Source organism: Rahnella bonaserana, assembly GCF_019049675.1.
GTDB classification, from domain to species: Bacteria; Pseudomonadota; Gammaproteobacteria; order Enterobacterales; family Enterobacteriaceae; genus Rahnella; species Rahnella bonaserana.
In genome coordinates, this window is the sequence record NZ_JAFMOW010000061.1 from 1 (window position 1) to 57,671 (window position 57,671).

At 50.6% G+C, this 57,671-nt stretch carries 54 protein-coding genes, 1 tRNA gene and 2 pseudogenes (1 of these 57 running past the window's edge); 23 read left to right on the forward strand and 34 right to left on the reverse strand.

The features are described from left to right. Positions 1-486, forward strand: a 486-nt coding sequence (locus J1778_RS10560; RefSeq protein WP_217173153.1) for an integrase core domain-containing protein, incomplete at its 5' end; no start/stop codon positions are given. A 375-nt stretch (positions 487-861) separates the two neighbouring features. Here J1778_RS10560 and J1778_RS10565 read toward each other — a convergent pair. After that, positions 862-2,016: a cytoplasmic protein gene (locus tag J1778_RS10565; RefSeq protein WP_217173257.1), complete on the reverse strand. Its 1,155-nt coding sequence runs from the start codon at positions 2,014-2,016 to the stop codon at positions 862-864. Positions 2,017-2,148: 132 nt separating this feature from the next. On the opposite strand from J1778_RS10565, the gene J1778_RS10570 reads away from it, so the two are divergent. Further along, positions 2,149-3,702 (forward strand): bifunctional metallophosphatase/5'-nucleotidase, encoded by a 1,554-nt coding sequence (locus J1778_RS10570; protein ID WP_217173154.1) that lies wholly within the window; start codon positions 2,149-2,151, stop codon positions 3,700-3,702. A gap of 73 nt (positions 3,703-3,775) precedes the next feature. On the opposite strand, the gene J1778_RS10575 is transcribed toward J1778_RS10570, so the two are convergent. The 5 genes from J1778_RS10575 to J1778_RS10595 all read right to left on the reverse strand — a co-directional run bounded on the left by J1778_RS10575 (position 3,776) and on the right by J1778_RS10595 (position 9,129). Further along, a complete protein-coding gene (locus J1778_RS10575; protein ID WP_217173155.1) occupies positions 3,776-4,315 on the reverse strand; it encodes a DUF2058 domain-containing protein in 540 nt (179 codons plus the stop codon). Between the two features lie 168 nt (positions 4,316-4,483). Beyond that, positions 4,484-5,488: an isopenicillin N synthase family dioxygenase gene (locus J1778_RS10580; protein WP_217173156.1), complete on the reverse strand. Its 1,005-nt coding sequence runs from the start codon at positions 5,486-5,488 to the stop codon at positions 4,484-4,486. Positions 5,489-5,515: 27 nt separating this feature from the next. Then, positions 5,516-6,943: an amidohydrolase family protein gene (locus J1778_RS10585; protein ID WP_217173157.1), complete on the reverse strand. Its 1,428-nt coding sequence runs from the start codon at positions 6,941-6,943 to the stop codon at positions 5,516-5,518. A gap of 11 nt (positions 6,944-6,954) precedes the next feature. Next, entirely contained in the window at positions 6,955-7,875 is a 921-nt protein-coding gene (locus tag J1778_RS10590; protein WP_420804077.1) for an ABC transporter substrate-binding protein, read from the reverse strand. A gap of 330 nt (positions 7,876-8,205) precedes the next feature. Further along, positions 8,206-9,129: a LysR family transcriptional regulator gene (locus J1778_RS10595; protein ID WP_217173159.1), complete on the reverse strand. Its 924-nt coding sequence runs from the start codon at positions 9,127-9,129 to the stop codon at positions 8,206-8,208. 214 nt (positions 9,130-9,343) lie between these two features. Here J1778_RS10595 and J1778_RS10600 point away from each other — a divergent pair, with 214 nt between their 5' ends. The 8 genes from J1778_RS10600 to J1778_RS10635 are packed head-to-tail and all read left to right on the forward strand — an operon-like array spanning position 9,344 to position 17,069. Next, complete coding sequence (locus J1778_RS10600; protein ID WP_217173258.1) at positions 9,344-10,318, forward strand: PDR/VanB family oxidoreductase; 975 nt, start codon at positions 9,344-9,346, stop codon at positions 10,316-10,318. A 20-nt stretch (positions 10,319-10,338) separates the two neighbouring features. After that, positions 10,339-11,634 (forward strand): amidohydrolase family protein, encoded by a 1,296-nt coding sequence (locus J1778_RS10605; protein WP_217173160.1) that lies wholly within the window; start codon positions 10,339-10,341, stop codon positions 11,632-11,634. Beyond that, entirely contained in the window at positions 11,624-12,085 is a 462-nt protein-coding gene (locus J1778_RS10610) for a RidA family protein (protein WP_217173161.1), read from the forward strand. Before J1778_RS10605 ends, J1778_RS10610 begins: the two co-directional genes overlap by 11 nt. 28 nt (positions 12,086-12,113) lie before the next feature. Then, positions 12,114-13,001, forward strand: coding sequence for a creatininase family protein (locus tag J1778_RS10615; RefSeq protein WP_217173162.1), 888 nt, complete (start codon positions 12,114-12,116; stop codon positions 12,999-13,001). 13 nt (positions 13,002-13,014) lie between these two features. Then, positions 13,015-13,998, forward strand: coding sequence for an ABC transporter substrate-binding protein (locus J1778_RS10620; RefSeq protein ID WP_217173163.1), 984 nt, complete (start codon positions 13,015-13,017; stop codon positions 13,996-13,998). After that, entirely contained in the window at positions 13,995-14,822 is an 828-nt protein-coding gene (locus tag J1778_RS10625; RefSeq protein ID WP_217173164.1) for an ABC transporter ATP-binding protein, read from the forward strand. Before J1778_RS10620 ends, J1778_RS10625 begins: the two co-directional genes overlap by 4 nt. Positions 14,823-14,826: 4 nt before the next feature. Next, the gene (locus tag J1778_RS10630; protein WP_217173165.1) at positions 14,827-15,642 is read left to right on the forward strand and encodes an ABC transporter permease; all 816 of its coding nucleotides are present in this window, start codon (positions 14,827-14,829) and stop codon (positions 15,640-15,642) included. A 26-nt stretch (positions 15,643-15,668) separates the two neighbouring features. Then, positions 15,669-17,069 (forward strand): FAD-binding oxidoreductase, encoded by a 1,401-nt coding sequence (locus J1778_RS10635; RefSeq protein WP_217173166.1) that lies wholly within the window; start codon positions 15,669-15,671, stop codon positions 17,067-17,069. 62 nt (positions 17,070-17,131) lie between these two features. Here J1778_RS10635 and katG read toward each other — a convergent pair whose 3' ends face one another. Beyond that, complete coding sequence (gene katG, locus J1778_RS10640) at positions 17,132-19,342, reverse strand: catalase/peroxidase HPI (RefSeq protein WP_238484662.1); 2,211 nt, start codon at positions 19,340-19,342, stop codon at positions 17,132-17,134. A 279-nt stretch (positions 19,343-19,621) separates the two neighbouring features. Further along, positions 19,622-20,647 (reverse strand): LLM class flavin-dependent oxidoreductase, encoded by a 1,026-nt coding sequence (locus tag J1778_RS10645; RefSeq protein WP_217173167.1) that lies wholly within the window; start codon positions 20,645-20,647, stop codon positions 19,622-19,624. Positions 20,648-20,909: 262 nt separating this feature from the next. Between J1778_RS10645 and J1778_RS10650 the strand changes: the two genes are divergently transcribed. Together J1778_RS10650 and J1778_RS10655 are read left to right on the forward strand one after the other, a co-directional pair. Then, positions 20,910-20,985 (forward strand) — tRNA-Asn (locus tag J1778_RS10650). Positions 20,986-21,146: 161 nt separating this feature from the next. Beyond that, positions 21,147-22,415, forward strand: a complete 1,269-nt coding sequence (locus J1778_RS10655) for a tyrosine-type recombinase/integrase (protein WP_049267539.1) — start codon at positions 21,147-21,149, stop codon at positions 22,413-22,415. Positions 22,416-22,738: 323 nt separating this feature from the next. Here J1778_RS10655 and attM read toward each other — a convergent pair whose 3' ends face one another. After that, complete coding sequence (attM, locus tag J1778_RS10660; RefSeq protein ID WP_179275577.1) at positions 22,739-23,533, reverse strand: AttM family quorum-quenching N-acyl homoserine lactonase; 795 nt, start codon at positions 23,531-23,533, stop codon at positions 22,739-22,741. 159 nt (positions 23,534-23,692) lie between these two features. On the opposite strand from attM, the gene J1778_RS10665 reads away from it, so the two are divergent. Next, positions 23,693-24,577: a LysR family transcriptional regulator gene (locus J1778_RS10665; RefSeq protein ID WP_049268274.1), complete on the forward strand. Its 885-nt coding sequence runs from the start codon at positions 23,693-23,695 to the stop codon at positions 24,575-24,577. A gap of 244 nt (positions 24,578-24,821) precedes the next feature. Here the strand turns inward: J1778_RS10665 and J1778_RS10670 are convergent, their stop codons facing one another. Further along, positions 24,822-25,364, reverse strand: a complete 543-nt coding sequence (locus J1778_RS10670; protein ID WP_075206699.1) for an RES family NAD+ phosphorylase — start codon at positions 25,362-25,364, stop codon at positions 24,822-24,824. Between the two features lie 369 nt (positions 25,365-25,733). Here J1778_RS10670 and J1778_RS10675 point away from each other — a divergent pair. Then, a pseudogene (locus J1778_RS10675) lies at positions 25,734-26,972 on the forward strand (IS110 family RNA-guided transposase). A 146-nt stretch (positions 26,973-27,118) separates the two neighbouring features. On the opposite strand, the gene J1778_RS10680 reads toward J1778_RS10675, so the two are convergent. From J1778_RS10680 to J1778_RS10690, 3 genes and pseudogenes are all read right to left on the reverse strand, one after another. Continuing rightward, positions 27,119-27,838, reverse strand: coding sequence for a hypothetical protein (locus J1778_RS10680; RefSeq protein ID WP_049264894.1), 720 nt, complete (start codon positions 27,836-27,838; stop codon positions 27,119-27,121). A gap of 18 nt (positions 27,839-27,856) precedes the next feature. After that, the gene (locus J1778_RS10685) at positions 27,857-28,534 is read right to left on the reverse strand and encodes a hypothetical protein (RefSeq protein ID WP_126501350.1); all 678 of its coding nucleotides are present in this window, start codon (positions 28,532-28,534) and stop codon (positions 27,857-27,859) included. A 697-nt stretch (positions 28,535-29,231) separates the two neighbouring features. Further along, positions 29,232-29,459, reverse strand: a pseudogene (locus J1778_RS10690) (integrase catalytic domain-containing protein); the annotation flags it as partial. A 272-nt stretch (positions 29,460-29,731) separates the two neighbouring features. Between J1778_RS10690 and xylB the strand changes: the two are divergent. The 4 genes from xylB to J1778_RS10710 are packed head-to-tail and all read left to right on the forward strand — an operon-like array spanning position 29,732 to position 34,755. Next, the gene (gene xylB, locus J1778_RS10695) at positions 29,732-31,180 is read left to right on the forward strand and encodes a xylulokinase (RefSeq protein WP_217173168.1); all 1,449 of its coding nucleotides are present in this window, start codon (positions 29,732-29,734) and stop codon (positions 31,178-31,180) included. After that, complete coding sequence (locus J1778_RS10700; RefSeq protein WP_032693575.1) at positions 31,177-32,202, forward strand: ABC transporter permease; 1,026 nt, start codon at positions 31,177-31,179, stop codon at positions 32,200-32,202. Before xylB ends, J1778_RS10700 begins: the two co-directional genes overlap by 4 nt. Before the next feature lie 41 nt (positions 32,203-32,243). After that, a complete protein-coding gene (locus J1778_RS10705; RefSeq protein WP_024359909.1) occupies positions 32,244-33,224 on the forward strand; it encodes a substrate-binding domain-containing protein in 981 nt (326 codons plus the stop codon). Positions 33,225-33,246: 22 nt separating this feature from the next. Next, on the forward strand, positions 33,247-34,755 hold the full coding sequence (locus J1778_RS10710) for a sugar ABC transporter ATP-binding protein (protein ID WP_038423126.1): 1,509 nt from the start codon (positions 33,247-33,249) through the stop codon (positions 34,753-34,755). A 225-nt stretch (positions 34,756-34,980) separates the two neighbouring features. Here J1778_RS10710 and hxlB read toward each other — a convergent pair whose 3' ends face one another. The 12 genes from hxlB to J1778_RS10770 all read right to left on the reverse strand — a co-directional run bounded on the left by hxlB (position 34,981) and on the right by J1778_RS10770 (position 45,690). After that, positions 34,981-35,541 carry a 6-phospho-3-hexuloisomerase gene (gene hxlB / locus J1778_RS10715; RefSeq protein ID WP_049112345.1) on the reverse strand — a complete coding sequence of 187 codons (561 nt, stop codon included), beginning with the start codon at positions 35,539-35,541 and terminating at the stop codon, positions 34,981-34,983. Between the two features lie 15 nt (positions 35,542-35,556). Next, complete coding sequence (locus tag J1778_RS10720; RefSeq protein ID WP_024359911.1) at positions 35,557-36,309, reverse strand: SDR family NAD(P)-dependent oxidoreductase; 753 nt, start codon at positions 36,307-36,309, stop codon at positions 35,557-35,559. 109 nt (positions 36,310-36,418) lie between these two features. Next, positions 36,419-37,063: a ribulose-phosphate 3-epimerase gene (gene rpe / locus J1778_RS10725; RefSeq protein ID WP_047607862.1), complete on the reverse strand. Its 645-nt coding sequence runs from the start codon at positions 37,061-37,063 to the stop codon at positions 36,419-36,421. A gap of 24 nt (positions 37,064-37,087) precedes the next feature. Further along, complete coding sequence (locus tag J1778_RS10730) at positions 37,088-38,341, reverse strand: PTS transporter subunit IIC (protein ID WP_020439340.1); 1,254 nt, start codon at positions 38,339-38,341, stop codon at positions 37,088-37,090. A gap of 24 nt (positions 38,342-38,365) precedes the next feature. After that, complete coding sequence (locus tag J1778_RS10735) at positions 38,366-38,659, reverse strand: PTS sugar transporter subunit IIB (protein WP_015697027.1); 294 nt, start codon at positions 38,657-38,659, stop codon at positions 38,366-38,368. 18 nt (positions 38,660-38,677) lie between these two features. Further along, positions 38,678-39,127, reverse strand: coding sequence for a PTS galactitol transporter subunit IIA (gatA, locus tag J1778_RS10740; RefSeq protein WP_217173169.1), 450 nt, complete (start codon positions 39,125-39,127; stop codon positions 38,678-38,680). Positions 39,128-39,546: 419 nt separating this feature from the next. Continuing rightward, positions 39,547-40,515, reverse strand: a complete 969-nt coding sequence (locus J1778_RS10745; protein ID WP_015697025.1) for a sugar-binding transcriptional regulator — start codon at positions 40,513-40,515, stop codon at positions 39,547-39,549. A gap of 198 nt (positions 40,516-40,713) precedes the next feature. Next, complete coding sequence (locus J1778_RS10750) at positions 40,714-41,025, reverse strand: hypothetical protein (protein ID WP_217173170.1); 312 nt, start codon at positions 41,023-41,025, stop codon at positions 40,714-40,716. Positions 41,026-41,248: 223 nt separating this feature from the next. Beyond that, a complete protein-coding gene (dsbG, locus tag J1778_RS10755) occupies positions 41,249-42,010 on the reverse strand; it encodes a thiol:disulfide interchange protein DsbG (protein ID WP_103072817.1) in 762 nt (253 codons plus the stop codon). 90 nt (positions 42,011-42,100) lie between these two features. Next, entirely contained in the window at positions 42,101-43,453 is a 1,353-nt protein-coding gene (gene gorA / locus J1778_RS10760; RefSeq protein ID WP_217173171.1) for a glutathione-disulfide reductase, read from the reverse strand. Between the two features lie 34 nt (positions 43,454-43,487). Beyond that, a complete protein-coding gene (locus tag J1778_RS10765) occupies positions 43,488-44,711 on the reverse strand; it encodes a MalY/PatB family protein (protein WP_217173172.1) in 1,224 nt (407 codons plus the stop codon). Positions 44,712-44,841: 130 nt separating this feature from the next. Next, positions 44,842-45,690 (reverse strand): DMT family transporter, encoded by an 849-nt coding sequence (locus J1778_RS10770; protein ID WP_103072764.1) that lies wholly within the window; start codon positions 45,688-45,690, stop codon positions 44,842-44,844. A 187-nt stretch (positions 45,691-45,877) separates the two neighbouring features. Between J1778_RS10770 and J1778_RS10775 the strand changes: the two genes are divergently transcribed. Then, a complete protein-coding gene (locus tag J1778_RS10775; RefSeq protein ID WP_217173173.1) occupies positions 45,878-46,372 on the forward strand; it encodes a thioredoxin family protein in 495 nt (164 codons plus the stop codon). A 244-nt stretch (positions 46,373-46,616) separates the two neighbouring features. Here the strand turns inward: J1778_RS10775 and J1778_RS10780 are convergent, their stop codons facing one another. The 4 genes from J1778_RS10780 to J1778_RS10795 all read right to left on the reverse strand — a co-directional run bounded on the left by J1778_RS10780 (position 46,617) and on the right by J1778_RS10795 (position 50,182). Beyond that, on the reverse strand, positions 46,617-47,369 hold the full coding sequence (locus tag J1778_RS10780; RefSeq protein WP_007374395.1) for an alpha/beta hydrolase family protein: 753 nt from the start codon (positions 47,367-47,369) through the stop codon (positions 46,617-46,619). Between the two features lie 87 nt (positions 47,370-47,456). Further along, a complete protein-coding gene (locus J1778_RS10785; RefSeq protein WP_044265962.1) occupies positions 47,457-48,230 on the reverse strand; it encodes an SDR family NAD(P)-dependent oxidoreductase in 774 nt (257 codons plus the stop codon). Between the two features lie 62 nt (positions 48,231-48,292). After that, a complete protein-coding gene (locus J1778_RS10790) occupies positions 48,293-48,994 on the reverse strand; it encodes a DsbA family oxidoreductase (protein ID WP_126795942.1) in 702 nt (233 codons plus the stop codon). Positions 48,995-49,075: 81 nt separating this feature from the next. Next, a complete protein-coding gene (locus J1778_RS10795; RefSeq protein ID WP_217173174.1) occupies positions 49,076-50,182 on the reverse strand; it encodes an alkene reductase in 1,107 nt (368 codons plus the stop codon). Positions 50,183-50,550: 368 nt separating this feature from the next. On the opposite strand from J1778_RS10795, the gene J1778_RS10800 reads away from it, so the two are divergent. Next, on the forward strand, positions 50,551-51,114 hold the full coding sequence (locus J1778_RS10800) for a YbhB/YbcL family Raf kinase inhibitor-like protein (protein ID WP_032693561.1): 564 nt from the start codon (positions 50,551-50,553) through the stop codon (positions 51,112-51,114). On the opposite strand, the gene J1778_RS10805 is transcribed toward J1778_RS10800, so the two are convergent. Next, positions 51,098-51,940 (reverse strand): helix-turn-helix transcriptional regulator, encoded by an 843-nt coding sequence (locus J1778_RS10805; RefSeq protein ID WP_038423118.1) that lies wholly within the window; start codon positions 51,938-51,940, stop codon positions 51,098-51,100. The genes J1778_RS10800 and J1778_RS10805 overlap by 17 nt on opposite strands. 291 nt (positions 51,941-52,231) lie before the next feature. On the opposite strand from J1778_RS10805, the gene J1778_RS10810 reads away from it, so the two are divergent. After that, positions 52,232-52,561 (forward strand): thioredoxin family protein, encoded by a 330-nt coding sequence (locus J1778_RS10810; protein WP_015697014.1) that lies wholly within the window; start codon positions 52,232-52,234, stop codon positions 52,559-52,561. A gap of 121 nt (positions 52,562-52,682) precedes the next feature. Here the strand turns inward: J1778_RS10810 and J1778_RS10815 are convergent, their stop codons facing one another. Next, positions 52,683-54,002 carry a 6-phospho-beta-glucosidase gene (locus J1778_RS10815; protein ID WP_048284451.1) on the reverse strand — a complete coding sequence of 440 codons (1,320 nt, stop codon included), beginning with the start codon at positions 54,000-54,002 and terminating at the stop codon, positions 52,683-52,685. Between the two features lie 142 nt (positions 54,003-54,144). Here J1778_RS10815 and J1778_RS10820 point away from each other — a divergent pair, with 142 nt between their 5' ends. Next, positions 54,145-55,047: a LysR substrate-binding domain-containing protein gene (locus J1778_RS10820; RefSeq protein WP_032693559.1), complete on the forward strand. Its 903-nt coding sequence runs from the start codon at positions 54,145-54,147 to the stop codon at positions 55,045-55,047. A 127-nt stretch (positions 55,048-55,174) separates the two neighbouring features. Here the strand turns inward: J1778_RS10820 and J1778_RS10825 are convergent, their stop codons facing one another. The 3 genes from J1778_RS10825 to J1778_RS10835 form a co-directional block, all read right to left on the reverse strand. After that, entirely contained in the window at positions 55,175-55,516 is a 342-nt protein-coding gene (locus J1778_RS10825) for a carboxymuconolactone decarboxylase family protein (protein ID WP_032693558.1), read from the reverse strand. 16 nt (positions 55,517-55,532) lie between these two features. Then, positions 55,533-56,102 (reverse strand): TetR/AcrR family transcriptional regulator, encoded by a 570-nt coding sequence (locus J1778_RS10830; RefSeq protein WP_024359925.1) that lies wholly within the window; start codon positions 56,100-56,102, stop codon positions 55,533-55,535. A gap of 158 nt (positions 56,103-56,260) precedes the next feature. After that, a complete protein-coding gene (locus tag J1778_RS10835) occupies positions 56,261-56,818 on the reverse strand; it encodes an OsmC family protein (protein WP_032693557.1) in 558 nt (185 codons plus the stop codon). A 460-nt stretch (positions 56,819-57,278) separates the two neighbouring features. On the opposite strand from J1778_RS10835, the gene J1778_RS10840 reads away from it, so the two are divergent. Then, a protein-coding gene (locus J1778_RS10840) for a cupin domain-containing protein (protein WP_217173175.1) crosses the window boundary here: on the forward strand, positions 57,279-57,671 show its 5' portion. It continues 327 nt past the right edge of the window; only the first 393 of its 720 coding nucleotides appear in the window; its start codon is at positions 57,279-57,281; its stop codon lies beyond the right edge, outside the window.

Here is a 57,671-nt window from a genome sequence, read left to right on the forward strand (position 1 = left end):
ATGGACGCACTGGCCACGGGTCGCAGGATCAAGTGTCTGACCTGCGTGGATGATTTCACGAAAGAGTGCCTGACGATTACCGCCGCTTTCGGGATTTCAGGCGTGCAGGTCACGCGTATTCTGGACAGCATTGCACTGTTTCGCGGCTATCCGGCGACGATAAGAACCGCTCAGGGGCCGGAATTTACCTGCCGCGCATTGGATCAATGGGCCTTTGAGCATGGCGTGGAGCTGCGACTTATCCAGCCGGGCAAGCCGACCCAGAACGGATTTATTGAGAGTTTTAACGGACGCTTTCGCGATGAATGCCTGAATGAGCACTGGTTCAGCGATATTGTTCGCGCCAGGAAAATCATTAATAACTGGCGACAAGATTATAACGAGTGCCGTCCTCATTCATCGCTGAATAACCAGACTCCAGCTGAATTTGCAGCTGGCTGGCGAAACGGGAAATATGAAGAAAAACCAACCGACATTACTTACTGAAGGTTGTATCTAATCCTGGGGGCAGGTCATTGGTATGTGCAGACTGTTAGACCTCTTTGCCCTCTTAGGATAGATTCTTCGATGCTCTCGTTAGTTATGCTAACGTTTAGGGTTAAACCATAGTAACGATCACCACATTCCGAGGATTGCTCAACCTGATTTATTTAATCCGCAACTATTGGTGGTCATTTTGGTGGTCTTGACAGGATGAACATTCAGGTTTAGCTTGCTTATTAGCCAGTTACTGGCAAAGGCGATCCCAGTCAGAGGAGCCAAATTAGAGAAGCCCGCTTAAGGAAACTTAAGCGGGCTTTTTGTTTTTCATGTCTGGTGCCAGGATCTATATGGCTTTGACGCAATCAGTGGAGGTGAATTCTATTTCTGACTCCCGCAGCCTGTTTCTTTTATTACACGTTTTTCGTTATAGTCATGCGCCAGGGAATGCAGTATTTGCGTTACGCGACCTGCAGATAATTGCGCGCTGTGGGTAAAAATCGTTTGCTGGTATAGCCATTGGATAAAGTGCCTGCTGGCCGTTAAAGAGAGCGTTTCAGCGTTATTGCTAACCCCGCCCGTTAATGAGCAAACCATCTTACGATTTTTTTTCTGCACCCAAAGCTGCCATTGACCTTGCCACCAGCCATGCTGTGTTGTTCCCTGAAAATTCCAGGGGATATTAATATCACTGTCATTTATTTCTTCTTCTAAAAACCAAAGCTCACCTTGCCGCTGACGAAACAGATCTGCCCAAACAGTAATGACTGCTCCACGAAGAAAACATTCGTGTGAAATAACATGTCTCTTTACGTCAGGAAAAAGGAGGCTCAGTACCCGAAAATGCCCGTGCGCCGCGATAACCGGACGCAAGATCGCACCTCTGGCGTTACGTTTAAGAACCGCACTTCCATACTGAATTTCGTCAAACTGGCTCCGGCGCAGAAATTGCGTCTCGCGCATATCAACGCGAGTTACGATATTACTATGATGCAAATCAGGCTCAATATTCCCGCGCCAGCGATACCGCAGAGTTTCACCAATATAATGCTGAGTAAAATTTGTGGAAATATGAAGAATATTACCGCTGGCGGCATCGAAACTGAGCAAAACATACAGTTTCTGTTCTGCACTCCTCCCCTGGAACGGCACAATGAGTGGAACCGTTTCAATGCGTTCCGGGGGAACTATTTTTCTTTGGTTTTGCTGTTTGGGTGTCCAGACTTTTTTGCAGACACGGCACTGAACGCGCTGTGTTCCCCGCGGGTTATGACCATAGCAAATAGTTTTGTTGCAATAACATTCAGGACAAAAATGACCGTTTTCTGAGGCATATGCACTTAAGTGAGCAGACAGCCATTCATTAAATTGTTGTTCATCAAACAAAGGGGGATAACTTCCGCATGCCCGGCAGTGCAATGCCGGATATCCCAGTCTGTAGTCTGGCCAACTGTAATCTGCAGATGCCGATATTGGCAGCCCTAAATTGCGGCAACCAAACGATTTGCAGGTATTAATCGTAAACAGAGTCAATATTAGTCACCAACGATTTCATTAGGTCGATGATTTTGCCTCATAACTCTTGCGTAATTGTGTGAGCAGCCCCCCATAAAAAAACCTTTCAGAACGTAAAGTAGCGAATCTTTATATAACTGAAGGGAATTGATTATGAAGATAAAGTTAATTGCTGCGGGTATTTTGTTGACGTTACCATTTTGGGCCTGCGCCAAAGATGTCACCATTATTTATACTAATGATCTCCATGCTCATGTGGAACCTTATAAAGTGCCATGGATTGCTGACGGTAAACGGGATATTGGTGGCTGGGCAAATATCACCACTCTGGTAAAAGAGGAAAAAACCAAAAATAAATCAACCTGGTTTTTTGATGCAGGTGACTATTTTACCGGCCCTTATATCAGCAGCTTAACGAAGGGTAAGGCGATCATTGATATAATGAATACCATGCCGTTTGATGCGGTCACAATGGGCAATCATGAATTTGATCAGGGCTGGGATAATACATTATTACAACTTAGTCAGGCGAAATTCCCTATTGTACAAGGCAATATATTTTATCAGAACAGCCATAAATTATTCTGGGACAAGCCATATACCATCATTGAAAAAGAGGGCGTGAAAATTGGCGTTATCGGTTTGCACGGCGTATTTGCCTTCAATGATACCGTTTCCGCAGCGACACGCGTAGGTATCGAAGCGCGGGATGAGATTAAATGGTTACAGCATTATATCGATGAACTTAAAGACAAAGTGGATTTGACCGTATTGCTGGTTCATGAAGGCACACCTGCCCGGCAGTCCAGTCTGGGAAGTACCGATGTGCGTCGTGCGCTGGACAAAGATATTCAAACCGCAAGTCAGGTAAAAGGTCTGGATATTCTGATTACCGGACATGCGCATGTCGGTACGCCGGAACCGATTAAAGCAGGCAATACGCTCATCCTCTCGACGGATAGCGGCGGTATCGATGTGGGGAAACTGGTACTGGACTACAGGAAGCCACATAGCTTTACGATGAAGAATTTCGAACTTAAAACCATTTACGCAGATGAGTGGAAACCCGACCCGCAAACGAAACAGGTGATCGACGGCTGGAATAAGAAACTCGATGAAGTGGTAGGACAGACAGTGGCGCAGTCGCCGGTTGAATTAACACGTGCCTATGGTGAATCAGCGTCACTGGGCAACCTGGCGGCGGATGCTTTGCTGGCCGCTGCGGGTAAAAACACACAGTTAGCCTTAACTAACTCGGGCGGTATCCGCAGCGAAATTCCGTCTGGCGCGATTACGATGGGCGGTGTTATCAGTACGTTCCCGTTCCCTAACGAGCTGGTCACCATGGATCTTACCGGTAAACAATTACGCAGTCTGATGGAACATGGCGCAAGTTTAAGTAACGGAGTGTTGCAGGTCTCAAAAGGCCTGGAAATGAAATACGACAGCAGTAAACCCGCTGGACAACGGGTCCTGAAGTTTACACTTAATGGTGAGGCGATTAAGGATGCGACGGTTTATCACATCGCTACCCAAAACTTCCTTGCTGATGGTGGTGACGGCTTCACCACGTTTACCGAGGGACATGCGCGTAACACCAAAGGCGGCTATTACGTTTACAACGCGGTGATTGATTACTTTAAAGCAGGTAACACCATCACCGATGAACAACTTAAGGGTATGCGCGTTGCTGACGTGAAAAAATAACTGTTTTTGCCGTAATTGGTTCTGAGCTAAATTAAAAAAGCCCGCTTAAGAAAACTCAGGCGGGCTTTTTGTTTTACCACATCAAATCATCTGGCACTTTGAAATCAGCATACGGATCGTCTTCGTCCTGCTCTTCCTGACTCAGTGCGCTGTTTAATACAATGCTGCTGGCATCACGCTGCGCGATTTTATCGGCGACGCTCGCGGGGATAATGGCGTATTCACTCTCGCCGCTCTTTTCAGAAAGCAGACGCGCAATCGCGAGACGCCCGCTGATCAGCTGCGCCTGTGTGGTTTTATCCACGGCGATACGTTTAATCAGTTTATCGTCGGTGAAGTTAAAATCGATAGTGCCTTTCGGAATGACGATTTTATTCATTTCAATCAGCTGTTTCACCTGCGCTTTATACTCTTTAGACAGCGCTGCCTGCTTTTGTTCTTCACTCAGCTGCTTATCACGCTCAAGCTGCGCTTTTTTATTTTCTTCCACAGCCGCACGGGCTTCACGTGCCTGAACGCGTGATTTTTTTGCCGTTCTCTGTACTTTGTCCATCTTTTTGCTGCTGACTAATCCCGCTTTCAGCAACTGTTCTTGTAAGGTGAGTTTTGACATCGTTGTTTCTAAATCCGCTGAAAAATTTCAGGGATTATAACCGTAATTTTTAAGCCTATACAGGCCGCAGCTGCGAACGCTGTCAGTCAGATCCCTTATTGTCGAATTATGCCCATTAAAAAAGCCCGCCGGAGTAAACCTGACGGGCTTTTTGCTTCTCAGATCTCCTTATCCCTTAGCGAAATTGGCCTGAATACGCTGTTGCAGATAGTCTTCGGCGCTGATGGCCGGATACTTCGCCTGCGGCCCCAGAATTTCAACGTCTTTGTTGGCCTGACAGAAAAACGCCAGGCTGTAGCGCGCCCCCTGATATTCACCGGGCAACGGGCTTCTGACACGATGGAAGTTTGACGGCAACTGGTCATCGCTCCAGCGCATCAGCATGTCGCCGATGTTGCAGGTGATCACCTCTTCGCGCGGCTCGATGCTGGTCCATTGCTGGCTTTCGTGGTCTTTGCCCGGACAAACCTGCAATCCCCCCTGACCGGGACGCTGGAAAAGCAGCGTCAGGCAGTCGAAATCCGTATGCGCACCGGCGCGCCACATGCCCTGCTCCGACTGCTCGGTGGCATAGTAGTGCAGCATACGCAGCGTGCTCTGGTAGGTTTGCTGATCCGGGTTATGCGCCTGCTCGAAAAAGTGTTCAGGGAAACCCAGCCTGAGCGCAAAACAGGAAAGCAATTTCATGCCCAGTTGCCAGCATTGCGATTCAAAACTCAGCATAGTGTCTTTAAACGCCGGCAGCTCCTCTTCTTGCGGCCACAGCGATGCCATCAGCGGGCGGGTGATCTGATAGGACTCTTTCTGATCCGGCGTTCGGGTTGACGGACGCACCTGCGATTTATTCTCCCAGCCGGCGTTACGCGCCAGCGGATACTGCGCTTTTACCTCGTCGGGCAGCGAGAAAAAATCTTCCGTCATGCTGAATGCCTGACGGATATCGCTCAGCGCGATACCGTGATTGCTCACCTGAAAGAAGCCGATTTCAACGGCTGCACGCCAGAGTTCGTCCGCGATCTCACTTTTACGGTTTTCGAAATCTGACAAGTCTATGCAACGGACTTCACGGGCAAACGTCTCTTCGCCCATCGCGCCCATTCCTGCTTCTTTTTCCAGTTCCTGTAATACATAACCTGCGGTTTGAGCAGACTGTGTTTGAGGTGATTGCGTCATTATTCTTATCCTTCTTAATCAATAAGGTTAGCGCGCAGCGCGCTGTTGCAGGGTACGGACGGCAGACATCGCGTCATGGCGCATGGCATCGAGATCAAGTCCGGGGATGACGTCGTTTTCAACAATGATGCGGCCATTGATCATCAGCGCCTTCAGTGAGGCACGACCACCGCAGGCCACGGGGCCGATTGCCATGTCGTGCAGGCCGAAATAACGCGGGTCGTCCAGCCGGTAAATGGCGATATCTGCCAGCATGCCGGCCTGAACGGTGCCGCTCTGTTGCAGTCCGAGGATCTGCGCCCCGCCCCCGCTGCCCCAGCGCACCACGTCTTCGATAGATGCCGCATCGCCGCCGCCCTCAAAGGTGCCGCCGTCATAGCGCGGTTTCGCCAGCATGCCTTTTCTGGCGCGCTGCAACAGCCATGCAGCATGCGCTTCACTTTGCATATCAGCGGCTTCGTTGGATGCCGCGCCGTCCACGCCAAGCGAAACCGGCACGCCCGCCTGTTCCAGCGCCAGCAGGTCGGCGATGCCGCTGCCCAGCCGCCCGTTACTTTGCGGGCAATGCGCGATGCCGGTGCGGGTTTGTCCCAGCATGGCGATCTCCTGCGGCAACAACTTAACCAGATGCGCAAACCAGACGTCGTCCCCCAGCCAGTCGTGTTCGGCGCAAAACTGCACCGGCGTCATGTCGAATTTGGCGCGCGCCGCATCGAGATAATCCACCGTTTCCGACAGGTGGCTGTGCAGCCGGATCCCTAAACTGCGCGCCAGTTTCGCCATTTCGCGCAACTGCGCACCAGGAGCAGAATGCAGCAAGGTGGTCGGCGCCATGACCACGCGGCGCAGCGATGTCGGTTTCGGATCGTGATAACGCCCCACCAGCCGCTCCATGTCCGCCATGTAATCAGCGAAACCTTCCGGTCGCAGCGCCTGCGGTAACTCTTTCTCAATTGCCCGCCCCTGCGTGGCACCTCCCCGGCACAGCACAATGCGCATGCCCAGCGCTTCCCCTTCGCTGAAGAGAATTTCCGAGGTATCAAACGGCATATCCGGCCAGTAGAGATAGTTGTGATCCGCCACCGTCGCGCAGCCGGAACGCAGCAACTCAGTCAGGCCGATACGCACCGCGAGGCGAAATGTGGATTCATCGAATGTGGCGCGAAAGCGATAAGGCGTCGCGCTTAACCACGCGGTCAGGCTTTTGTTCAGCCCCTGAGGTTCGCCTTTCAGCAATGACTGAAACAGATGATGGTGAGTATTGACCCACGCCGGATACACCACGCAGTCGCGGGCATCCACCAGCCGCTCACCCGGCAATGCCGTCAGGGTGCCCATCGCCTCAATCACGCCATGACACACACGAATATCCGGCCCGGTGTGACGCGCGGCGTCTCCCGGCAGACCGGTCAAAATTGCGTGTGCATTTTTAATCAGTAAAGAGTCAGATGACATCGCAACGCTCCTCAGGGTTTAACCTGCATGTGCTCAACAAATTCGGTGGTATATGCCTGTTTCCAGTCGGTATCCGCGTTCAGCAGTTTGGCGTTGACCATGAAATCACGGGTTTTCTGCCAGCGGGCTTCGGTCATGGTGCCCCAGCCCTGCGTCGCTGCATCGCCGCCGTCAATCAGGTGATGTTCCCTGATCTGCTGAACCCCCCAGGCCAGAAGGTCATCGGTCATTTTCGGATTATCCTTTTTGATCAGCGCATTGCCTGCCGCCGGGTTTTGCAGATAACTCACCCAGCCTTCCATCGATGCCTTTACAAATTTCGCCATCGCGTCTTTCCGGCTGCTGATAAGGTCAGGACGGGTGATCAGAATTCCGCCATAAGGCGGATAGCCGTGTTCCGAGAAGAGGAAGAAGTTGGATTTCACTCCCGCCTTTTGCGCCTGAAAAACTTCCGAGCTGACATACGCCTGCTGGGCCACGTTGTCGTCGGCGACAAACGGCTGGATGTTAAAGGTATACGGGCGAACCTGCGTATCGCTGAGTTGGTAGCGTGCTTTAAGCCACGGCCACCAGGTCGATTGCCCGGAGCTGGAAACCAGAATGGTGTTGTTTTTAAGGCCGTCGAGCGACGTCACAGAAGCGTGGGTCAGTAAACCCTGCGGGTCGAACTGGAAAGGCGCCGCGATGGCTTTGGCCTGAAACCCGCGCTGCACCGATTCGAGCAACTGGAGGTCATAACCGATGATCACGTCAGCGCGTTTTGATAACAGCAACTGCATGCCGTTGATCTGCGGGCCGCCGGACTGAATGCTGACATCCAGCCCGTAACGTTTGTAAATACCCGTTGCCAGCGCCTGATAATAGCCGCCCTGTTCAGCCTGCGCGTACCAGGAAGTCAGCAGCGCGATTTTCTCATCGGCCTGCGCTGACATTGAGAAAGCGCCAGTGATCAGCGTGCTCAGCACGCAGCAAGACAGGGGAATGCGGGAAATTGACTTCATTGCTCCTCTCCTAATCATCGCCGGAGGGAGGATAAGCAAACGCGGCTCAGCCCCCCTGACCGGCTCAAAATGAACCGCGAAATGGTTGCTGAGCAATGTCCCGCGCAGTTGCCTGCACTGACCGCTTCTACTCACTTTTAACTATACAAAAACGATGCCAACTTCGCAGATCCGCTTTCCCCGCGCTTTGCCGGGATAAATCAGTCTCACGCTCTGCAACCTTTGATTCATCACAGAGCGTCAGGCACCAAAAGCGTGCAATCAGTGCCGCTCACGCCCCGCCGTTTGGATCTGGCTGAATAACATCTCCAGTTGTTTGAGCATCATCGAAGCGGCAAGGGAAAGCTGGCGTGAAGGGGCGACACACAGGGACAGCGTGAAGGTTTTTAATTGCGGATCGGTCAGCGGAATAAACTGCAACTCGTCGCTTTTCACTTCATCCATAATATCGAGCCAGCACAGAATGCCGATGCCCATTTTCTCTTTAATCAGCGAACGGATCATGTGGATGTTATTGGATACCGCGACTTCGCGAACCCTGTCACCGTTGATATTCATCAGCGCCTGCACCGGTTCGGCCAGCATCAGCGGCGCGGCGGGCAGGATAAACGGATATTCCATGCACTGATTGAAACGCACGCCGCTTCTGCCGCCGAGCGGATGCCCTTTCGGCACCACAATGCCCAGCTCGATTTCGGCGAAAGCGCGCACCTGTAACTCACGGGAGCTTTGCGGATTCAGCATCAGTCCGAAGTCAGCATCGCCGGACATCAGCGCCTGCTGGATATCCACGTTGTTCATGGTGGTCAGCGTGAACGAAATATTCGGATAATCGACGTGCACTTTTTTGAGCATCGACGAGAAAAATTGCCGGTTGATGGCATCAATGGTGGCAATCCGCACGTGCCCGCGCCGCAACCCGCGCAGATCGTCAAGCTGTTCGCAGACGCGCGAGAAATCCTTTTTCCAGTTGTTGGCAGCATGCAGCAACAGCTCACCCGCTGCGGTCAGTCGTAAACCTGTGGGATGACGTTCAAACAGCGGCATCGCCAGTTCTTTTTCAACCCGCAATATCTGCCGGTCAATTGACGATGCGGCCACATGCAAGGTTTCGGACGCCTTACGAAACGATCCCTGACGGGCAACCTCGGTGAAGTACAGCAGAAATCGGGAGAATGCGAACATAAGGAGTGCTCTCTTTTATGCAACGGGATGTGCGAATCAAAGCGCTGGACGCAACAGTTTTATAACAATAACGTAGCTTTCAATGCAACGGGAACAATCGTTTCACCGCTAATCTGCCCCGCTCTGCGCAGTAATGCGCGTTAAGACAGCGGGTTATGCGGTGAACGGATCGACTCCCCTTTTTATGAATGATTCACCAGAGAAAATACGGTAAATAACGATGAAAGATGCCGGATTACTTCCTGTCACCATTAAAACTGTGGAAATAAACGGTGCGGGGAATATTTCCCTGCAACTTATTGCGCAGGACAACAGTCTGTTACCGCCTTATTTTCCCGGCGCGCACATTGACGTTTTTATTCCGCAAGCCGGGCCGCGGCAATATTCTCTTTGCGGTGAAAACGGTAACCGGGAATATTACGAAATCTGCGTAAAACTGGCAGAAAACTCCACCGGCGGTTCGCACTTTATTCATCATCATTTTCGCCCCGGTGAAAGCCTGACGATTTCGGCACCGCGTAATCATTTCCCTTTGCCCGACGCCGGTAAATACCTCTTATTTGCCGGCGGTATCGGCATCACGCCGCTGCTGGCAATGGCAGAACACATTGCAAAGCAACAGATTGAATTTGAACTGCATTACTTTGTTTCAGACAGCGAACACATAGCGTTTGCGCCGCGTTTAACCGCGCCTGCCTTAGCAAAACACGTCTTTTTGCATAACAGCAGCGCAAACGATTCCCTGCGCCACGCAACGCCCCTGAGTTTATGCCAGCCGGATGAGAATACGCGGGTGCTGGCCTGTGGCCCGGACGGATTTATTCAGCGTCTTGCAGAGATTATGCAGACCCATCACTGGCAGGAAAATCAATTATCTTTCGAGCGGTTCAGTAATGTGAATCAGGATAAGGATGAAGAGAGTCAGGCATTTCATATCCAGCTTAATTCCACCGGGCAACGTTATTTAGTCGGCCCGAAACAGAGCATTGCCGAAGTCTTATTAAGCGCCAGAGTCGATATTATGCTGTCGTGCGAACAGGGTATTTGCGGTTCCTGTATTACGGATGTCATCGACGGTATTCCCGATCACCGCGACTGCGTGCTGACCGAAGAAGAGAAAGCGGAGAACACGCAGATAACGCTGTGCTGTTCGCGATCCAAAAGTCCCGTTCTGGTCCTCGACCTGTAATGCCCACGCGGAGCCATAAGATGAACATACCCGATACCGCAACACCGCTGAACGGCATTACCAACGTTCGTCTGCCCGCGTGGCTGCTCAGCGCCGGATGGCCTTTGCAGGCAGGCGAACCGGTCACGGCAGATCTGCGTTTTGAGGCGGGCAAAATTGCCAGCGTGACGCCTTATCAGCCAGATCAAAATGATTTGTGGAACGCCCGGGGCACACTGGCGCTGCCCGGCCTGATTGAGCCTCACGCACATCTCGATAAAACCTTCACCATTGCCCGCAGCCGCCCGTCGAAACCCGGTCTGCTGGTCGCGATCGAAACAATGCATCAGGATCGCCAGCACTGGACAGCGGGTGATCTGCGTCAGCGTGCCCGTAAGGCACTGGCGTGGGCAGCCGCGAATGGGGTGGTCCGTTTGCGTACCCACATTGACTGGTTTGACGTGGTTCCGCCGCTGGCCTGGCTGGAGCTGGCCGACATCGCGCAAGCGGGCGTCACGCTGGAACGGGTGGCACTGGCACCGCTGAGCCTGTTCGCAGATGCCGGTGCGGCTGACCGCATCGCGCGCGCGGTCGCAGAAAGCGGAAAGCATTGTCTGCTGGGCGGATTTATTCACTCATCAAACTGGGATCCGGCGGCGATGCGCAATCTGATGCAAAGCGCCTCGCGCTGGAAACTCAATCTGGATTTGCATATCGACGAGGAGCTTTCGCCGGTGGCACACGGCCTGAGCTGGCTGGCGCGTTATCTTGCAGATAATGCGTTATCTGAAAACAAATTCAGCGGCCACATCTGTTGCAGCCACGGCTGTGCGCTGGCTTCGGGCAGTGAACATCAGGCCCAGGAGATTCTCAGTTTGCTGGCGGCACAGCGCGTCACTCTGATTGCGCTGCCGATGACCAACCTGCTGTTACAGGATGCGGTCACCGGCCGCACGCCGCGCCAGCGTGGCATCACCCTGTTAAAAGAAGCGCAGGCGGCGGGCGTTCCGCTGCTGCTCGGCTGCGATAACGTACAGGACGCCTTTTGTCCGGCGGGCAGTTACGACCCGCTGGATACGCTGAGCTGCGCCCTGTTTGCGCTTCAGCTGGATGACGTTTTTGATCAGCAGTCACGGCTTATTTGCGATGCCGGCGCACTGACGGGTGAGCCTCAGAACGACCTGCCGCTGACACCCGGCAGCGATGCGAGTCTGGTTCTCTTTCCGGGCAGCGACAGCCTGACCTGGCCTTTACACAGCGCAGCCCGCCTGGTTATCCGCCACGGCAGGCTGACCCACCAACGCACCTGGAATCAGGAGTTATCCCATGAGTCTTGAAGCGGGAGCGGGTAAACCGCTCGCCAGATATGCCGCGTGGCGCCGCGCCGGGGATTTCATTTTTCTCTCCGGCATCATTCCCGTCAATCCGCAGAGCGCGACCATCGTACGCGGTTTTCAGGATATCCCCGCCGAAGCGCGCCTGCTGCTGGGCGAAACCGGCGAATTCTCTACCGATGCCAAACAGGGGCCGATCCTCGCCCAGAGCTGGTATGTGCTGGAAAGTATCCGTCACACCATCGAAGACGCGGGCGGGCAAATGAGCGACGTGATCAAGCTGGTGCAGTATTTTCGCAATCTCGATCACTTCCCGTATTACAGCCGGGTCAGAAAACTCTTTTACCCCGGACAGCCGCCGGTTTCCACCGTGGTGCAGGTCAGTGAAATGCTGCCAGATGCCGGGGTGCTGATTGAAGTCGAAGCCACCGCCTGGTTACCCCAGTCCCGCTAACCCAATAATGTCAGACACGAGGCACAGCATGATTAACGGTTATATTCCTGCATCGCGTTTTCTCCCTTTTCTGAGCTGGACAGCCATCGCTGCCCTGCCCGACAAAGCCAATACCGTGATCGTGCTGCCGACCGGCGCGATCGAACAGCACGGGCCGCATCTGCCGTGCTCGGTGGACAGCGTGATTTCCTCCGGTGTGGCGGGTCACGCGCTGGCGCGGCTGGCGGAAGATATTCCGGCTTACGCCATTCCTCCGATCACCTACGGCAAATCTGACGAACATCTGAATTTCCCCGGTACGCTGACCTTAACCGGCGACACGCTGTTGCAGACGGTTTTAGAAATTGCCGAATCGCTGTACCGCGCCGGCTTCCGTAAGCTGCTGATGATTAACGGTCATGGCGGACAACCGCAGGTGCTGCAAATGGCCTCGCGGGAAATGCGCCTGCGTCACGGCGACATGATCATGATCCCGCACGACGTGTTCCGCGTGCCGAATGTTGAAAACCAGTTCCTGAGTCCGCTGGAGCAAAAAATGGCGATGCATGCCGGTCACAGCGAAACCGCGGTGATGCTGGCGCTGGCACCGGAATGTGTGCACATCGAACACGCGGTCGCCAATTATCCCCCTGAGTTCCCATGCCCGACGCTGTCATCAGGCCGCCCTGCTGCTGCCTGGGCTTCCTATGATTTTGGCCCAAGTGGCGTGATCGGCGACCCGACCGGGGCGACCGCCGAACAGGGCCACGCGATCCTCGATTCGCTGGCGGCAAGCTGGGCGCAGGCGATCACCGAAATCCATCACATGCAATGGAAAGCCCGCAGCGAGCCAACCTGGGGAAAACACCACTGGAACGGCTTTGTGCAAACCAGCTTCACACCTTCTCCTTCTTCGTCTTCTCTGGCCTCTGAATAAAGGAATTCTCCCGATGAAAACACAGCGTCCCTTCACTTACAGCCTGCTGGCCCTGCTGCTGGCCGGGGTTTCTGCTACCAGCATGGCGGAAGAGAAATTTACCTTCCTGACAAACTGGTACGCGCAGGCGGAGCACGGCGGTTTTTACGAAGCGCAGGCCAAAGGGTTGTACAAAACCGCCGGTCTGGATGTCAGCATCAAAATGGGCGGCCCGCAGGTCAACGTGATGCAACTGATGGCCGCCGGACAGGCTGACTGTACACTCGGCGACAACGGTCAGGCGCTGGAAACCTGGCAGGCGGGCGTGCATGCGGTGACTGTGGCGACAGTGTTCCAGCATTCGCCGACGGTGTTTATCAGCCATGACAAAGTGGAAAAAGGCCAGGAACTGAAAGACAAAACCTTCCTGCTGGCGACTGAGGCTTATACCTCTTTCTGGCCGTGGGCGAAGAGTGAACTGGGGCTGGGGAGCGCCAAAATCCGCCCTTACACCTTCAGCGTGCAGCCATTCCTGGCGGACAATAATCTGGTGCAACAGGGTTATGTTACCTCCGAGCCTTTCTCAGTTGAAAAAGGCGGCAAGCCATTCTACGTCTACATGCTCAGTGACTGGGGTTATCCGCCTTACGGTAACTCGATTATCTGCATGGCGGATACCGTTAAAAAACGTCCGGCCGCGGTGGCTGCTTTCGTGAAAGCCTCGATGCAGGGCTGGAAGGAATACTTGCAGGATCCGACTGCGGGTAACCAGCTTATTACCCAGGCCAACCCGCGTATGGGTGCCGACCAGATTGCCTTCGGCATTGCGCAGATGAAGAAGTATGAGCTGGTGACAGGTGGCGACGCGCAAACCGGCGGTATCGGCATCATTACTGAACCACGTCTGAAAAAGACCTGGGACATGCTGGTAAAAAACAAACTGATCGACGCGGATAAAGTGCCGTTTGCGCAGACTTATACCCTCGACATGATCAAAGACGCGAAGGTAATGCCATGAATTCAGCCCCAAAACTGACCGTGATGAGCGATGTCCGCTCCGCCAATCCTCCGCCGGTACCGGCTATCGAAGTGCTGTCGGCGGAGAAAATTTACAGCAACGGCACGCGCGCTCTTTTACCGGTCAATCTGACCATCAATCAGGGCGAATTCGTGACGCTGCTCGGCCCGTCGGGATGTGGCAAAAGTACACTGCTGAAAATGGTCGCAGGTCTGGTCGAGCCCAGCGACGGCAAGCTGGTGCTGTGGCGGCGCGACAGCCGTGAAAAAGCGCAGGTGCCGCTGTCGTTCGTGTTTCAGGAAGCCACGCTGATGCCGTGGAGCAATGTGCAAAATAACGTGCGTTTACCGCTGGATCTCGCCGGTGTTCCACGCGCCGAAGCCAACACCCGCGTCAGTGAGGCGCTGGAACTGGTAGGTCTGGGTAAATTTGCCAGCGTCCTGCCACGTGAATTGTCGGGCGGCATGCAGATGCGGGTGTCGATTGCCCGCGGGCTGGTGACGCGTCCGAAACTGCTGCTGATGGATGAACCCTTCGGCGCGCTGGATGAAATTACCCGCAACAAGCTTGACAGCGATCTGCTGCGCCTGTGGCGTGAACAGGGGCTGACGGTGGTGTTCGTCACGCATTCGATCCACGAAGCGGTATTTCTGTCGCAGCGGGTGATCATGATGGCCGCCCGTCCGGGGCGCGTGGTGCAAGATATCGCCATTACCGAACCCTTCCCGCGCAATGAAGATTTCCGCGTCAGTCCGGCGTTTTCACGCTATGCGAAACAGTTGCAGGACAGCCTGCTGCAAGCCAGTCAATCGGGTATGGAGTAACGGTATGCAAACTCAAAAAGCTTCTCCGTGGATCAACAACCCCACGTTTCGCAAAGTGCTGTACCCGGCAGTGGTCGCCGTGGTGGTGATTTTGCTGTGGCAGGGCTGGGTGAGCTATTTCAAAATCCCTCAGTTTCTGGTGCCGTCACCGGTGGTAATGCTGCAAAGCCTGTGGACCAATCTGGGTTCGCTGATGATGTCGCTGCTGTTTACGCTGAAAATCACCCTGATCTCGTTTTTACTGTCGATCGTCATCGGTTCGGTAGTGGCTTTCGTGCTGGTGCAAAACCGCTTTGTTGAAACGGCGTTGTTCCCGTACATCGTGTTTTTGCAAGTGACACCGATTGTGGCCATCGCGCCGCTGATCATTATTTGGGTGAAGGACACTACGCTGTCGCTGGTGGTGTGTTCGACACTGATGGCAGTGTTCCCGATTATTTCCAATACCACGCAGGGGCTGCGCAGCGTGTCACCGGGCCTGCTGAGTTATTTCCAGCTGAACCACGCCAGCCGCCTGCAAATTCTCATCCGTTTACGCATACCTTCTGCCCTGCCGTATTTTTTCGGCGCGCTGCGCATTTCCAGCGGCCTGTCACTGATCGGTGCAGTCGTCGCTGAATTTGTTGCGGGTACCGGCGGCAACAATACCGGTCTGGCCTACCAGATTTTGCAGGCAGGATATCAGCTGGATATTCCGCTGATGTTTGCCGCGCTGCTGCTCATTTCACTCACCGGTATCGCCCTGTTTGGCGTGATGTCGTGGATTTCAAAACGCGTCCTGAGCGCGTGGCATGAAAGTGAAGCCGTGCAGTCTCATTAACTTCATTCAATTCAGGCAGAAAGAATATGCACAGTGAACAACGTCAACACGCGCTCGCCCTGATACAGCAGGCGCTTCCCGATCTCGACTGGACTTTGCAGGCGAACAAGGTCAAACGCCTTTCGCGCGATTTTCACTGGTTCAGTCCGGTGCTCAAACAGCAGCTGGAAGATAAACAGGCCGATGCCGTGGTCAGACCGCGCAGCGAAGAAGAGCTGATTTTGCTGGTGAAAGCCTGCGTCCGGCACCGGTTACCGCTGATTTTGCGCGGTGGCGCGACCGGCAACTACGGCCAGCTGGTGCCGCTGGAAGGTGGCATTCTGGTGGATATGACCGGCTTTAATCAGGTCTGCGAAATGGCTGACGGCGTGGTGCGTGCCCAGGCGGGGATCCGGCTGGCGGAGATTGAAACCCTGACTCGTCCGGCAGGCTGGGAGCTGCGCTGTATGCCTTCCACTTACCGGCTCGCCAGTCTGGGCGGGTTGTATGGCGGCGGTTTCGGCTGTATCGGCTCAATCAACTACGGCCCGCTCGGCGCGCCGGGCAACGTGCTCAGCGTTAAAGTCATGACCATGGAAGCCGAACCGCGCATTCTGCACGTTCCAGCCCCGCAGGCGCTGCTGCTGCATCACGCTTACGGCAGCAACGGCATTGTGCTTGAGGTGGAACTGGCGCTGGCACCGGTTCATCAGTGGATCGAACGGCTGGACGTGTTCGATGATTTTACCGATGCACTGGATTACGCCAACGCCTTTGCCCGCTCACCGGGGCTGGTCAAACGCCAGCTGGCGCTTTTCGCCGCGCCAATTCCGTCATATTTCAGCCATCTGAACGGACATTATCGGGCCAGCCAGCACGCAGTGATCAGCGTGATTGCGCAGGAGAGCGAAGGGTTTTGTGCCCATCTGCTGGAAAAGTACCGCGGCCACAGCGCCGTGCGCCAGTCCGCCGCTGAAGCACGCGAAGCCAATGCGTCGCTGATGGAATATTGCTGGAACCACACCACACTTCATGCGCTGAAAATTGACAGCACCCTGACCTATTTACAGACGGCGTTTAATTATTCGAATTATCGCCAGCAGATTATCGACATGGCGAATTTATTTGGCGATGAAGTTATTTCGCATATTGAGTTCCTGCGCGATAATGACGGAAATATAACCGCCAGTGGTTTACAATTAGTACGTTATTCCACCGAAGAAAGATTGAACGAAATAATGACAATCTTCCGTGATAATGACGTAAAAATAAATAACCCGCATGTTTATCAAATTGAAGATGGCAAACAGGGCGAAATTAAACCTGACGTCGTTTCGGTTAAAAACTGCCTTGATCCCAATGGATTACTCAACCCCGGCAAGCTGCGTGGCTGGGATGTCCGCGACACCATGACATTAGATAACAATCCTCTTTTATTGACTGAATGAATGAAAAAAAGCCCGTTTAACAATATTAAGCGGGCTTTTTGCTTTCAAACGATGAGTTAAGATCAGAGCTCGAATCTGTCCAGATTCATCACTTTGGTCCAGGCCGCGACAAAGTCTTTCACGAATTTCTCTTTGGCGTCACTGCTGGCGTAAACCTCAGCGTTGGCACGTAATACGGCATTCGATCCAAACACCAGATCGGCACGCGTGGCGGCAAACCTCACTTCTCCGCTGACACGATCCCGCCCTTCGAAACGTTCACCGGAGCTATCAGTCGGTTTCCATTCGGTGCGCATATCCAGCAGATTCACGAAGAAATCGGTGTTCAGTTCACCGGTTTTTTCCGAGAAAACGCCAAGATTGCTGCCGTCGTAGTTGGCACCCAGCGCACGTAATCCGCCGACCAGCACCGTTAATTCCGGCACAGTCAGGGTCAGTTGCTGCGCCTTGTCGATCAGCAGATTCTCCGTCGAGGTATTGGCTGATTCACCACGGTAGTTTCGGAAACCATCCGCTTTCGGTTTCAGCAATTCGAACGACTCAATATCTGTCTGATCCTGACGCGCATCCACACGCCCCGGCGTGAATGGCACTTCTATGTCAACGCCCGCCGCTTTCGCCGCCTTTTCAACGCCCACCACACCGGCCAGCACGATCACGTCCGCCAGAGACACTTTCTGAGATGACTGCTGGACAGACTCCAGAGCAGGCAGCACGCGGGCTGCCACGGCATTCACGTCCCAGTCTCTTTGCGGACGCAATGCCAGACGCGCACCGTTGGCGCCCCCGCGCTTATCGCCGCCCCGGAAGGTCGACGCCGACGCCCACGCCACTGACACCAGCTCACTGACGCTCAGACCCGACGCGGCAATTTTCTCTTTCAGCTGCGCGATATCCGCCCCCGTCGGGTGATACACCGGAACCGGTAACGGATCCTGCCAGATCAGATCTTCTTTCGGCACTTCGGGCCCGATATAACGGGCTTTTGGCCCCATATCGCGGTGGGTCAGTTTGTACCATGCACGGGCAAAAGCTTCGTTGAAGGCCTGCGGGTCACCGTGGAAACGACGGGAAATCTTCTCGAATTCCGGGTCAAAACGCAGCGTCAGGTCAGTCACCAGCATGGTCGGTTTGCGTTTTTTCGACGTATCGAACGGGTCAGGAATAATATCCGGTGCATCGGCGGCTTCGAACTGAATCGCACCCGCCGGACTGCGGGTTTGCACCCACTCGTATTTGAACAGGTTCTCGAAGAAGTAATTGCTCCACTGCGTCGGGGTCTGCGACCAGATCACTTCCAGACCGGAGGTGATGGCATCTGCACCGACACCGCTGCCGTGGCTGCTTTTCCAGCCCAGACCTTGTGATTCAATCGGTGCAGTTTCAGGGTCAACACCCACCTGATCGGCAGGGCCTGCGCCGTGCGTTTTACCCAATGTGTGACCACCGGCGATTAACGCGACGATCTCTTCATCGTTCATGCCCATATTGCCGAATGTGGCACGGATAGCCGGCGCAGCGGAAGCCGGATCACCGCTGTGATTCGGGCCTTCCGGGTTGACGTAAATCAGCCCCATTTCCGTTGCGCCCAGCGGTGATTTCGCCAGTTCTTCCGGATGACGGTGTTCCAGCCAGGTGGTTTCGTCACCCCAGTTAATATCCTGATCCGGTTCCCAGACGTCTTCACGCCCGGCACCAAAACCGAAGGTGCGGAAACCGGAGTTTTCCAGCGCCACGTTACCCGCCAGAATATACAAATCGGCCCAGGAAATTTTCTGACCGTATTTTTGTTTCACCGGCCACAACAGTCGGCGTGCTTTATCCAGACTGACGTTGTCCGGCCAGGAGTTGAGTGGAGCGAAACGTTGCTGGCCGCGACCAGAGCCGCCGCGCCCGTCAACGGAGCGATAGGTTCCGGCGCTGTGCCACGCCAGACGAATGAACAGACCGATGTAGCTGCCCCAGTCCGCCGGCCACCAGGGCTGCGAAGCAGTAAGCACCCCTTTGAGGTCGGCTTTTAATGCGGAGTAATCTAATTTGGCGAATTCTTTGCGGTAATCAAAAGTTTCGCCCAACGGGTTTGAGCGATTTGAATGCTGGTTCAGCAGGTCAACCCTGAGCTGGTTAGGCCACCAGTCACGGTTATTGGTCCCGCCGCCAGAAGCTTTATTGGTGTTTCCTTCATGGAAAGGACATTTACCGGCACCGGCTTCTCTGTCTGCTTCAACAATTGGCTTTGCGTCGTTTGCTTCTTCGTCAATAGAACTGCTCATGCTCACACTCCTGTTATGTAGTCTCATTGCTACTCTATACGCGGTTTTAAACAACTCACATCTGAATCACCCTATGTATTTGATAGACTTTGCCTTCGGACTTATGCGCGATTTTTGCGGGCTTCATCACCAAAATACTTTTAGCACGGATTAATTCCCACTCTGATTATAGAATAGCCACTTAATCACAGCGGCTTCTCTGTCAGTGTCGCAAAATGAAAAAAGCCCGCCTGAGTTTCCCCAGGCGGGCTTTTGTTTTCTTAAAACTTTGTTCAGCGGTTACTCACGCCAGCCCATTGCAGGCGCAACGTGTTTGAGAATCGATTCAATCACATGCACGTTGTAATCCACCCCGAGCTGATTCGGCACGGTGAGCAATAATGTATCGGCTTCGGCAATCGCTTCATCCTTTTTGAGCTGTTCGATCAAAAACTCCGGAGAAGCCGCATAACTGCGCCCGAAAATTGCCCGTGTTTTCTCATCGAGGAAACCGACCTTATCACCGTCGTTACTGCTGCCACCAAAGTAGGCGCGGTCACGATCATCCATCAGGGCAAAAATGCTGCGACTGACTGACACCCGTGGCGTACGCGTGTGTCCCGCTTCGGCCCAGGCTTCGCGATAGGCGCGAATTTGTTTCGCCTGCTGAATGTGGAACGGCTCGCCGGTTTCGTCATCTTTCAGCGTCGAGCTTTGCAGATTCATGCCCAGTTTCGCCGCCCAAACAGCGGTGGCGTTTGAACCCGCGCCCCACCAGATACGATCACGCAAACCTTCAGAATGCGGTTCCAGACGCAGCATTCCCGGCGGATTTGGAAACATCGGTTGCGGATTCGGTTTCGCAAAACCTTCACCACGCAGCGCATCCAGCAGCACTTCGGTGTGACGCCGCGCCATATCCGCTTCCGTCTCCCCTTCTGCCGGCTGATAGCCAAAATAGCGCCAGCCATCGATCACCTGTTCCGGCGAACCACGGCTGATACCCAGCTGTAAACGCCCGCCGGAAATCAGATCTGCCGCGCTGGCGCTTTCCGCCATATACAGCGGATTTTCGTAACGCATATCAATCACGCCGGTGCCGATCTCAATCTTGCTGGTCTTCGCGCCGACCGCTGCCAGCAGCGGGAACGGTGAAGCGAGCTGACGGGCAAAATGATGCACGCGGAAATAAGCGCCGTCTGCGCCCAGTTCTTCTGCAGCGACTGCCAGATCGATAGATTGCAGCAAAGCATCCGCCGCCGAGCGGGTGCCCGACTGAGGGGATGGCGTCCAGTGACCGAATGATAAAAACCCAATTTTTTTCATCGTAAATTCATCCTAAAAGTGCAAAGCGATGTGCCAGCCCGCTCTTTTGAGGACTGACGCAGTGATACGTTTACTTTACGCGCCTCAGGATGAGAATAAATATCAGTTGTTTAACAAAGCGGTTCAGTTTATTTGAAGGACATGGGGCATTTCTGCTTATTTTTTAATAACCTGAACAAAAACTCTCCCATCGAAACGCAGAAGTAAAAAAACCGTTGCTCCCGACTTCATCCCCCGTTATTATGCGCCCCGTTCACACGATTCCTCTGTAGTTCAGTCGGTAGAACGGCGGACTGTTAATCCGTATGTCACTGGTTCGAGTCCAGTCAGAGGAGCCAAATTCTTATTTTCATGCCACTTTGCGAATCCCTATATGATTCGAATTCAATGAGTTAGCGTGAAAAGTCTTCCCGATGCATTTTCAGTTTTCCCTCCGCATCGGGAGAATTTGGTGGTCAGATTTGGGGTCATGTTGGTTCGATGACGGAGTGACCCCCAAATGTCTCTTAACGACACAAAAATCCGCAGCTTAAAACCATCCGCTAAACCCTTCAAAATTTCCGATTCCCATGGTCTGTACCTGTTGGTCAATCCAGGCGGTTCACGTCTCTGGTATCTCAAATATCGTATCAATAGAAAAGAATCTCGCCTTGGCTTAGGCGCCTACCCTGACGTGTCTTTGGCTGATGCTCGTCAACAGCGTGATGGTATCCGTAAACTCCTCGCGCAAAATATCAATCCAGCACAACAGCGCTCTGCTGAAAGAACCACTTCCACACCAGAAAAAACCTTCAAACATGTGGCACTGGAGTGGCATAACAGCAACCGAACATGGTCAGAGAACCATGCAACCCGTCTGCTTGCCAGCATGAACAATCATATATTTCCTGTGATTGGACACTTGCCGGTAACTGAACTGAAACCTCGCCATTTTATCGACCTGCTGAAAGGCATTGAGCAAAAAGGTCTGCTGGAAGTCGCAGCACGTACCCGGCAGCATATGTGCAACATCATGCGTCATGCCGTACATCAGGAGTTGATAGAGCATAATCCTGCAGCAAATCTGGACGGTATCATCGTCCCTCCCGTTAAACGCCACTACCCTGCCCTTCCGCTGGAGCGACTGCCGGAACTGTTGACACGCATTGAGGACTACAAGCAAGGACGAGAGTTAACCCGCCTGGCCGTATCACTTACCCTTCACCTATTCATCCGCTCCAGCGAGCTGCGCTTCGCCCATTGGTCTGAGATCGATTTCAAAAATAGAATCTGGACCATTCCTGCCACTCGCGAGTCCATCCCCGGTGTCCGTTACTCTGGGCGTGGTGCAAAAATGCGTACTCCACATATCGTTCCACTCTCCTGTCAGTCCATCGCTATTCTGAAACAGATACGGGAAATATCCGGTCATCAGGTGCTGGTATTCCCCGGCGATCACAATCCGTATAAACCGATGTGTGAAAACACGGTCAACAAGGCGCTACGCCTGATGGGCTATGACACAAAAGATGAAATCTGCGGCCACGGGTTTCGGGCAATGGCCTGTAGTGCCCTGATGGAATCTGGCCTATGGGCACAGGATGCGGTTGAACGGCAGATGAGTCACCAGGAACGCAATAGCGTTCGAGCAGCCTACGTCCATAAAGCAGAATATCTCGATGCCCGTAAAGCGATGATGCAATGGTGGTCGGATTATCTGGATATGTGCCGGAAAGTGTATGTGCCACCTTATATTTGTGGAAAGGAAATCAGTTGCACAATGGGATAACTGGCCTGGCAAAATAAAACCCAAAAAATAGCCGTATCAGTCTGTACTGATACGGCTATTTTTCTAGTTTCAGTGCGGATAAATTGTTAAGCCGTTATGAGCATCGTCAGCCAGACTGTCCTGCGTGAATCGAAAGTGTGAAGTCCGCTTCTCATACAGAACTATCCACGGAAACGTATTAGGTCTGTTATGAGCGAAAAGCGGACGTTGGAAATTGAGTTGCCTTGGCTATTGCTAGCATTGCCGTGTGTTAGTAAACGGAGAGTAGGTCACGTTTTGCCATTCCGGTCAGTCCGTTTTTAAAAGAATGAGTGAGCAATGATTCAACTGTACCAGGCTGGAGCAAGCCTGATTTTTTCCCATTCTTCAGGGTCATGACCGGGTATTAATATCGCGTTATATCGCTCGGTAAGCTGGCGCAGCTTTTGGACAGACTGAGCGACATCAGTGGCTGACGTCATCAGGCCAGGGAGCGCCCTCTCATGGTAATGATCTAAGGTGTAAGCCGCATCAATCGCTAGCGTAAAATTTGTACCGCTGGATAATCTGATAAGAAAAGATTGATGCCCGGGTGAATGCCCTGGCGTAAAAATGCACTGTAACGTGCCATCACCGTAAAGGTCATAGTTATCCTCAGACAACCCGTTTAGAAAAAACCAGTTGAGCTCAGGATGATCGTAATCGTATCGGCAATAGGCTCCAGATGTAAACCAGTCAGGAGCAAAGGCATATTCATACTCTCTCCTCTGAACCACATGAGTGGCATGTGGGAAGCGACCAATCGCGCCAGTATGATCAGAGTGCAAATGGGACAGTACCACGTAGCGGATATCTTCTGGTGCGACGCCAATCCTTTTAAGCTGCTCCAGACAGCCCTGTTCTTCTGACATTACCGGTTTAAACTGCTCTACAGCGCCTCCCCAATAGGCAAAGGGGTCTTTCAATCCCTCTACAGCCAGACCACCGTCAATCAGGGTAAAACCATCCGGATGTGTCAGAAGGAACCAAGGGACCGGAATTTCATAACTCTCTCCCACTCCCTGATTCATCCGAATATGGTGATATTTACAATGCTGCGTTCCTGACTGGAACATGAAAAGTTTGATATCTGACATAATTATCTCCCACCAATAAATCAATAAAATAGATTCATATTTTGCTTAAATCTTACTTGAGCGTTGAGTTTTCATCATCTCGCAGAAGAACAGTAGATACCTGTATCGAATTACTTTTATCGGTAAAACCAATATAATCGCCAAATGGATCTCTTCTCAGCAATGCGCATATTTATCAGGGTGGTTGAGCGGGGCAGCATGTCGGCTGCAGCCCGCGATCTCGGCATTGGCCAACCCGCCGTCAGTGAAAGAATAGAAAAACTGGAAGCACATCTTGGTACGCGTTTGCTAAGGCGCAATACGCGGAACATGTCTCTGACGCAGAGCGGTAATTTGTTTTATGAGAGAAGTAAAGCGGCGATTCAGGCGGCAGAGCACGCTCTGTCTGTGAATGAAGAAAATCAGGGCCTACAAGGCAAAATCCGTATTGCGGCGCCTTATTCTGCCGGGGAAAGCTTACTGATGCCTGCATTGTTACAGCTTCAGAACGAACATCCGGGGCTGCAGGTCGATGTCATTTTTAACGACCGTGTCATCGATCCTGTCACTGAGGGTGTGGATTTATCATTGAGGCTAGGAGAGGTCTCAGAAGGATTTTTTGTCGCACGTCCACTTGGTAACGTGCGAAGAGTGTTACTGGCCTCCCCTGCTTTGCTGGCTAAAATGGGTTATCCGCACTCTCCAGATGCGCTGGCTGGTTATCCATTTGCCGCTGTTTCTAGCGTATTTGCCAGTAATCGCATTCCAATGATCACCTCTGAAACCCAACTCATTAATGTTCCCGTCAACGTTAAATTTCAGTCCACGCACTGGCGAAGTGTCCTCTCCTATTTATTAGCGGGACATGCCATTGGTGTTTTGCAATTTCCGGTTTGCAGAAACGAAATTGAAAAGGGAGCGCTAATCCCCCTTTTAAGCCACTACCAGATCCCGCCTTTTAGCGCCTGGTTGCTCCACCCACCGGCAGGCATGATGTCATATGAAACGCGAATTTGCGCATCTCTGCTAGAGGGTTATCTCAGAGAGTCTCTGCTTGAGTTGATGTGATACGGTAATCTCCCCGGATAGCGTCCACTCCTGGCACTAAACTGCCCGCATGGGTTTCTTTGGGCAGTTGTGAGCGAGGAGCTGACGTTGGCGAAGAAAAGAATGTTCAAGCCCAGCAATCATGCTAATCGCCGTAAAAAACCACTTTCGCGACTTTATTCCTCGGTTCTGGCACCTTACTCACATCTCAGAGTGCTATCTTCATAATGTTGTAATGGTGAGGTTCATGAGGCTGATTCTTTTGTTACAGATCCCATTTATTCCCTTCCACAGATAGCCTGAACTCAATAGGTTCTCCGCAAATGTGTACAGTTGGAGCACCAGGTTCATTCCATCGAAATAGATTAAGATGCCAGCCGCCCGGTATTAATCTTGAGCAATCAATAAGGCCATCAGCACCATATCTACGAGCAAGGTCAGAGTTTTTCCATGATGGAGGTTCACGATTTTCCTGTAGCGCAGGTATCCAAGGTTTTTTTGAAAGCTCTGGATCAATCCCCAACACACTACTAGCTAGTTCATCATTCTGATCCAAGACAAACGCCTCGTCGATATAGAGTGGAACAACTACGCGTCGAATTCCGTCAGCCCGCATATACCCGGACACAGCCCTTATTGACCATTCTATTTCCGGGCTCATGTAGAGTATAGGCTGTCCAGGGCGATGATACCGTCCGCTACTTTCTGGTTCTGGCAGATCAAGGACATGAGCCAGTTTATCTATGCGTACAGTGCGAAAAAAATATCCACTCATTCTTCTTAAAAATTTCTTGTCGGCCTGATTCATATGACCTCGCAGAATTAACAAATGTGCCTTATACGAAGACGGTAATCTGTCCGATAGTGCATATCCAATGTTACAAAATGTCCACTTCTGGCACGCAGCAGACAAACACGTGACGCTGAAGGTCTGCTGAGAGCGAGGTATAGTCATTCGAACCCTGAGAGTTACACTTTTAAGTGATTCAGGGTATGCGCTTACTGGTTACGAATATTGTGCCAGAATCATATGGTTTGATGATTGCCGCTTTGCTTCCGAGCCAGTAAGTGCTCCACGTTCGCTAACGAATACTCAGGGCATGCAGACAAACTGCTGACTATATTTCTTTCGAAGAGCGTGGAATGCATACCAATCCCCGGTGAAAAGGAGTTGGTTATGACTGCGATAGATCAGTTTGCTGCTCATGTTGGTCTGGACTGGGCGGATAAAAAGCATGATGTTTGCGTTCAGTTTAAAAACGGCGAACGCACATTCCATGTGATTGAACATACAGCAGAAGCGCTTGATGCCTGGCTCAACGCGTTGCACAAACAGGTGAAAGGCAAAATAGCTATCGCCCTTGAGCTGAAGAAGGGCCCCGTGGTATATGCTCTTCAAAAATATCCCTTTATCACCGTTTTCCCCGTCCACGCTTTGTCACCGGCTCGTTACCGGCAAGCCTTCTCGCCCAGCGGCGCTAAAGATGACCCGCAGGATGCAGAACTGGCATTAGAGTTAATGCTGCGTTATCCCCAAAAAATAAAAGCTATTGAACCCGACAATGCGGATATCCGGTTACTCCAGCAACTGGTTGAGCAGCGTCGTCAGTTGGTTGAAGATAAACGCCGCTTTGTGAACCGGATAATCAACACGCTTAAACAGTATTACCCTCAGCCCCTGGAGTGGTTCTCACATCGGGGTAGCTTACTGTTGTGTGAACTGATTATACGATGGCCCAGTCTGCAACAACTTAAACGCGCCAGGCGCGACACGATCCGCAACTTTCTGAATGCCAAAGGTGGCCGCGCAATGGCCCTTACCGAGCAGCGTGTTGCGAGTATTGATAACGCGATCCCATTGACGACAGACCCGAGTGTTATAGAGGCTAATGCTTTGATGGCAACCGCACTGGCGACACAAATTAAAGTCGTGAGTGAAATCATCAAAACCTATGACGAATGAATCGAAACGCTGTTTGACACATTGCCAGATGCGGGGCTGTTCAAATCACTTCCGGGCATGGGGCCGTGTATGGGCCCACGTATGCTTGCTGCACTGGGTGATAACCGAGACCGGTTTAACAGCGCTGAAGAAATTCAAAACTACGCAGGTATTGCACCGGTGACAGAACGAAGTGGCCAGAAATCCTGGGTTCACTGGCGATGGCAATGTGCGAAGTTCGTCAGGCAGACCTTTGTTGAATGGGCTGCCAAGACGGTTAACTCATCATACTGGGCCAAATTGTATTATCAGGGGCAGCGAGAAAAGGGAAAATCTCATCAATCCGCGATCCGGGCTCTGGCATTCAAATGGCTAAGGATCATTTACCACTGCTGGAAGACCAGAACCCGCTATGACGAAGCGAAATATTTGTTGGCACTGGAAGAGCGAAAATCGCCCTTACTGATGCCGTAAAAAACTTGTCGAATGTCTCAGGGCGTGAAGCGGAAGTTACTTTAGATGCCTATTCCTCCAGATGCGACATGACTTGTTTCACGTGTAGCAACTGATTGTAGCGGCCTTCCTTGTCATTGAGCACCGTTATAGCTCAAATGAAACAGTCAGTCATATATATCGGTATTTTTTTTCAGAAGCAAAAGAGCTTCATCCATATGCTTCTTATGAAAGTTAGCCTTCCGCATAAACTCAATGAAGGAATCGGCTTCAAATCGGTTGAAACCATTATCCAACCCATCAAGCAGCCTTGAAAGCTGGGACTGGTTCAGTCGCGCGAGGAAAGCCCGTGCCCTTATTTCAGGAATAGGACGTGTAATATGGCAGGTAGAACACAGCGCCCGAAATGCACTAAGTGGATACTCCCATGGCTCATAACCCAGACTCATCGTCGTGTAATAGCAGTGATGAGCTTCGAGACATACACGCGCTCCACAATCCTCGCACCGGTGTCCAGCCTCATCCTTAACTAGGACTGCTTTCCTTAACCATCTCGGATCCCGAAGTTTGGATGTGTAGGTACCACTTAGCCTGCTGTAATCATAATTGTCAGTAGGGTAAAAACCCAGGCTCCAGCTATACCCCTGTTCATACCAGAAGCCAAAGGACTCAACTAGATCCTCAAATTCGGTTGTGTCACAACCGTTGTTCAATAAACTAAATAACCCGCTGCCGTCAATCACTAGGACCAGTAGTGCATCGTTATGGAGTTTTTCTCCACGGTCGTTCCATTCCTTCTGAGTAAAAAAAGTAGCATCATCAAGCATGCTCTCTTTGATAGCCCATTCCGTAAGGGCATGTTTCATTCTCGCTAAATTTTTAAGCATGTGGGCCTCATAATATATTCAGTTTTGTGAAATTATTATATAACCTTCAGTAGTGAGAAATGGAACCTCTCCGGCATGACAGAATAGATTGAGTTTATCTATATTATTTGCACTGGTATATGTTTCATCTAAAGTAGTAATACATTCTTTGATCGAAAGCTCGGGTATGTCACGACAGATGTCAGCAATAATATTTGTAATGTTATAAACGCATTTATAAATGTCAAACCCTGGATAGTATTTTTTACCTTTATTAATGAGATGTCGCTCTTCAGAAAAAAAAGAATCCCTCTCTGAAATATGCTCAAAGTTATCGATGAACTCTGATATTGCTTTGATCTCCTTTTCTCCAATAGGTCTTTTTTTTGCGTTAACAATCGCTTTAGCAACTACGAATAACGGGATAATAATCATCTCAGAATGGCTAAATGAAAATTCATTCCTAGTATTAAAAACTCTGAATTCATCAACGTCGCCGACGTGATGATGATAGTTTCTGATTATTCGCAGTAATTTAAACTCTGGGTGCTGTGAAATAGTTTTTCCAAACTGCTCACGGACTCTGTCCTGTAAGGAGTGTAAATTATTTAGAAAGCTGAATAATGTATTAATATCACGCTCACCAGTTTTCCTGAAATCTGTGAGCTCACAGCTGCTGTGGAAAAATCGGTCAACAAAAGTGTTCTGCTCCATCATCGTATACCCTAATTGAACCCTATGAACCATTTTAACCCATTACAAAAAACAGTGTTGTTTCTCAGAAGCAACCGAATGCTATCAGTGTAGGCTCAAAGATTCGACCCAAAAAAGAAAGCGAGCACATAAGTCCGTTCTTGACTATGTGTTCTGAGAAGAGTCTGCCAAGACCGGAGCTTCAAACTGATTCTCAGTTGGAGTGGAAGGCGGGTTGTTTGTCCCTGACCGACTAATGCAAGCAATGCTTGTAATGTCTGCTCCTGGCACCGAGCTGCCTGTAAGATGTAATGGTCTAATCAAGCCGTATACTTTGTTAGAGATATGATGGGCAACGCTAACGAGTAAAGAATGCGAAGAAAAACGTTCACCCATGAGTTCAAGCAGGAATGTGTCAATTTGGTTCTGCAGCACAACTGCCCGGAGATCCAGGCAACTGAAACCTATTTTCACTAATTTCAGAAACTTAATTTTTTTTCATTTTTACAAGATCTATTAATCCATTCTTTAGTTAATACTTGGTTTTGTTTGACGCCACACCCTTCGGCATACATAACACCGAGGACTCTGCCTGGGAGAACGCATAATCTTGCTGTGCAGCCAACGCAGTCCAATTATAGGCTTGAGTTAAATCCATCTTCGCACCGAGACCAATCCCATACATCTGGCCTAGACGGGCTTGTTTTCAGGGAGGAGAGCACTCCGTTATTTCCCGTGCTTCATTCAGTGTTCTGAACAGAAAAAAATCCAGTAATTCATTGCGGTAGGTTTGAGAGATAAGCTCTGGCCCATTATCCAGGCGGATCATGGCTGGGTAGCCACGACTTATTCCTACCCTCTCCAAGGCTCTGACTATGCGTTGCGCTGACAGATTAAGATCGATCTCTATGTCCAATATTTCCCAATTAAAGTCATCGACCACATTGAAGTTAGATTTATGAGGAATTTTACAAATCTTATAGCTCGTCGCTGGCTAATGACGCTGTTCTCTGAAACTAAAAGTGAGAGCTGCGTAACGTTCTCTTAACACGACAATTGACGAATGTTTTGCCGTGGGTATTGTCTATATCTTACAAACGAGCAAACAAAACTGATCATATGAGCAAAAACTGAGTATCTAAAACCATAACCCAGTTTGCTTGTCATTCAGTTATCGCTTTCAGCTCTGTCATTTCTTAACGATAGTTCAGAGGTAGTTCAATGAAACAGGACCTTGTTGCCGGTATAGATTCCTCCACCCAGTCTTGTACCGTCATGCTGCGTAGTCTTGAAAATGGCAAGGTGATCGCACAGGCTCGTAAGTTGCATCCACCGACCACACCGCCGTGTAGCGAGCAGGATCCGCAAGCCTGGTGGGATGCATTAGTCTCCGCGCTCACTGAATTAAAACAATGGTGGCCACGTATTGCAGGTCTGGCTGTCGGTGGTCAGGGGCACGGCCTCGTCATGCTTGATAATCACGATCGCCCGCTGCGTCCTGCGAAGCTGTGGAATGACACGGAGTCTGGACCGCAGGCGCGTGAATTGTGCGAGAAGATTGCTCCGGAAGAATGGGCACGCCTGACGGGTTCCGTTCCGGGGCCGGCAATGACCATTTCTAAACTGGCCTGGACAGAACAAAATTATCCGGGGCTGCTGGAAAAAGCCCACCGCATCATGCTGCCGTTTGATTATCTGGTTTACCGTCTGAGCGGTAGCTTTGTGTGCGAGCGCGGCGGGGCATCCGGTACGGGTTACTTCAACCCCTTCACCAATAGCTGGGAACCACAGCTGGCAGCGGTGGTTAACAGTCAAATTGACTGGATTTCCCGCTGGCCCACTATCATCCCGTCGCATCAACCTGCAGGCGTGGTGAAGTTGATGCCTGAGCTGGAGGAACTGGCGGGTGCAATCGTGGGTGTCGGGACCGGCGATAACATGTCTGCCGCGTTAGGGATGAACCTGAAAACCGGTGATACCGGTATCTCTATCGGGACCAGCGGTACGTTGTATGGCATCACCAATAAGGGGATTACCGACAGCACCGGCACCATCAACGGTTATGCCGATGCGGCCGATCGCTTTATCCCCATGATTACTACACTGAACTCCGCCAAAGTCACCGATATGTTTCGCAAAATGCTGCGCGTTACCCCTGACGAATTCGACGAGCTCGCGCTGAGTTCACCACCCGGCGCCAACGGTCTTCAGCTTGTTCCGTGGTTGGACGGCGAGCGCACGCCCAACCTTCCTGACGCCACGGGACACATGCGCGGATTACGTACCACCACAACGATGCAGGATATGGCTCGCGCCACCGTGGAAGGCGTGCTGTGCGGTCTGTTGGCGGGCGGTCTGGCACTGAAACAACACGGTTTCACTGACGACGGTCGCATTATTGTCACCGGCGGCGGCGCAAAGTCACGAGCCTATCGTCAGATTCTGGCTGACCTGACGGGCAAGCCCGTTTGGATTTCTCCGGTGGGTGAAACGGCAGCCGCGGGTGCAGCCATTCAGGCTGCCGCTGCCGTGCTGGGATGCACAAATATTGAAATGGCCGATCGCTGGAGTGTGCCGCTCGAGAAAGTCGCCGAGCCACAACAAGATGCGCGCCATGTCCTGGACGCTTACGTTACCTATGCCAATGCATTATCAGGAGAGCTGCAATGAGTTCAATAACTACCCCTGCAAAAATCAAACCACCTAAGCAGCCGCTCAAAGTCCCTGCAGAAGCGGGTATCGCCGTTGTTTTCTTACTGGTCATGCTGGGCGGGTTTATCGCCACGCCTAACTTCCTGACCGTTTCGAACATGATGGTATTGCTTCTGAACGGCGCGGTCATCGGCTTCCTTTGCCTGGGACAATCCTTTGTCCTGCTGACCGGGGGTATCGACCTCTCCTGCGGCTCCATCGTGGCGATGACCTGCGTGGTTGCAGCTTTGCTGATGGAGAAATTTGGCATTCCGTGGCAGCTTGCCGTACCCATCGTGTTGGCGGTGGGTGCGCTGAGTGGGCTGGTAAATGGTCTGATAATCGAACGCACCGGCGTGCCGCCATTCATTGTCACCTTTGCGATGATGGGGGTTGCGGCATCCATACCACAAATTATCACCGGCGCCGAATCGATACGCGTGACGCAAATTGGTTACAGCCTCATCGGTCAGTCAAAACCGCTGGGTATTCCGTTCCCTGTCATAGCGCTGCTGCTGGCTATTGTTATTGGTGTCATCTTCCTGCGCCGCACCATCACCGGGACTCACATCTATGCGGTAGGCGGTAACGCAGATGCTGCACGCTTATCGGGGATCAGCATTCCACGCATCACCCTGTTGGTGTATGCAATTTCCGGGCTTTGTGCGGCATGCGGCGGCCTGATTTATGGATCGCGTCTGATGACGGGCTATCCGACGGCGGGCCGTGGTGACGAACTGTTCTTCTCAATAGCGGGTGCGGTGGTCGGTGGCGTCAGTCTGTTTGGCGGCACTGGCAGCCTTATCGGCGCGATGATTGGCGCCATGCTTATTGCCTCAATATCGAATCTGATGAACGTGCTAAACGTCAGTGCCTACTGGCAGCCGCTGGTCATCGGCCTGATCATCCTGTTCGGCGTCACCTTCGATACCTTACGTACCTCGAAAAAAATCGTGATCCCCTGGCTCAAAGTCAGGAAGTCACGCAAAACACAACAATAACGCTTCTTAAACCCTGACCTACCTATATCCAGGAGATAAACATGAAACTCCGTACCACAATCACCGCAGGTGCAGCGATAGTCGCACTGTCCTGCATGCTCGCCGGCTGTAACCGTGAGGATACTGAAAGCACCGTGGGTGCCGGCAAAAAAACATTGGGCGTTACGCTGCCGAACCTCACCAACCCTTATTACGTTGCCATGAAAAAAAGCTTTGAAGACAATGCAGCGGCACAGGGCTTGAACGTAAAAATTTCGATTGCTGATAATGACGACGCCAAGCAACTTTCGCAGGTGCAGAACTTCATTGAACAGAAGGTGGATGCGGTCGCAGTGAACTGCGTCTCCTCAGGCCCGTGCGTGTCGATCATAAACCAGCTTAATCAGGCAAAAATTCCGGCGTTTGCCATCAACATCCTTCCGGATACCGAGGGGATGAAGCAGCAAAACGTCACGCTGGTTCAAGGTGTTCAGACCGATCAGCGTGAAGGCGGCAAGCTCATTGGCCAGCAGCTGTTGAAAGACATTGGTGAAAATGGCACTGCAACAGTGGGTATCGTGGGAGAACCAACATCCATTGCCGCAAATGCACGTGATGAAGGCTTCAAGGAAGCCGTGGCATCCAACAAAAACATTAAGTTCGTCGCGCTGGTCAATGGCAAAGTAGAAGAAACAACCTCCCTGAAAGTCACCACTGAAATGCTGCAGGGCAGGCCAGAAATTAACGTCGTGTACTCAGACACCGAACCTTCCGCGCTCGGGTCACTGGCGGCAATCCAGCAACTGGGGGTCAGTGACAAAGTGAAGCTGTATGCGTTTGTGGATAAAGAAGGCGTCAAAGCCGTTCAGAACAACAGCATATTGAAAGCCGGTGCGATTCAGGAGCCGGTTAAACTGGCTCAGTTGCTGGTTGAAAATGCCAGGAAGAGTCTGAACGGTGAACAGGTTCCAGCCATGATCAACAACCCACCGCTGCTGGTCACCAAAGACAACGCAGCATCGGTAATGGGTTCAGCATACTGACTTAAGTGAAAGGCGAAGAATGATGAATTATGTGGCGAAGCAGGTCAAAATCGGTTTTTCGGGTGTGCAGGTTCTCCACGGTGTGGATTTCAGCGTAAAGCCTGGCGAGATCCACGGCCTCTTTGGCCATAATGGAGCGGGTAAATCAACGCTACTGAAAATCCTGGCGGGCGTTAACACGCAGGATAGTGGAGAGCTGATGATCGGCGAAACGCCGGTGCACCTTGCTTCGCCACGGGATGCACTCAACAAAGGTATTGCTTGTGTGTATCAGGAACTCCGTCTCATTCCCGGCATGAGCGTCTGGCAAAACCTTTTTCTCGGACGTGAATGTCGTAAAGGCAGTGGCTTTATAGATGATGCAAGTATGATCGCGCATACCGAGAAAGTACTAAATGATTACCATCTGAGTTTCAGCGCTACCGCGCTGGTCAAAAATCTGTCACATCCTGAAAAGCAGATGCTGGAAGTGGTTTCTAACCTTGATCGCGACGCCCGTTTTCTTTTCCTCGATGAACCGACAACCGCGCTGGAAGGTGCGCAGGCAGAAGAACTGCTGCAGGCAGTACAACGTATCGCACGCGAAAAGCAGATTGGCGTAGTGCTGGTCTCTCATAAATTAGACGAAGTGTTGGGTGTTTGTGATGAAGCGACCGTCATGTGCGGCGGCCGGGTGATTTACAACGAAGGCAAAAAGACGCTGAGCAAAAGCGCCATCATTGACGCTATTGTGGGCGACGCAAATGCCTATCAGGCGCCGTCTAACAGCCGTAGTCTGATACGCGGCGCGATGGGCAAACCCTGGCTCTCGGTCACCAACCTGCAGACTGATCGCCTGAAAGGCATCAACCTTGAGGCATATCGCGGGGAAATTTTGGGTATATACGGGCTGGCCGGCGCAGGGCGAACGCGCTTGTGCCAGACGCTGTTTGGGTTGGAAACCGTTACCGGTGGTGACATCCGGCTGGGTCACAAAGAATACCATCCTTCTTCACCGGCAAAAGCCATTGATAAGGGGATTGCTTACCTGACAGAAGAACGTAAAAAAGATGGCTTCATTCCTCAGATGTCGAGCTATGCCAACGCCATGCTGCCGGTTCTGAAAAAATTCCGTTCTGGCGGATTTGTCAGTCACAGCGCTGCGCGGCAGGCCGCCGCTGAGTTGCTGAGCAAGATGAATACGCTGGGAACGCTGAGCGGACCGATTAAATCGCTTTCCGGAGGCAATCAGCAAAAAGTTCTGCTCGCCAGGGTCATTGCGCAAAACGCCAATCTGGTATTGCTGGATGAGCCGACCAAAGGCGTCGACATTGGGGCAAAAGCGGATATTTATCGCATCATCCATCAGTTGGCAGATAAAGGCTGCTGCGTCATCGTGGTATCGAGCGAGGAAGAGGAATTGCTGGACGTGGCAGATACCATTACGGTGTTCCGACAGGGTAAATGCGATGGTGTGATCATTCCTGCACGCGACCTTAAACCCGCAGATCTTCGCAAAGCCGCATGGGTGCATGCTGAAGCCCAGGCTTAGGGCACTCATTCCCCGGAACAGAACGCATCTCCAACGGCCAGCTTAGCTGGCCGTTTTTGTTTCAGCGTTTAATTAACGTGCCAGCGGCGAGAGGGCAAAAAAAATGGCAGACTTTTACATCTCGGGTATACGCAGAGACAATGCAGGGCAACACATTCAGCACGTTAATTTTAATGATGTGATGTTATAAACGAATGAGCGCTTCCGGCGAAGCGCTCAGTGTCATTACTCAAAATCAGCGTGTCGTTTAAACATGGTTTCACTGGTTTCACGCAGTTGGTCCATGAGTTCAAGCACGATGGCATCGTAGGTGATAAAGCAGAGTTGCTCGAAAGAGGAACCCATTGGCTGCGAAAACTGGCCCAGAGTGCGATCGTTTTCAGTTTTGACAGTTCCCGGTAATACCAGCACGCAGTTGGCCAACTGGCCAATCGCAGAGTCTTTCTTCATGGTGACCAGCGCCACGTCGACACCACACTCAACGGCTTTCTGCGCAAGGCTCTTGAGACTGCCTGTTTCGCCACTGCCTGAACCAATAATTAACAAATCACCCGCTTTCGTATGAGGTGATGAAATTTCCCCGACTACGCTGACCGAAAAGCCTAAATGCAATAAACGGTTAGCGAACGCGCGGATGGCAATACCGCTGCGCCCTGCACCTTGCAGGAAAATATGCTTCGCATTACGGATCTTCCCGATAAAATGCTGTGCCTGATCATTGTCGATATTGAGCGCGTTTTGTTCTAGTTCCCTGAGAATACTCACAGTATTTTCTTGAACACCCATTTTCTTTTCCTCCGGTCAGGCAATTGTACGGCCACCATCCATGAGGATCGTCTGTCCCTGGATGTAAGAATTTGACTTATCAGCAAGGAAGATGGCCAGGTTTGCGACATCATCGATTGTGCCCAGACGACGGACCGGAATTTTCTCCAGTACTGCGTCTAAATCTGCCTGCGTCGGGTAATTAACACGCATCATTTCGCCGGTGTCGATAAGACGCGGCGCGATAGCGTTGACGTTAACACCTTTTGGACCCAACTCCTTCGCCAGACCACGAATAAGACCTTCACCCCCCGCTTTACTGGCCGGATAGCTCACCCCCCCGCCGGTACCTGACAGCGCAGAACCTGAGGAGATGTAAACGATTGAACCCTGGTTAGTTAAGAAGTCATCGTAGAAGGCTTTGACCGTATTGAATAAACCCGTCAGGTTGATTGAGAGTGTTTTGTTCCACTCTTCGAAAGTAATGTCTTTGACTTTATTAGCAAAAGCGACACCTGCGTTCAAAACCAGAATGTCGATACGGCCATAAGCCTCGATAACTTTTCTGCGCACTTCAGCCAGTGCCTGCGGATCAGAGACGTCCGTTTTGACAAAGAGCGATTTAACATTGCCAAAGGTCAGTTCTTCCGCAGTTTTGATGCCATTAGCCTCGTTATAATCGACAATGACGGTATGCGCACCGCGTTCGGCGAATTGTTTTGCAATTCCTTTACCAATCCCATGCGCACCACCGGTAATTAGCGCAACTTTACCTTCAAAATGACTCATCGGTTGTTCTCCTGAATCTTTGTACTTAACGTGAGAGAAATCCCCCACGTCTGCGGTCTACATAATGATTACGCGCTCAATTAAGAGCGCGTGAATGTATGTTGGATACTTAATGCATGACAGACTTTAATGCCTGATAGCTTGCTTTAGGGTTGTCATTAAATAATGCGCCACCGACAACAATTAAATCAGCACCCGCCTCCTGTACTTTTTTCGCTATTTCCAGATTAACGCCACCGTCGACTTCAATTTGAATGTGCCGGCCAGCAATCATTTCTCTGGTTTTCTTAATTTTCTCGAGGCTTTTCTCGATGAAAGTCTGCCCGGGTTGCCCCGGGTTAATGGTCATAATCAGGATGTAATCAATATCGTCCAACAAATATTCCAGAACACTTTCAGGCGTACCCGGATTGATGACCACACCGGCTTTTCGCCCGGCCTTTTTTATTTTCTGTAAAATAAAATGCACATGCGGCGTTGATTCATAATGCACTGAGATCATTTCTGCGCCGGTATTAATAACATCATCAATATGTCTTTCAGGGTTAGCCAGCATCATGTGTACGTCGAAAGTCATTTTGCTGGCTTTTTTCATTGCAGAAATTTGATTCGGCCCAAAGGCAATATTATTTACAAAGGTTCCATCCATTAAATCAACATGCAATATTTCAGTGTTCTCTTCTTCTAAAAAACGCAGCTCATCTTGCAGACTTAAGATATTCGCGCCAAAAATTGATGGTAAAATCTGTGCCATGGTAAGCAAACCTCATTTTTAAAATCAATGGAATACAGTGCTCAACCAATACGTCAATACTTCCCACGGGCCAGTCAGTACAAAGTCAGTACCCTGCCCCTGCAAGCCGACGCCTGCGCCATGCAGGAATTGGGTTGCACCCGGAGCCACATACCCTCCTAAATACATCACGACAATACTGAACAGTAAGGTTGAAATAATTGAGCGGATGACGTTTCCGTTGCTGGCCATTACGGTCATGGTTGTCATATAGATGATTGACATCAGAACGCCGATGGGGAAAATCATGATCCCCGGTAAAATCAGTGCGCAAAGCATGGTCAACGGAATGGTGATAACGGTGACGGTGATGGTCGCTGGGTCGCCCAGTGCCAGGGCACAGTCCATACCGATGTTCAGTTCGGCGTCTTTACCCATCTGCTTTTGCATAATCTCTTTGGCACTTTTCCCAATTGGAGACAGTCCTTCCATCAGGACACCCACCACTTTAGGCAGGAGCACCATTACCGCAGCCACCCCCATTGCCATCGGGACAATAGTGGTCACAGGCTGTTTCGTCAGCAGTCCAAGCAGACAACCTACAATGACACCGATGATAGCGGGTTCACCAAACACACCCAGACGTTTCTGTACGCTCTCCAAATCAACGTCGAGCTTGTTCAGGCCGGGGATCAGGTCGATAATTTTATTGACCAGCAGTGCAAAAGGTAATGTCCAGCCTATATGGATCATGGTGGTACAGGTCGTCCCTTCCAGGCCATAATATTTCTGCCAACGGGGAGCAATTAAATCGCCAATAAACAGAGCGATAACGCTAAGTGCGACTGCCACGCCAAAACCGATAAAGAAGCTGTCAAACACGAAATAGGCCAGCGCGCCGGGAACCAGGAAATGCATATAATTCCAGATATCAACGTTCAGCGTTTTGGTTAATTTAAGACGAACAAGTAGCAAATTAAGAATAATACCCACTGGAACAACTAAAGCGGCAAAGGGTGCCACCCATGCAGCCGCGCCCACCGCAGGCCATCCGATATCAGCCACAGTGAATCCGCTTCCCAGTTTTGAATAGTAGGCAATTGCCGGCTGCAGGGACGTACTCAACAGATTAACAACCAAACCTAAACCAATGAAACCGATACCCACGGTGATACCAGACTTAATGGCAGCACCGACTTTCATGCGGAAAACCAAACCCAAAATGAAGATGACAAGTGGCAGGATTGCCGTTGCCCCCATGCTTGTTATCGTTAGCATTATGTTTTTTAACATGTCCATCTTGTCATCCCCTGTGTTTTCTTATTAGTTTTTAGCCAGCTCTGTTAATAAATCCCCTAATTTTTTTCGTAACACAGCTTCATTAATCCCGGTGATAAACCCGGCCACACTCATATGCGGTTTTCCGATATCACCTTTGTAGTTATTCGTGGTTAACACAACATCAGCATTCTGTAATTCAGAAGGAAGTTCTGACATGCTGCATTTATTTATTTTGAACTGAGTAATGCCATATTCTGTACACACGGATTTCACTTCATCAGCAGCGATAGTTGACGTTGCGACACCGCTCCCGCAGGCTACGAGGATATTAATCATCATTATGCTCCTGAACTCTTATTGCATGACGGTGGAAATAAAAAGTGCCTGCGCTTTCTCGGCAGGAAGCTCAAGTAAATTTTGATAAAAGTCTTCCATTTGAAGATTACTAAAAAGGGCCTTCAGCAGTTGCAACTGATTAGCCGGATCGGTAACGACCAGATTGATAATGAGTTTGACCCACAATTTATCGTCGCCATCAGCCTGATCAACCTGAACCGGTTCAGGTAAGCGAATAATATAAATCGACGGGCTGTTGGCCTGGTTGCTGTCGCAATGTGGGATCGCCACAGAATAACCATCAAGCAAAATACCGGTTGGATACATGGCTTCGCGTTCGCGCAGTGCTGCCAGATAGGTCTTTTTCACTATCCCTTCTGAATACAGCTTTTCATGGATGTGCTGCAGCACCTCATCGTAATTTTTGAATGCTGCACCATCTGCAACATTAATAGCGACTGTACTCACCTTTTCACCTCGCTTTTTTGCTCATTAGAGCAAACATTATCGATCACATGAGCAGTTATAACATGCCAATTTTCCGCGCAAACAGAAAACATGCAAAAGTTATAAGCTGATCACAAAATAAATGCATAAGTGCACGCAAATAATTGCTCATATGAGCAATATCGAGTAATTCATCTTCTAGATCAATCAAGTCAACCGGAGAGGGGAAGTAGAATTTTTATTATAAATCAGACGGATAATAGATTTTTTGAAGGTTTATATATGCGAACTGACCTATGTCAGAGGATTTGGCCATGCTCTGATCTAAGTCATGAGGGTTTACAGAATGACTGATAGCAGTGCCTAATGCATGCCTGAGAGGAAGGTGGTCAAGGGCGCGGGCTACGCCCCTGTTGCTGATGTTCCGGGATCTATTTCAATCAGGAATTGACAAGCTTCACCGCAGTATCGAAGTCAGTGATTAACACATCTAAAAGGCCTGACTTCAGGGAAGCGACGATGCCTTCATACTTCTGTTCTCCCCCCGCCACACCAATCACGGTTTTCGTGTTACGCAATTGTTCGGTTGAAATACCAAACCCAAGACGGCTCATCGGGCTATCAAGGATCTCGCCTTTACTGTTAACGAGAGTAATGCAGACATCCGCAGCGATATCTTTCTCAAACAGATTTTTTTGCCACGACTCGGGAAAAATATCACACAAACTGGATGAGCCCGTTTTCCAGGCGCCAATACCGGTGATGACAACATCCAGCTGAGAATAATATTGTTGGGTATCCACCACAGCCGGATCACTGGCCAGTTTTTGGGCCAGGCTTTCATCATCCACCCACATCGGCACATACATAGGATGTGCCTTGCCCTGAGAGATAGTCGACAGTCTGTGGATAAGGTCGATCGGGCCCTGGCTAAATTCAATGCCCGGATGAACGCCAGATAGCTGCACAACATCTAATGCAGGCAAGCTGGTGAGTTGACTCACTGTGCTGGATAAAACGCGTCCCCAGGCAATACCAACCTTCATTCCCTCAGCGAGATTATTGTTGAGATAACTTGCAGTGATACCCCCCAGCTTCTCATTCAGTTCTTCCTGATTGGACCAGGATTCTGACACGGAAAGCACGATTGCCTTCTGCAGACCATACTTTCCGCAGAGATTAAGTGCGATCTCTTCGTCAAGCAGTTGCTGCTTTGGAAAGAGAAACTTCACATACTCTTCCTTTATTGCCTCATCGATAAGACGCGCCGCTTTAAATCTCGAAATCTCGAGTTCTTCAGCAATCTCAGTTTTGGTCTTCATCTCAACAAAGTAACGTCGGACGACGAGAGAATAGATATAGCGGGGATCGTAACCTGACCAGCGGCTGTTTTTTATACGTTTAGGCATAGAGCATTCCATCTTCATCCAAAGACAATATCAGCTGAGTTAAACTGTTACCCCTGCAATTTACTCATAAGAGTACACTTTTACCTGCTCTTTTGACATGAGCAAATGAGTCTTATCTTTTGGCGGTGTGATAGCTGACACATCTGATGATAATGGGTGAAGAGACCAGAGTTTTTTAGACGGTGGCAAGGCTTTACATTATGTGCTCTGAATCAGTGACGCTGTGGCCTGTGATTTCTGTTTTTTGGCGTGAAACGGGTTACATTGCTCTTGTGTTCCTCGCAGATAAAAATGCCCATCGGGTGCGGCCTGAGTTCCACCGGGACAACCATTCATCCCAGATTTTCCGTTTTTTCCATTAAGACCAGCTCCACCGTTTTGATTACCGATTACCACGGATCCCCCTTTTCCTCCAGTTCCGCCTTTCCCGCCTTCACCTCCCTGACAGGCAAAGGCTATAACGGAAAATCCCGTTAAAAAAAGATAAGAAAACAATTGAGCTCTGTTCATGTCTTTTCTCCAGGTTGCATCGGGTTTCGTTAGTTAGGGTAGCTGATTTACATTTCAATCCGTTCACTTTGCGCTGCGCCATTCTAAATCAGTACAAAACACATAGCGAAAAGATCTGATAGCCACATAAGCACAAGATAAAAATAGGATTTTAAGGGGTGTACTCATAAAATCCCCACATCCATGTGTGAATTTACCCATTTCGCAGCCAGTGACTCAGAAACTATTTACACGCTATAAGATTGGCCATCTGTTCCTGGTCCGGCAGACCGACGATCTGTTGAAGCATGTTGGCGTGGTTAAGATAATAAATTGCTGGCGTACCGCTTGCCCCCACATCTTCCATCAATTTCTGGTTGTATTGGATCTGCGAGAAAATCGGCTGCGGCGTTTTCTCCAAAAGTGCAGGCTTGTTTTTGCCACCCGACAACTCGAAATCCTGCCAGACCTTCGCGGGGTTTTCAGAAGACAATATCGCAGCCGCGTAACGGCCACTGTCGGGCTGCATGACACCCACTAACTGCGTTTTCATAGCGATTTTATTGTCCTTAATATAGGGCTGCACTTCCTGTCTGAATTTTGTACAGTAAGGACAGAAAGGATCGGCAAACACGACAATCTGACAATTTGCATTATTACTGCCTTCCGTGATACCGGCAGCTTTGGACAGTGTTTTCCACATCTCGCGGCCAGCAGGGATGTAAATCTCCTCTTTTATGACCTGTTCACTGAGGTTACTTCCATTCTCATCGTACATATAACCTGATATGGCATGTTTTTTATCGGGGGTCAGATAAATTGTCACCCCCGTTCCCTGATATTTTCCCAACCAGCCCTGAACCCCACCGGGAGCCGTGAAGGGTTTGATTATTTCTATACCTTGTTTTTCCAACTGCTTGATCGGTGCGGGAAGCGCTGCGGGCGTTGCTGCCTGAACCTGCGAGCCGATAAGTGCAGCAGATAACGCGAGGATGTATTTGTTCATTCTTATCCCAGTATAATACGTACTCATTACGGGCCGTTGTCTAACAAACCTCCGGCCCTCCCGTCACGTGCTAAATAGCACTACTCACCATTATCTCATCGTGACAAATTCTTCTGCCGCAGTTGGGTGAATTGCCACGGTATTGTCGAAGTCTCTCTTCGTTGCTCCCATTTTCAGCGCAACAGCAAAACCTTGCAGTATTTCATCCATGCCTAAACCGATACCGTGGATACCGACGATTTTCTCTTCCAACCCCACACATACCAGCTTCATGCGGGATGGCTGGCGATGACGCGTCACGCCGGTGTACATGGCGGTAAAAGATGACTGATAAACTTTCACCTGATCATCACCATATTCCTCACGCGCCTGGGGTTCAGTCAGGCCAACGGTACCTATTGTTGGGTGGCTAAAGACGACTGTGGGGATATTGTTGTAATCCAGATACTCATCCGGCTTGTTGTTAAACAAGCGTTCTGAAAGGCGACGGCCCGCAGCAACAGCTGCCGGTGTTAACTCAACCGCACCGGTATTATCACCCACCGCGTAAACACCCGGCACGTTGGTATTCTGATATTTATCAACTTTGACGTACCCTTTTTCATCGAGTTCAACACCCGCCATCTCAACGTTCAACTTGTCATTGGCTGGCTCACGGCCAATCGCCCAGATCAAACAGTCAACCGTTTGTTCACGACCATCTTCCAGCTTCAGTGTCAGGCTGCCGTCCTGGTTTTTGACCACTGCAGTGGGGATCGCTTGGGTGTGCAACGTTGGGCCTTCGACGTTCATGACTTCAACCAGTGTTTCTGAGAGCAACGGGTCAAAACTGCGCAAAGGCGCATGCTTACGTACGAACAAATGGGTTTTTGACCCCAATGCATTGAGAACACCTGCCAGTTCAACAGCAATGTAGCCTGCACCAACAACTGCAGTGCGCTCCGGTAGCGCCTCAAGCGCAAAAAAACCATCTGAATCAATTCCGTATTCCGCCCCCGGTATAGAGGGATGGCTAGGGCGACCACCGGTGGCTATCAATATATGATCAGCGGTAATCGTTTCCCCGTTGACCTCCACCGTATGTCCGTCCACAAAACGGGCAAAACCTTTGATGACATCTACCTTGTTTTTACCCAACACATTTTCGTATGAAGTATGAATACGATCGATATAGGCACTGCGGTTTTTTAGCAAGTTAGCCCAGTCGAGGCGGTTTAATGTGGTATCGAAGCCATAGTCTGGGCCATAAAGATGAATGGCCTCTGCGATTTGCGCAGCGTGCCACATTATTTTTTTCGGTACACACCCCACATTGACGCAAGTCCCGCCCAACTCCCGCGCTTCTATCAAAGCGCATTTCTGCCCATACATCGCCGCACGGTTGATTGAGGCGATACCACCGCTACCACCACCAATCGCGATATAGTCATAGTGTTTCGTCATTTTGTTCTCCAGGCAGCATCGCTGCGGTCATCGTTCAGGTAGCATCGCCAGAACTCGCACTCAATGCCTTGCTTATACGGTTGAGCCCCTCAGCAAGCATAGCGCGTGGACAAGCCAGATTAAGGCGGATGTGCCCGTCGCCGTTACTGACAAACATTTGCCCCCCTTCAAGCAATACACCCGCATGTCTGGCAAAAAAGAGGGTTACTTCTTCCTGATTACTGACATCTACCAGACGAGAGATATCAATCCAGGCAAGATAAGTCCCTTCCGGAATGATAAAACGGGCCAGCGGATGATATGTCCCCAGGTAGTCCTGCAGAAAACGGAAGTTCTCGTCAATGTAGTGCCTGACCTGAGTCAACCACTCATCGCACTCGGACCAGGCGGCCTTGTTAGCCACCAGGCTCAGCGGAGAGATAAAATCATCATGCAGGCGAAGCCATTCGGCTCTCACTGAGGCATCAGGGATCATGATGTTTGCAAGCAGGTTACCCGCCAGGTTGAACGTTTTGCTGGTCGACATGCAGGTGATAATTTTATGATTTTCAGGAAAAATTGACGCGGCGGGAATATGCGTGACGCCCGAGCGGGATAAATCACAGTGGATTTCATCAGAAATAACCCACACATCATGTTTAAGGCATAACGCTATCATTTTCTGCAACTCATCACGTCGCCAAACTCGCCCGGTGGGATTATGCGGGTTACAGAGAAAGAAGGCTTTAATTCGCTGCTGGTCATCGCTCAGGGCTTGTTCCATTGCCTCAAAATCTACCGCCCAGTGGCCTTCGTTATTTCTAAGCGGGCAATCGACGACGCGACGACCGCTATAGTCTCCGGCTTTTTTAAACGGTGCGTAAGAAGGGGTCAGGATGAGGATGCTATCTTCTTCGTGGGTGAGTAACGGCACCAATCGGTTAAGTGCAGGGATAATACCGGGGGAGAAAACAATGCTTTCTTCCTTAAACCGGTATCCGTAATTCCTTTCACACCAGGCCCCAAAAATCTCATAGTAGTCCCTGTCATAAACGCGGGTGTAGCCAAGAATTTTTTTATCTAACCGGGAACGTATGGCTTCAAGCACCGGCTCGGGGGTGGAAAAAGCCATGTCTGCTACCCAGAGGTTTATAAAACCATTGGCCGGTACTTCCGGCGCGGGGCCTTCATGGGCACCAAACATATATTCACGCCAGCCGTCGACGGTTAAGCTGTCTGTCCCTGCTCTGTCCACTGCTTCATCAAAATCGTATTTCATAGAGGTTACCCGATTAGTTTATCCAAAGAGGTCACAGCGTCACTGATTTTGCTAACGATTAGATATTCCATTGCTTTAAAACCTAAAAAACCATTTGTAGAGTGATCAAGTCATGACTGGCACGTTGATATCAGTGCCGTATTTTCTGACCCGGTGCCTTGATCACCAACAGAATGCCCGCAAGGACTGCCAGCGTTGAAAATGCCATTCTGAGGCTCAGTGACTCGCCCAAAAATGTTACGCCTCCCAGCATCGCCAGACAGGGCACACTCAACTGAACCGTACTGGCTGCAACAGACTCAAGACGAGGTAAAAGTGAATACCAGAGTACATAGGCTCCGGCAGAAGCACCGGCACCAGAGAGTATTGCCAGGACAATTCCGATACCGTCGAAGTGCGCTCCCTGGCTAATGAACGGCGACAACACCAAGGCAAAAGGTACAGCAAGGATGAAGTTTGCCGCAGTGGCCTGCGCAGCATCAGGAGAGCGCTTTCCGCAGAGGGTATAAGCCGCCCAGGCAAGGCCTGAAAGCGCCATCAGAACAGCGCTGCCCAAGGGGGGCGCTTTGGCACCAGGTAAGAGAAGAGCAGCCATGCCGGCTACAGCCAGCCCAAGCCCCGTTGCTCTGGAAAAAGACAGCCTTTCCCCATGGAAAAGGCCATGAGCCACCATCGCCAGTTGCACAACGCCAAACAAGAGCAAAGCACCTGTTCCTGTATCCAAATGGATATAGGCAAGGGAGAAACACAGGGCGTAGGCCATAAGAAAGAACCCGCTTTTCAAGCTCCAGACGCCCTGCTTTTTCCCCTCACGTCTCAACAACAGTGGTAACAAGACCACCGCCCCGCTCATCAGGCGAAGGTCACTGAACGTCACCGGATCAATATGTTCGCCTTTCAACGCAATCCGACAGAGCACGGAATTGGCTGCGAATGCCATCATTGCTATCACTATCTTGAATCCAACAGACCGCCCCATCAGCGTGACGCCTCAAAATTAACAAATTACGTGATAATCTATCAATTAGTAGGTAGGATGGCAATATCTACTTATGGCAGCCAGACACTAAAATGGTACGCCTTTTCAGGTCATGCCCGGAGCATTGGCCTTTATCATTGCCAGATTTATGTGAAGCCGTAGACCCGTTACTAACAAAGGAGAACATATGCAAGATTTCAACGTACTGCTCGAAGCAGCATCAGATTATAACGAATTTGTTGGCAGAGGAGCAGAAGAAGACCGCAACGCATTGCGGCATTTTGAGGGGCTTGCGAACGAGGCATTACCTGACGATGTCATCAGTAAGCTCTCGCAACTTCCGGGTTCGTACAGCATTCTGGTAGCTGCTGAAATGTGGTGCCCCGACTGCCATAAAAACTTGCCTGTAATCCATGCCATTGCCGCGTCAACGCCGGCAATACGTCTGGGTATTATCACCCGCGACAAGGCCGAAGCCGTCTTTAAAGCACACTTTGGTGTCGATAAAGTCAAAATTCCGTTTGCAGTGGTACTGGATGAGAACGCGACTCCGCTGGGGCCGTTTATTGAACGGCCTAAAACCGCTATCGGCAAGAACGGAGAAGTGAGCGAGAGTTACAAAAACGGTGAGCTTCTGGTCGATACCGCCCGCGAATTGACTTCAATTTTTCCAGGAAAATAAGAGAGCGTTAAAGTTAAATTAATTGAATCTCAACTTGAAGGTAATAAACCTGGAAGTTGAGCAATGCCAGGGAAATTATAAAAATAAACCATAGCAACAATGCCCTTAGCCCTGCATCTAAGCAGGGCTTTTTTCGCGTAAAGAAAGCATGCTACGCAGTCTTGTATGTGCAACCAAAATGCTACGCCCATTTATTCAGTGGCCAACGACAGCACCTGCAGCTTCACGAAGCTTTACACGCCCTTTAAATGTAAGCAGAACTCCAGGCAACGATAATCCCGGCAACATATTCCGCATCCTGAGGATGCGTCAGAAGATGATCTGCTTCACCCAGTGAGATAAAGCTTTTGGGGTGTCTGGCGGCTTTAAAAATTTTCTCTGCCTGTTCAATCAGCACGGTATCATCATTGGGAGCATGAAAAATCAGCAGCGGCTTGTTCATGGTAAATACCTTCTCCGCTATTTTATGCTCCTGAATGTTATCCAGCATTTGCTTTTTGAGCGTGAATACCCGGCCTGCAAGCTCTACCGGGAAAGCGCCATGGTTCCTGATATCTTCGATATTGTCTTTGAACAACCGCTGTACATGCGTCAATTCGCCTGGCGAACCTATGGTTACGACCGCTCTGGCTTCAGGCACTTTGGCTGCAATAGAGAGGATTGCCGAACCGCCAAGGCTGTGACCAATCAGCAGCGAAGGAGCCTCGTATTCCCGACGAAGATAATCGACCGCGCACAGCAGGTCAGAAATATTCGAGGAAAAATTGGTATTGGAAAAATCGCCTTCGCTGTTGCCTAACCCGGTAAAATCAAAGCGAAGCACCGCAATTGAATTTTCTGTCAGTTTCCTGGCAATGCGTGCAGCACCTTTCAGATCCTTCCCGCAGGTAAAGCAGTGCGCCAACAGGGCAAAGGCTTTTGGATTTTCTGGCAATTCAAGCAACCCGGCAAGTTCCTCACCTTCTGCATTTTTGAAGGTAAATTTCAATTTTTTCATTATGTTAACTTTAAGAATGGTTGAATTACAAGCAAGATGCCTATCAGCCGCCCCATCATGGGGCGGCTTTGCGAGGTTACGACGAGCTTATCTGCGAACGGCCATGATACCGGCATCGACATCCCAGATTGCGCCAGTCACCCAAGAGGCTTTGTCGGACAACAGGAAGAAGATGGTATTGGCCACATCTTCCGGCGTGCCGACACGCCCCAGTGGATGGAAAGCGTTCAGCGATTGCATTGCGCCGGCAATGTCTTCTTTCGCCATGAAGCCTTCATAAATCGGGGTATGCACGATCCCTGGCGAGACCGCGTTCACGCGGATACCCGCACTGGCCAGCTCAATGGCCAGGTTGCGTGTCAAGGCGTGGAGACCGGCTTTGGCCATGGAGTACGCGGAAGCCGGTGAGTCGCCGAGTGCGGCTTGCGCGCCAATGGAGCCCACGTTCACAATCGCCCCTTCACGGCCGTCGGCCAGCATATTCTTCACCACGTCCTGCGTGATGAAGAAGGTTGCCCGGTTCAACATCAGGTACATGTCGTAATCGGCTTCCAAATGCTCGGTAAAGCCTTTCGGCATGAAGATCCCGGCCGCATTGACCATCAGGCTAATATCGCGATGATTAGCATTAATCTCCTGACGAATGGCGTTCATGCCCTCTTCGGTCATCAGGTTTGCCGCAATCACGGACACGGAACCCAGTGGGCTCAGCTCTTTCTGAACCGCTTCTGCCTTGTCTTTTTTATTGCCCGTCAGTACCACGCTGCCACCGGCTTTCAGCACCATACGCGCCGTTTCCAGACCCATGCCGCTGGTGCCACCCACGACAAGCAGTTTTTTGCCTTTAAAGTAATCGCTCATTTTGAACTCCGTTATTTGCAGGGTAGATTTGCCGGCAGTCAAGCAGCCAGCTCGTTCAGATTTCAGATGCTGCAACCGTCAGCGCCGCAGGTCTGGCCGTCGGTTTTTGCCAATTCAGCCGCTTTTTCTTCCCAGATTTGCTTCAACGCGTTCAGGAAGTTGTCCGCAGATTGCGCGCCGCTGATGGCATATTTTTCATTGAGCAGGAACAGCGGGACACCGCTGACCCCGATCGACCGGGCATGGGCTTCATCTTCGGCCACCGATGCACGGAAGGCCTCATTGGCAAGGGCACTCTCAGCGTCGGCTCTGGACATGCCCACTTCGGTAGCTAACGCAATGAGCTCCTGCGGATCGAAAATGGAACGCCCCTCAGTCACACTGGCCCGATAAAACCGTTCTGCCATGGCGTCGCCCATATTGGCGTGACGTGCAGCCGCGAGCAGCGTATGGGCATCTTCGGTATCGCCAAAGAGCATGGTGTCAAAGTTATACTGGAGCCCTTCTGCCTTCCCGGCCGTGCCCACCTGATTCATCATCAGTTCCGCCCCATGTTCCCCGCCAAACTTCTTGTAAAGGGCTTTGCGGAACGGCACGGCAGGCCGGTCGCCGGAAATACGGAAACTGTGGTGGCGGACCACGACCTGTTCCTTGTGTTCAAAGGCGGCAAGGCCCTGTTCGAAACGCTTTTTGGCAATCCAACACCAGGGGCAGACCAGATCTGACCAGATATCTATCGTAATAATCGGCTTAAGGGTTTGCATATTGGCTCCTGAATCCCCCATTAATGTCGTCTGGCGGTGCCTCTTTATGTGGGCACCGCAAATACCACCGGCTTCGTGGCGTTAGTTGGCTTCCCAGGCGGGATAATCGGTGTAGCCTTTTTCCGGCGACCCCGTCACGCCGTAATACGTCGTGCGATCGCTTTCAGCCAGCGGCCAGCCGTTCTGCATTCTTTCGACCAGATCAGGGTTGGCGATGTACGGCACGCCAAACGCAACAAGATCCAGTTCGTCTGTCTCAAGTGCGGTTTCGGCAATCTCGCGGGTGAAGCCGCCGGCGGCAATAACGGTGCCCCCCAGAGTTTTACGGAACGCGGCTTTGAAACCGGCAGGTACCGGTGCCTGGGTATAAACAGGTTGATAATAGAGGTGCACATAAGCCAGCTCACGTTGGCCAAGGGCCGCAGCGATACTTGCCCAAATATCTTCTTCACCTTCATAAGGCGCCAGGTCGTAAATCCGCCCGAACGGTGAAATGCGCAAGCCCACCTTATTGCTACCAATAGCCGCAGAGATGGCATCAACCGTTTCCAGCAGGAACCGCTGACGGTTTTCCACAGAGCCACCGTATTCATCAGTGCGAGGGTTCAGTTCACTGCTGAGGAACTGGTCGAAAATGAAGCCGTTAGCCGCCATGATTTCCACGCCGTCAAACCCGGCCTCCATTGCCAGACGCGCTGAATGGACAAAGTCAGCGGTAACGCGTCGAACTTCTGCGGTTTCCAGCGCACGCGGCTGGCTTGGAACGACAGGCCCCGGTTCGCCAGACCTGGTCAGTGCAAAGACGGTGGTGTTAACCGCTTGTACGGTACCGGCGGAAACTGGCGCGATGTTGCCCGGCTGAATTGAGGTATGAGACATCCGGCCCACATGCCACAACTGAGCAAAAATACGACCGCCCTTCGCATGTACCGCATCGGTCACTTTGCGCCAGCCCTGAACGTGTGCAGCGTTGTAGATCCCCGGGGTATACAGATAGCCGCGCCCTTCTTCAGAAACAGGCATGCCTTCGGTGATAAGCAGCCCCGCAGAGGCGCGCTGGGCGTAGTAAAGTGCAACGACGTCATCCGGCACGTCGTTCATTGTGCGGGTGCGGGTCATCGGGGCCATGACCACGCGGTTTTTTAACTGCATGCCTGACAGATTGTAGGGGGTGAACAACTTACTCATCGTATACCTCGCAAGGCGAAAGTGAGAAAAGCCCCGCTGGGGCCGGAGTTAATACTTAGCGGGCCGGGGAGCTGACGATCGCTTCCTGATGCCGGTTAAGCGTATGGCTGCACTATACCTACCTACTAGTTGATTGGTCAATAGGTAAAAGAACAAATCATGCTGTCCTTTTGTCACCGGAGACAGGCACAGGGAATGCTGTGTAAGGTGAGCTCCCGTCGGTGAGATGGTCGTCATCCTGTGAAATCAGGGAATTACAAATATCATTATTGAGCGTTATGGAGCTAAGACTGGCCGGTTCAGGGCGGCGAGGAGTCTTTCTCTCCCCTTATCATTGGGATATTAATCACCCCGATGGAGAAGAGTAAATGTCCAAACTTCACCTTACTGTTATCAGTACATTATGCCTGGCGTTGTCGAGCCAGGTCGCTTTTTCAGCCAGTTTTACGCTGACAAGTCATGAGCTTGAAAAAAACCGTTTCCCCGCAGCTCAGACCCTGAGTTCACCTTATGGATTTGGGTGCAGCGGTGGAAACCTTGCCCCCTCTTTTAACTGGAGTGGCGCGCCGGCAGGAACTCAAAGCTTCGCTCTCAAAATTTATGATAGGGATGCGCCGACAGGCCTCGGTTGGATCCACTGGCAGGTGGTGAATATTCCCTCATCTCTTCACTCGTTACCGGCTGGGATAACGGCGGATAACAAAAATCTCCCGCAAGGGGCTCTTCAGACCCGGACTGATTTCGGTATCCCGGGTTATGGCGGCCCTTGCCCGCCGAAGGGTGAAACGCACCGTTATGAGATTACGCTGACGGCACTTCGTGTCGACAAACTTCCGGGAATAACGGCGGACTCGACGCCCGCCCTGGTCGGCTTTATGGCAAAAGCGAACTCACTGGGCGAAGCCCATCTTCAGATTACGCAGGGCCGCTAACCGCAGCCAGGTTGCCGATAGCCTGGCCGGAAACCCGGACCAGGCTGGGGCTGAATCCGAAGCGAGTTCGAAATCTGGCGGCGAACTTAGACGGATTTTCATAGCCGACTTCCAGGGATATGCGGGTGACTGAAAGATCGGTCACCTGCAAAAGTGTCAGGGCGCGGCACATGCGAATGTCAGTCACCAGATGGGTGAATGACGTATTTTCGGCATGCAGATGGCGTCTCAGGGTGGTGGCCGACATACCCAATTCAGCCGCCACCTGCGCAGTATTCCAGTCTTGTGATATGTCTGCTGCAACGAGTTTGCGGATTTTTATCGCCAGTCCGGTATGTTGTTTCAGCGCGAAGAAAATTCGGTATTCATCCAGCCAACTCAGCATCTCTTCCATACGCCTGGCCACGATACTTTCAGGTATGTTTTCAGTATCTGTAATGGCCTCCGCAGTGTGATAAAAGGCCTGGCGAAAACTGTTGCCTGGCTCTGCCATTTTATTTGCTTCGTTCATGCTCATACGTGGGGCATGCATGAAGCAGTAGTTTTGGACGAAATCGGCACAAAAACTCAGCCATGATGCTTCGTACGTACCCGTTAAAGGTGATGGTGTATTGATGATATCAAAAGAGTGCCCCTCCCCGATGACCACCGCGTCCCCCGCTTCCAGCGTTATCTCCTCTTGCGCCCAGCGGATTATTTTCCTGCCATGGCGGACCAGGATGATTGTGGGTTCATCTATAGTGATATGGCACATCATCAGGGGCTGCGTATGCAGCACATGCGCTGTACTCCCCACATTAATACGACTGGATAATGTTCTTTCCATCATCGCCTTACGAAAAGGAATAGGCCTGCCCTGTAGGCCGACACTTTATGGATGGGCTTGCTTTTTTATAAAGTAATCCCGATTTTACAATACGTCAGTTTTCTCATTCAGATGGAGTGAAATATCATAATCCTCAGCACGCCGTCCACATAAGATGACGCTTATCCATTGATAAAACATGGCATTATCTTCGCTTAAGCACCTTTCTATCGATGATAGCTTTTTATGTTAATTAAACAAACCAACTAGTAGGTAGAATTACTATCAAGTTACATCCTGCAGGAGTGAATGATGCGTGAATTAACCCTTTACAATGAAGATAATTTTAGAGAAATCGAGAGGCATGAAGGGGTTGCGGTGGTGCGCTTCTCTGCCCCCTGGTGCCCACCTTGTCAGATGAGCGAAGACATTTTTAACCATTTTGCCGAGCAGATAGAAAGCGACGTCAAAGTCGGCAAAGTGAATGTGGATCTGGCACCGGTACTGACCACCAAATATGAAATTTGGGGACTGCCTTCCGTACTGATGTTCAAGGATGGGCAGTTGGTCCAGCGTATACCGGGTGTTAAATCGGCAGGGTTTTATCAGCAAGCATTGTCAGAGCTGAAAAAAGGGCAGTGATGCCCTTTTATCTATGTTTAAAAAAGTCTCTTAGCGGTCTGATGCATCATCGGCAAGCGGTTACCTCTCGTTCAGAGTGATAACCGCTTTGTTATAAAATAACCGACCAGTCTGCTTAGCGTTATTTATTGCGTTGGAAGGCCGGCATCAACGCTTTGTTATGTTCGATCACTTCATCCAATGCATTTTCAAGCAGTTGACCGCTTTTGACTAGGGGATTAATAACCAAGGCACGCCATGCCGTATACCGATTACCACTGATGGCTGCCTCAATGGTCAATTGCTCAAAGCTTTTCATCAGTTGAATCAGACGAAGTACATCTTCCGGGAAAGGTTCGACATTCAGTGGTATCGGTCCAGAACGGGTGATCATTGAACTGACCTCAACCGCACAGTCATCCGGCAGGCCCGCAATCGCACCATCGTTTCGCGTATTGACATGCATGATGATGCGTTTGTCGTTATATATTGCGCTCATCAATTCACATGCCGCATCCGAATAGTACTGCCCTCCCCGACCTTCCAGCGCTTTCGGTTTCTCGGCGAGTTCCGGGTTTCGATAAATTTCGAATAGTTCTCTTTCGAGCTCCTTTACGATCTCACCACGAGTCCCTTCCCCTTGTGCTTCGCCAAGCTCCTGACGGTACATGTCGTCGCTCATGTAGTAATAACGCAGGTAGGGGCAAGGTATCATTCCCATATTCGCCAACAACCGATCCGGCCATTTGAAAGGAGGAATATTTTTAGGCACCAACGGATCATTCCCCTCTGAAATCAGCTCAATGACCTGAGGAAGCTTATCCTTACCCTCATGATAAATATGGCGCGCAAAAATGAAGTGATTAAGTCCCGCGACCTGCATGATAAATTCATTGATATCGCTGACACCTAAAGCACTGGCAATACCCTTTTGCATAATAACAGGCACGTTGCACAGCCCTACGGTTTTGACTGTGCTGTGTTTCAGTATCGCTTCAGTGACCATTCCCGACGGGTTGGTGAAGTTCAGCAACCAGGCATCCGGGCACAGTTGTTCCATTTCTTTCGCTATAGCCAATGCAATCGGGATAGTGCGGCATGCATTGGCAAATCCACCCAGACCATTGGTCTCCTGACCGATCATGTCGTATTTCAGCGATATCCTTTCGTCGCTGATCCGTGCGTCCAGGCAGCCGGCCCTGAACTGAGAACAAACAAAATCGGCACCGAGCAGTGCTTCTGTGCGGTCAAGGGTTTCATAAACCGGTATATCCAGCCCATTTTTTTCCAGCATCCGTCGGGTGAGGCCCGCGATAATCGCCATTTTTTCACGGCCATCCTCAATATCAACCAGCCATAACTCGCGGATCGGAAATTCATTTTGACGCTTGATAATGCCTTCCATCAGTTCAGGTGTGTAGCTTGAACCCGCTCCAATAACCACTAACTTAAGACCCTTCATTAGATATTCCCCTCATCGTTGTTGTCAGGACGTCTGTTGGGCCAATTAAAGAGGACAAGGGGCTTAGTGGACAAACGATCAATTCCGGGGTAAGCATTACTGTAAATAATGCATAAGAGAAAATTAAGAAGGAAAATGATGAATGCTCGCTCAACAGAACATACTGGCACTATTGCATACGTTTGAAACGGCAGCACTGCATATGAGCTTTACTAAGGCGGCGACTACTCTCAATCTGACGCAAGGGGCCGTTAGCCAACGCATTCGTTCTCTTGAATCCATGCTCGGATTCAGACTGTTTATTAGAATGACCAGAAAGCTTCAGTTGACCGATGAAGGGGAGCGTTTACTTGGCGTACTCGCGTTTTCACTTAAACGCATCAGTGATGAAATAGAAGATATTCGCGTGCAGGGGCTGAGAGGAACCTTGTCTGTCGGCCTTCCACCTACCTTCGCTTTTCTCTGGCTGATGCCGCGCTTACCGGTATTTACCGAACGGTGGCCGGGGCTGAATATCAATTTCAGAGTGAGAGCCGGTCTGGTAGATTTTAATCTTGAACGGGTAGATGTCGCTATCTACTACAGTAATCTGAAATACCCCGATCTCTACTGCGAACGGTTATCTGAAGAGACGCTGGTTCCCGTCTGTATTCCATCTCTTGCAAAAAAAATCAGGCAAGCAAACCATTGGTTAGCTGAAGTCCCATTCATTCATACGTCTGAATCCGTTGACTCCCAGAATGTTTTTTCCGAATGGCGAGAATGGTGCAGGGAGTCTGGCAAAAACCTGCCTGTTGAAGATAATTTTTTGAGCTTCAACAATTGTCAGATGTCTATTGAAGCGGCACTCAATGGCGGCGGTATCATCATGGGCAGAAAACGACTCATTCGACATTACCTCGATGAGGGCCGACTGATTGCCCCTTTTGAAATAGAAATACCCGCCGGGCGAGGATATGACCTCATTATGCCACGAGAAAACCTTAACCGACCGGGCGTTCAGGCTTTGGCCGAATGGGTAAGAAATGTGTTTAACGAGGAATAAAGTCTGTTTTCGTTCTGATAAAGGGCAATGTAAGCCATATCAGACCTAATGCCAGAGAGCATGATGAAAATGTATGTCAGAAGTGAAAAAAGGGCAGTCATGCCCTTTTATATTTTCAACGCGATAACTATTGCGCTTTCAGTTGCTTAATCGCATCCAGCGTACGTGCGGAATAGACAACGGCAGCGCCTGCATTCAGGTTGATTGCCACACCCAGGGCTTCAGCAATTTCTTCTTCTGTGGCGCCAGCTTTAACGGCAGCTTCGGCATGGACGGCGATGCAACCATCACAGCGAGTCGTCACCGCACAAGCCAGTGCAATCAGTTCACGCACTTTCGCGCCCAGGAGGTTGGTCTTATTGCCGGCGTTGCCCAAAGCCATGACGCCTTTTAGTGTTTCCGGGGTCAACTTACCCAGATCACCAACACGTTGCATCACTTCTGAGCGGTATTCATTCCAATCTAACATGGGGTCATCTCCAGAATTATTTTCTTTTAACAATCATTAGGATCTGTTCAAGCGTATCGTTGAAAAGCTCAGGCTTATTAATCGCCCGGGAAACAACGCTAGCGCCCTCGCATAAATTCAAAATAAGCAGAGCCATTTTTGATGGCAGCAGGTCAGCAGTCAGCTCCCCTGCATCAACACCACGGCTGACAATCTTGGTCAACCAGGCAATCTGCATATCGAAATATTCGGTCGCCTGTACTCTGATATTCGGTGGCAGATTGGCCATTTCCGAAGACAAAGCACAGCACAGCGGCATACGCGACGTGCGATAGCTTTCGATGAAAAGCTCTACATAGGCGGTAAGCATCTGCGCAACCGTATTCTCCGTCGCTTCAATCTGTTCAAATCGGTTTTTGGTATCGGTATGGGCCTGAATCACCACTTGTTCGCCCAAAACGTCTTTTGTTGGGAAGTGGTGATGAATACTGGCCTTGGTGATACCAATGCTCTTTGACAAATCAGCATAGCTGAATGCAGAGTAACCCCGTTCGCGCATCAGATGGTCCGCTTCATTCAGAAGCCTTTCTCGTGTCATGACTGACATATAATCCTCACAATTATAATCTACTAGTTGGTAGATATTATCTGCGCCTGTTGTTCCCTGCAAGGGGACATCAGTTCACAACAGCGATTTAACCTTCTCTGATAACGCGTTTTGGTCGGGGTTAATAGCCATCAGGCATTTCCCTCTCTGAGGTTTACCTACACCAACCGGGTATCAATACTGACCGGGTTCGCCAACGTATCGTGGATCGGCGAGCTTTCTGGCAGTGCACGAACCATTTCTTCAAGCTGTTCACGGCTGGCGGTCGGACTGGAGAGCTTAACGCCAACACGGATCGCTTTCGCCCCGTTGCGAACTTTTTCGTCAAGACCCAGGAAACCGTTCAGATTAATGTCGAAGTTCAGGTCAAGTTCAATACCATCAAGCTCAATGCCCTTTTCTGCCGCCATCACAGTCAGAGTCGCGGTATAACAGCCGGCAAGTGCCTGCAAAATGTACTCAGCTGGGCCCATACCGCTATCAGTACCCGATAAATCAGCAGGTTCATCGCCAACATTAGCAAATTTTCCGGAGCGACTGGTATCAACCTGGCCGTTCTGGATAGTCGCATGAGTTTCCACACGGACGGATACCCCACCGTTGGATTTACTCTTCATGTTAAAGGTGAGATTGCCCAGCTCTGGCTGCTGGCGAATAGCTTCTCGTGTACCGCGAATAACATTAGCGTCAGCAAAAGGTTTTTTTGAATTAGTCATGACAACTCCTGAAGTGTCGAGTGATCTCAAAGATAAGGTTGGTGCCAAACGCAATCAACCTACTAGATGGTAGATTACTTTAAGATTGAGGTGTTGTCTACCACTATGGGGGCAACTTCTTAAGATAGAGCTACAAACAGGGACGTAAACGCTGCGATATCTACATTATGCGATGTATCGTGCTGACGTCCGAGTTCGGCATCTTGCTAAGCATCTTAATCGCTTGTGAGCTATGACCTCCTGACGGCATAGAATCTATGCATCTTTAACAGTACCCAAGTATAGAAGCATAGTTTTCAGTAATTATTGAGTATGAAGGACTGATCAAAAGAAACAATATAGGCAATCATCATAAAAGTTATTTCTCTCGTACTAAATAACCGTTATAGACTGAAATCACAGAACGATTGACCGAAGTGAAATCAACATTCAGCAATTCAATTAGCGGGGGAGCGACCATATGGAAATCCACAACCGGACTCCAAATGTATATGACTTGCTTGAAATAAACAAAATTCTACTTTCAACTTCAAATAATGGTGAGTCATTTGAGAAAGACTTACATCTCAATGGATTCATAGAAAAACCATGGGGATATGAGTATAGAGTTTATTGTGATTCTATTTTTGATGTATGGCGCCTTCATATATCAAAGAATCAATCCACGTCAATGCATTGTCATATACTCAAAGACACCGTCCTTATATGCCTACATGGTGATGGCGAGACCAGATTTCTTGATGGTACACATCAGGCGTTAAAATCTGGGGACAGCATATATATTGCAAAAGGTGTATTCCATCAGACTATTTCGGGAAAATCAGGCATCGAATTAATCGAAGTTGAAAATCCA

Excerpts from the sequence above, each read along its gene's own strand:
- J1778_RS10615 (WP_217173162.1), top strand. The coding sequence starts at position 12,114 with ATGATTAACGGTTATATTCCTGCATCGCGTTTTCTCCCTTTTCTGAGC.
- J1778_RS10785 (WP_044265962.1), bottom strand. The coding sequence starts at position 48,230 with ATGAGCGATTACTTTAAAGGCAAAAAACTGCTTGTCGTGGGTGGCACC.
- J1778_RS10730 (WP_020439340.1), bottom strand. The coding sequence starts at position 38,341 with ATGGACATGTTAAAAAACATAATGCTAACGATAACAAGCATGGGGGCA.
- J1778_RS10800 (WP_032693561.1), top strand. The coding sequence starts at position 50,551 with ATGTCCAAACTTCACCTTACTGTTATCAGTACATTATGCCTGGCGTTG.
- J1778_RS10590 (WP_420804077.1), bottom strand. The coding sequence starts at position 7,875 with ATGTCAGCGCAGGCCGATGAGAAAATCGCGCTGCTGACTTCCTGGTAC.
- J1778_RS10745 (WP_015697025.1), bottom strand. The coding sequence starts at position 40,515 with ATGCCTAAACGTATAAAAAACAGCCGCTGGTCAGGTTACGATCCCCGC.
- J1778_RS10805 (WP_038423118.1), bottom strand. The coding sequence starts at position 51,940 with ATGGAAAGAACATTATCCAGTCGTATTAATGTGGGGAGTACAGCGCAT.
- J1778_RS10575 (WP_217173155.1), bottom strand. The coding sequence starts at position 4,315 with ATGTCAAAACTCACCTTACAAGAACAGTTGCTGAAAGCGGGATTAGTC.
- J1778_RS10795 (WP_217173174.1), bottom strand. The coding sequence starts at position 50,182 with ATGAGTAAGTTGTTCACCCCCTACAATCTGTCAGGCATGCAGTTAAAA.
- gorA (WP_217173171.1), bottom strand. The coding sequence starts at position 43,453 with ATGACGAAACACTATGACTATATCGCGATTGGTGGTGGTAGCGGTGGT.
- J1778_RS10610 (WP_217173161.1), top strand. The coding sequence starts at position 11,624 with ATGAGTCTTGAAGCGGGAGCGGGTAAACCGCTCGCCAGATATGCCGCG.
- J1778_RS10625 (WP_217173164.1), top strand. The coding sequence starts at position 13,995 with ATGAATTCAGCCCCAAAACTGACCGTGATGAGCGATGTCCGCTCCGCC.
- J1778_RS10765 (WP_217173172.1), bottom strand. The coding sequence starts at position 44,711 with ATGAAATACGATTTTGATGAAGCAGTGGACAGAGCAGGGACAGACAGC.
- J1778_RS10670 (WP_075206699.1), bottom strand. The coding sequence starts at position 25,364 with ATGAATCAGGCCGACAAGAAATTTTTAAGAAGAATGAGTGGATATTTT.
- hxlB (WP_049112345.1), bottom strand. The coding sequence starts at position 35,541 with ATGGGTGTTCAAGAAAATACTGTGAGTATTCTCAGGGAACTAGAACAA.
- J1778_RS10835 (WP_032693557.1), bottom strand. The coding sequence starts at position 56,818 with ATGACTAATTCAAAAAAACCTTTTGCTGACGCTAATGTTATTCGCGGT.
- J1778_RS10685 (WP_126501350.1), bottom strand. The coding sequence starts at position 28,534 with ATGATGGAGCAGAACACTTTTGTTGACCGATTTTTCCACAGCAGCTGT.
- xylB (WP_217173168.1), top strand. The coding sequence starts at position 29,732 with ATGAAACAGGACCTTGTTGCCGGTATAGATTCCTCCACCCAGTCTTGT.
- J1778_RS10780 (WP_007374395.1), bottom strand. The coding sequence starts at position 47,369 with ATGAAAAAATTGAAATTTACCTTCAAAAATGCAGAAGGTGAGGAACTT.
- J1778_RS10700 (WP_032693575.1), top strand. The coding sequence starts at position 31,177 with ATGAGTTCAATAACTACCCCTGCAAAAATCAAACCACCTAAGCAGCCG.
- J1778_RS10830 (WP_024359925.1), bottom strand. The coding sequence starts at position 56,102 with ATGTCAGTCATGACACGAGAAAGGCTTCTGAATGAAGCGGACCATCTG.
- J1778_RS10605 (WP_217173160.1), top strand. The coding sequence starts at position 10,339 with ATGAACATACCCGATACCGCAACACCGCTGAACGGCATTACCAACGTT.
- J1778_RS10735 (WP_015697027.1), bottom strand. The coding sequence starts at position 38,659 with ATGATTAATATCCTCGTAGCCTGCGGGAGCGGTGTCGCAACGTCAACT.
- J1778_RS10635 (WP_217173166.1), top strand. The coding sequence starts at position 15,669 with ATGCACAGTGAACAACGTCAACACGCGCTCGCCCTGATACAGCAGGCG.
- J1778_RS10705 (WP_024359909.1), top strand. The coding sequence starts at position 32,244 with ATGAAACTCCGTACCACAATCACCGCAGGTGCAGCGATAGTCGCACTG.
- J1778_RS10825 (WP_032693558.1), bottom strand. The coding sequence starts at position 55,516 with ATGTTAGATTGGAATGAATACCGCTCAGAAGTGATGCAACGTGTTGGT.
- J1778_RS10655 (WP_049267539.1), top strand. The coding sequence starts at position 21,147 with ATGTCTCTTAACGACACAAAAATCCGCAGCTTAAAACCATCCGCTAAA.
- J1778_RS10815 (WP_048284451.1), bottom strand. The coding sequence starts at position 54,002 with ATGAAGGGTCTTAAGTTAGTGGTTATTGGAGCGGGTTCAAGCTACACA.
- J1778_RS10680 (WP_049264894.1), bottom strand. The coding sequence starts at position 27,838 with ATGCTTAAAAATTTAGCGAGAATGAAACATGCCCTTACGGAATGGGCT.
- J1778_RS10620 (WP_217173163.1), top strand. The coding sequence starts at position 13,015 with ATGAAAACACAGCGTCCCTTCACTTACAGCCTGCTGGCCCTGCTGCTG.
- rpe (WP_047607862.1), bottom strand. The coding sequence starts at position 37,063 with ATGGCACAGATTTTACCATCAATTTTTGGCGCGAATATCTTAAGTCTG.
- J1778_RS10775 (WP_217173173.1), top strand. The coding sequence starts at position 45,878 with ATGCAAGATTTCAACGTACTGCTCGAAGCAGCATCAGATTATAACGAA.
- J1778_RS10630 (WP_217173165.1), top strand. The coding sequence starts at position 14,827 with ATGCAAACTCAAAAAGCTTCTCCGTGGATCAACAACCCCACGTTTCGC.
- J1778_RS10810 (WP_015697014.1), top strand. The coding sequence starts at position 52,232 with ATGCGTGAATTAACCCTTTACAATGAAGATAATTTTAGAGAAATCGAG.
- J1778_RS10770 (WP_103072764.1), bottom strand. The coding sequence starts at position 45,690 with ATGGGGCGGTCTGTTGGATTCAAGATAGTGATAGCAATGATGGCATTC.
- J1778_RS10645 (WP_217173167.1), bottom strand. The coding sequence starts at position 20,647 with ATGAAAAAAATTGGGTTTTTATCATTCGGTCACTGGACGCCATCCCCT.
- katG (WP_238484662.1), bottom strand. The coding sequence starts at position 19,342 with ATGAGCAGTTCTATTGACGAAGAAGCAAACGACGCAAAGCCAATTGTT.
- J1778_RS10820 (WP_032693559.1), top strand. The coding sequence starts at position 54,145 with ATGCTCGCTCAACAGAACATACTGGCACTATTGCATACGTTTGAAACG.
- J1778_RS10710 (WP_038423126.1), top strand. The coding sequence starts at position 33,247 with ATGAATTATGTGGCGAAGCAGGTCAAAATCGGTTTTTCGGGTGTGCAG.
- J1778_RS10585 (WP_217173157.1), bottom strand. The coding sequence starts at position 6,943 with ATGTCATCTGACTCTTTACTGATTAAAAATGCACACGCAATTTTGACC.
- J1778_RS10570 (WP_217173154.1), top strand. The coding sequence starts at position 2,149 with ATGAAGATAAAGTTAATTGCTGCGGGTATTTTGTTGACGTTACCATTT.
- J1778_RS10665 (WP_049268274.1), top strand. The coding sequence starts at position 23,693 with ATGCGCATATTTATCAGGGTGGTTGAGCGGGGCAGCATGTCGGCTGCA.
- J1778_RS10790 (WP_126795942.1), bottom strand. The coding sequence starts at position 48,994 with ATGCAAACCCTTAAGCCGATTATTACGATAGATATCTGGTCAGATCTG.
- J1778_RS10720 (WP_024359911.1), bottom strand. The coding sequence starts at position 36,309 with ATGAGTCATTTTGAAGGTAAAGTTGCGCTAATTACCGGTGGTGCGCAT.
- J1778_RS10750 (WP_217173170.1), bottom strand. The coding sequence starts at position 41,025 with ATGAACAGAGCTCAATTGTTTTCTTATCTTTTTTTAACGGGATTTTCC.
- J1778_RS10595 (WP_217173159.1), bottom strand. The coding sequence starts at position 9,129 with ATGTTCGCATTCTCCCGATTTCTGCTGTACTTCACCGAGGTTGCCCGT.
- J1778_RS10580 (WP_217173156.1), bottom strand. The coding sequence starts at position 5,488 with ATGACGCAATCACCTCAAACACAGTCTGCTCAAACCGCAGGTTATGTA.
- dsbG (WP_103072817.1), bottom strand. The coding sequence starts at position 42,010 with ATGAACAAATACATCCTCGCGTTATCTGCTGCACTTATCGGCTCGCAG.